Source organism: Tissierella simiarum (assembly GCF_018917865.1).
Taxonomy (GTDB): Bacteria; Bacillota; Clostridia; order Tissierellales; family Tissierellaceae; genus Tissierella_C; species Tissierella_C simiarum.
The window spans coordinates 1-57,671 of the sequence record NZ_JAHLPM010000011.1 but is presented as its reverse complement, the minus strand read 5'-3'; the positions used below and the strand labels follow the sequence as shown (position 1 = coordinate 57,671).

58 protein-coding genes (1 of these 58 running past the window's edge) are annotated in these 57,671 nt (G+C 29.0%); 6 read left to right on the top strand and 52 right to left on the bottom strand.

The features are described 5' to 3' along the window. The 11 genes from KQI42_RS13210 to KQI42_RS13160 form a co-directional block, all read right to left on the bottom strand. On the bottom strand, positions 1-1,248 hold the 5' portion of the coding sequence (locus KQI42_RS13210; protein WP_216520547.1) for a ferrous iron transporter B. The gene continues 507 nt to the left of window position 1, outside the view; only the first 1,248 of its 1,755 coding nucleotides appear in the window; the start codon lies at positions 1,246-1,248; its stop codon lies off the left edge, out of view. Positions 1,249-1,250: 2 nt separating this feature from the next. Next, positions 1,251-1,466, bottom strand: a complete 216-nt coding sequence (locus KQI42_RS13205; RefSeq protein ID WP_216520545.1) for a FeoA family protein — start codon at positions 1,464-1,466, stop codon at positions 1,251-1,253. A gap of 201 nt (positions 1,467-1,667) precedes the next feature. After that, the gene (locus KQI42_RS13200; protein ID WP_216520543.1) at positions 1,668-2,267 is read right to left on the bottom strand and encodes a peroxiredoxin family protein; all 600 of its coding nucleotides are present in this window, start codon (positions 2,265-2,267) and stop codon (positions 1,668-1,670) included. An 11-nt stretch (positions 2,268-2,278) separates the two neighbouring features. Beyond that, positions 2,279-2,818: a TlpA family protein disulfide reductase gene (locus tag KQI42_RS13195; RefSeq protein ID WP_216520538.1), complete on the bottom strand. Its 540-nt coding sequence runs from the start codon at positions 2,816-2,818 to the stop codon at positions 2,279-2,281. After that, positions 2,802-3,686: a 4Fe-4S binding protein gene (locus tag KQI42_RS13190; protein ID WP_216520535.1), complete on the bottom strand. Its 885-nt coding sequence runs from the start codon at positions 3,684-3,686 to the stop codon at positions 2,802-2,804. The genes KQI42_RS13195 and KQI42_RS13190 overlap by 17 nt, the downstream gene beginning before the upstream one ends. Then, complete coding sequence (locus KQI42_RS13185; protein WP_246566556.1) at positions 3,670-3,810, bottom strand: CD1871A family CXXC motif-containing protein; 141 nt, start codon at positions 3,808-3,810, stop codon at positions 3,670-3,672. Before KQI42_RS13185 ends, KQI42_RS13190 begins: the two co-directional genes overlap by 17 nt. Before the next feature lie 137 nt (positions 3,811-3,947). After that, on the bottom strand, positions 3,948-5,621 hold the full coding sequence (locus KQI42_RS13180; RefSeq protein ID WP_216520530.1) for a putative ABC transporter permease subunit: 1,674 nt from the start codon (positions 5,619-5,621) through the stop codon (positions 3,948-3,950). Beyond that, positions 5,621-6,343, bottom strand: coding sequence for an ABC transporter ATP-binding protein (locus KQI42_RS13175; RefSeq protein WP_216520527.1), 723 nt, complete (start codon positions 6,341-6,343; stop codon positions 5,621-5,623). The genes KQI42_RS13180 and KQI42_RS13175 overlap by 1 nt, the downstream gene beginning before the upstream one ends. Before the next feature lie 207 nt (positions 6,344-6,550). Next, positions 6,551-7,135, bottom strand: a complete 585-nt coding sequence (locus KQI42_RS13170; RefSeq protein WP_216520525.1) for an SOS response-associated peptidase — start codon at positions 7,133-7,135, stop codon at positions 6,551-6,553. An 11-nt stretch (positions 7,136-7,146) separates the two neighbouring features. Beyond that, complete coding sequence (locus KQI42_RS13165; protein WP_216520523.1) at positions 7,147-7,374, bottom strand: DUF1858 domain-containing protein; 228 nt, start codon at positions 7,372-7,374, stop codon at positions 7,147-7,149. A 251-nt stretch (positions 7,375-7,625) separates the two neighbouring features. Further along, the gene (locus tag KQI42_RS13160) at positions 7,626-8,849 is read right to left on the bottom strand and encodes a 6-phosphofructokinase (RefSeq protein WP_216520518.1); all 1,224 of its coding nucleotides are present in this window, start codon (positions 8,847-8,849) and stop codon (positions 7,626-7,628) included. 311 nt (positions 8,850-9,160) lie between these two features. Between KQI42_RS13160 and KQI42_RS13155 the strand changes: the two genes are divergently transcribed. Both KQI42_RS13155 and KQI42_RS13150 read left to right on the top strand, forming a co-directional pair. Further along, a complete protein-coding gene (locus tag KQI42_RS13155) occupies positions 9,161-9,634 on the top strand; it encodes a heme-degrading domain-containing protein (protein ID WP_216520516.1) in 474 nt (157 codons plus the stop codon). A gap of 15 nt (positions 9,635-9,649) precedes the next feature. Next, positions 9,650-10,813, top strand: a complete 1,164-nt coding sequence (locus KQI42_RS13150; RefSeq protein ID WP_216520514.1) for an iron-containing alcohol dehydrogenase — start codon at positions 9,650-9,652, stop codon at positions 10,811-10,813. 278 nt (positions 10,814-11,091) lie between these two features. Here KQI42_RS13150 and KQI42_RS13145 read toward each other — a convergent pair whose 3' ends face one another. The 6 genes from KQI42_RS13145 to KQI42_RS13120 form a co-directional block, all read right to left on the bottom strand. Further along, the gene (locus KQI42_RS13145; protein ID WP_216520512.1) at positions 11,092-12,477 is read right to left on the bottom strand and encodes a tryptophanase; all 1,386 of its coding nucleotides are present in this window, start codon (positions 12,475-12,477) and stop codon (positions 11,092-11,094) included. 24 nt (positions 12,478-12,501) lie between these two features. After that, positions 12,502-12,981 carry a PTS sugar transporter subunit IIA gene (locus KQI42_RS13140; RefSeq protein WP_216520510.1) on the bottom strand — a complete coding sequence of 160 codons (480 nt, stop codon included), beginning with the start codon at positions 12,979-12,981 and terminating at the stop codon, positions 12,502-12,504. 282 nt (positions 12,982-13,263) lie between these two features. Continuing rightward, positions 13,264-13,980: a ribulose-phosphate 3-epimerase gene (locus tag KQI42_RS13135; RefSeq protein ID WP_216520508.1), complete on the bottom strand. Its 717-nt coding sequence runs from the start codon at positions 13,978-13,980 to the stop codon at positions 13,264-13,266. 75 nt (positions 13,981-14,055) lie between these two features. Next, the gene (locus KQI42_RS13130) at positions 14,056-15,618 is read right to left on the bottom strand and encodes a BglG family transcription antiterminator (protein WP_216520506.1); all 1,563 of its coding nucleotides are present in this window, start codon (positions 15,616-15,618) and stop codon (positions 14,056-14,058) included. A gap of 101 nt (positions 15,619-15,719) precedes the next feature. After that, the gene (locus tag KQI42_RS13125; RefSeq protein ID WP_216520505.1) at positions 15,720-17,111 is read right to left on the bottom strand and encodes a Sapep family Mn(2+)-dependent dipeptidase; all 1,392 of its coding nucleotides are present in this window, start codon (positions 17,109-17,111) and stop codon (positions 15,720-15,722) included. 79 nt (positions 17,112-17,190) lie between these two features. After that, a complete protein-coding gene (locus KQI42_RS13120) occupies positions 17,191-18,780 on the bottom strand; it encodes a PTS transporter subunit EIIC (RefSeq protein ID WP_216520503.1) in 1,590 nt (529 codons plus the stop codon). Between the two features lie 502 nt (positions 18,781-19,282). On the opposite strand from KQI42_RS13120, the gene KQI42_RS13115 reads away from it, so the two are divergent. Then, complete coding sequence (locus tag KQI42_RS13115; protein WP_216520501.1) at positions 19,283-19,669, top strand: hypothetical protein; 387 nt, start codon at positions 19,283-19,285, stop codon at positions 19,667-19,669. A gap of 64 nt (positions 19,670-19,733) precedes the next feature. Beyond that, positions 19,734-21,200, top strand: a complete 1,467-nt coding sequence (locus tag KQI42_RS13110; protein WP_216520499.1) for a WG repeat-containing protein — start codon at positions 19,734-19,736, stop codon at positions 21,198-21,200. Positions 21,201-21,332: 132 nt separating this feature from the next. Here KQI42_RS13110 and KQI42_RS13105 read toward each other — a convergent pair whose 3' ends face one another. The 8 genes from KQI42_RS13105 to KQI42_RS13070 form a co-directional block, all read right to left on the bottom strand. Beyond that, positions 21,333-21,785, bottom strand: coding sequence for a hypothetical protein (locus KQI42_RS13105; RefSeq protein ID WP_216520496.1), 453 nt, complete (start codon positions 21,783-21,785; stop codon positions 21,333-21,335). Positions 21,786-21,877: 92 nt separating this feature from the next. Further along, a complete protein-coding gene (locus KQI42_RS13100; protein ID WP_216520495.1) occupies positions 21,878-22,120 on the bottom strand; it encodes a BhlA/UviB family holin-like peptide in 243 nt (80 codons plus the stop codon). Positions 22,121-22,131: 11 nt separating this feature from the next. Further along, positions 22,132-22,674 (bottom strand): sigma-70 family RNA polymerase sigma factor, encoded by a 543-nt coding sequence (locus tag KQI42_RS13095; RefSeq protein WP_216520493.1) that lies wholly within the window; start codon positions 22,672-22,674, stop codon positions 22,132-22,134. Between the two features lie 387 nt (positions 22,675-23,061). Beyond that, on the bottom strand, positions 23,062-25,428 hold the full coding sequence (ppsA, locus tag KQI42_RS13090) for a phosphoenolpyruvate synthase (protein WP_216520491.1): 2,367 nt from the start codon (positions 25,426-25,428) through the stop codon (positions 23,062-23,064). Between the two features lie 185 nt (positions 25,429-25,613). Beyond that, entirely contained in the window at positions 25,614-25,994 is a 381-nt protein-coding gene (locus KQI42_RS13085) for a DUF2500 domain-containing protein (RefSeq protein WP_246566538.1), read from the bottom strand. A gap of 37 nt (positions 25,995-26,031) precedes the next feature. Continuing rightward, positions 26,032-27,612: a methyl-accepting chemotaxis protein gene (locus tag KQI42_RS13080; protein ID WP_216520489.1), complete on the bottom strand. Its 1,581-nt coding sequence runs from the start codon at positions 27,610-27,612 to the stop codon at positions 26,032-26,034. A gap of 77 nt (positions 27,613-27,689) precedes the next feature. Further along, on the bottom strand, positions 27,690-29,072 hold the full coding sequence (locus KQI42_RS13075; protein WP_216520487.1) for a L,D-transpeptidase: 1,383 nt from the start codon (positions 29,070-29,072) through the stop codon (positions 27,690-27,692). 93 nt (positions 29,073-29,165) lie between these two features. Then, entirely contained in the window at positions 29,166-29,357 is a 192-nt protein-coding gene (locus KQI42_RS13070) for a hypothetical protein (protein ID WP_216520485.1), read from the bottom strand. Positions 29,358-29,487: 130 nt separating this feature from the next. Between KQI42_RS13070 and KQI42_RS13065 the strand changes: the two genes are divergently transcribed. After that, a complete protein-coding gene (locus tag KQI42_RS13065; RefSeq protein ID WP_216520481.1) occupies positions 29,488-29,685 on the top strand; it encodes a DUF378 domain-containing protein in 198 nt (65 codons plus the stop codon). A 13-nt stretch (positions 29,686-29,698) separates the two neighbouring features. On the opposite strand, the gene KQI42_RS13060 is transcribed toward KQI42_RS13065, so the two are convergent. The 20 genes from KQI42_RS13060 to KQI42_RS12965 all read right to left on the bottom strand — a co-directional run bounded on the left by KQI42_RS13060 (position 29,699) and on the right by KQI42_RS12965 (position 50,369). Next, the gene (locus tag KQI42_RS13060; RefSeq protein WP_216520475.1) at positions 29,699-31,051 is read right to left on the bottom strand and encodes a TldD/PmbA family protein; all 1,353 of its coding nucleotides are present in this window, start codon (positions 31,049-31,051) and stop codon (positions 29,699-29,701) included. Between the two features lies 1 nt (position 31,052). Next, a complete protein-coding gene (locus tag KQI42_RS13055; protein WP_216520473.1) occupies positions 31,053-32,444 on the bottom strand; it encodes a TldD/PmbA family protein in 1,392 nt (463 codons plus the stop codon). A gap of 318 nt (positions 32,445-32,762) precedes the next feature. Beyond that, complete coding sequence (locus tag KQI42_RS13050) at positions 32,763-33,311, bottom strand: class IV adenylate cyclase (RefSeq protein ID WP_216520472.1); 549 nt, start codon at positions 33,309-33,311, stop codon at positions 32,763-32,765. Continuing rightward, positions 33,296-34,456 carry an N-acetylglucosamine-6-phosphate deacetylase gene (gene nagA, locus KQI42_RS13045; protein WP_216520471.1) on the bottom strand — a complete coding sequence of 387 codons (1,161 nt, stop codon included), beginning with the start codon at positions 34,454-34,456 and terminating at the stop codon, positions 33,296-33,298. The genes KQI42_RS13050 and nagA overlap by 16 nt, the downstream gene beginning before the upstream one ends. A 14-nt stretch (positions 34,457-34,470) precedes the next feature. Beyond that, positions 34,471-35,196 carry a glucosamine-6-phosphate deaminase gene (gene nagB / locus KQI42_RS13040; protein WP_216520470.1) on the bottom strand — a complete coding sequence of 242 codons (726 nt, stop codon included), beginning with the start codon at positions 35,194-35,196 and terminating at the stop codon, positions 34,471-34,473. Between the two features lie 12 nt (positions 35,197-35,208). Then, on the bottom strand, positions 35,209-35,892 hold the full coding sequence (locus KQI42_RS13035) for a metallophosphoesterase (RefSeq protein ID WP_216520468.1): 684 nt from the start codon (positions 35,890-35,892) through the stop codon (positions 35,209-35,211). Positions 35,893-35,973: 81 nt separating this feature from the next. Continuing rightward, entirely contained in the window at positions 35,974-38,409 is a 2,436-nt protein-coding gene (locus tag KQI42_RS13030; RefSeq protein ID WP_216520466.1) for an ATP-binding protein, read from the bottom strand. Continuing rightward, on the bottom strand, positions 38,406-39,497 hold the full coding sequence (locus KQI42_RS13025) for a metallophosphoesterase family protein (RefSeq protein WP_216520464.1): 1,092 nt from the start codon (positions 39,495-39,497) through the stop codon (positions 38,406-38,408). The genes KQI42_RS13030 and KQI42_RS13025 overlap by 4 nt, the downstream gene beginning before the upstream one ends. A gap of 174 nt (positions 39,498-39,671) precedes the next feature. Continuing rightward, a complete protein-coding gene (locus KQI42_RS13020; RefSeq protein WP_216520461.1) occupies positions 39,672-39,998 on the bottom strand; it encodes a PTS lactose/cellobiose transporter subunit IIA in 327 nt (108 codons plus the stop codon). Positions 39,999-40,053: 55 nt separating this feature from the next. Next, positions 40,054-41,322, bottom strand: a complete 1,269-nt coding sequence (locus tag KQI42_RS13015) for a PTS sugar transporter subunit IIC (protein ID WP_216520459.1) — start codon at positions 41,320-41,322, stop codon at positions 40,054-40,056. Between the two features lie 12 nt (positions 41,323-41,334). Beyond that, entirely contained in the window at positions 41,335-41,640 is a 306-nt protein-coding gene (locus KQI42_RS13010) for a PTS sugar transporter subunit IIB (RefSeq protein WP_216520457.1), read from the bottom strand. A 50-nt stretch (positions 41,641-41,690) separates the two neighbouring features. Further along, entirely contained in the window at positions 41,691-42,659 is a 969-nt protein-coding gene (locus tag KQI42_RS13005) for an N-acetylglucosamine kinase (protein WP_216520455.1), read from the bottom strand. A 62-nt stretch (positions 42,660-42,721) separates the two neighbouring features. After that, positions 42,722-43,573 (bottom strand): MurR/RpiR family transcriptional regulator, encoded by an 852-nt coding sequence (locus KQI42_RS13000; RefSeq protein ID WP_216520452.1) that lies wholly within the window; start codon positions 43,571-43,573, stop codon positions 42,722-42,724. A 2-nt stretch (positions 43,574-43,575) separates the two neighbouring features. Then, a complete protein-coding gene (locus KQI42_RS12995) occupies positions 43,576-44,619 on the bottom strand; it encodes a MupG family TIM beta-alpha barrel fold protein (protein ID WP_216520450.1) in 1,044 nt (347 codons plus the stop codon). 75 nt (positions 44,620-44,694) lie between these two features. Next, on the bottom strand, positions 44,695-46,047 hold the full coding sequence (locus KQI42_RS12990) for a PTS transporter subunit EIIC (RefSeq protein ID WP_216520448.1): 1,353 nt from the start codon (positions 46,045-46,047) through the stop codon (positions 44,695-44,697). 19 nt (positions 46,048-46,066) lie between these two features. Beyond that, a complete protein-coding gene (murQ, locus tag KQI42_RS12985) occupies positions 46,067-46,966 on the bottom strand; it encodes an N-acetylmuramic acid 6-phosphate etherase (protein WP_216520446.1) in 900 nt (299 codons plus the stop codon). A gap of 184 nt (positions 46,967-47,150) precedes the next feature. Further along, positions 47,151-47,759: a DUF3298 and DUF4163 domain-containing protein gene (locus KQI42_RS12980; protein ID WP_216520444.1), complete on the bottom strand. Its 609-nt coding sequence runs from the start codon at positions 47,757-47,759 to the stop codon at positions 47,151-47,153. A 118-nt stretch (positions 47,760-47,877) separates the two neighbouring features. Next, positions 47,878-48,816: a DUF5700 domain-containing putative Zn-dependent protease gene (locus KQI42_RS12975; RefSeq protein ID WP_216520442.1), complete on the bottom strand. Its 939-nt coding sequence runs from the start codon at positions 48,814-48,816 to the stop codon at positions 47,878-47,880. A 65-nt stretch (positions 48,817-48,881) separates the two neighbouring features. Then, positions 48,882-49,757, bottom strand: coding sequence for a patatin-like phospholipase family protein (locus KQI42_RS12970; protein WP_216520439.1), 876 nt, complete (start codon positions 49,755-49,757; stop codon positions 48,882-48,884). A gap of 63 nt (positions 49,758-49,820) precedes the next feature. Next, complete coding sequence (locus tag KQI42_RS12965; protein WP_216520437.1) at positions 49,821-50,369, bottom strand: isochorismatase family protein; 549 nt, start codon at positions 50,367-50,369, stop codon at positions 49,821-49,823. A 93-nt stretch (positions 50,370-50,462) separates the two neighbouring features. On the opposite strand from KQI42_RS12965, the gene KQI42_RS12960 reads away from it, so the two are divergent. Beyond that, a complete protein-coding gene (locus tag KQI42_RS12960) occupies positions 50,463-50,945 on the top strand; it encodes a superoxide dismutase family protein (protein WP_216520436.1) in 483 nt (160 codons plus the stop codon). 343 nt (positions 50,946-51,288) lie between these two features. On the opposite strand, the gene KQI42_RS12955 is transcribed toward KQI42_RS12960, so the two are convergent. From KQI42_RS12955 to KQI42_RS12925, 7 genes are all read right to left on the bottom strand, one after another. After that, the gene (locus KQI42_RS12955) at positions 51,289-51,975 is read right to left on the bottom strand and encodes a DUF2786 domain-containing protein (protein WP_216520435.1); all 687 of its coding nucleotides are present in this window, start codon (positions 51,973-51,975) and stop codon (positions 51,289-51,291) included. A 628-nt stretch (positions 51,976-52,603) separates the two neighbouring features. After that, positions 52,604-52,864: a hypothetical protein gene (locus tag KQI42_RS12950; RefSeq protein WP_216520434.1), complete on the bottom strand. Its 261-nt coding sequence runs from the start codon at positions 52,862-52,864 to the stop codon at positions 52,604-52,606. Between the two features lie 250 nt (positions 52,865-53,114). Then, positions 53,115-53,825: a LysM peptidoglycan-binding domain-containing protein gene (locus tag KQI42_RS12945; protein ID WP_216520432.1), complete on the bottom strand. Its 711-nt coding sequence runs from the start codon at positions 53,823-53,825 to the stop codon at positions 53,115-53,117. Between the two features lie 122 nt (positions 53,826-53,947). Further along, the gene (locus tag KQI42_RS12940; protein ID WP_216520430.1) at positions 53,948-54,418 is read right to left on the bottom strand and encodes a GNAT family N-acetyltransferase; all 471 of its coding nucleotides are present in this window, start codon (positions 54,416-54,418) and stop codon (positions 53,948-53,950) included. A 143-nt stretch (positions 54,419-54,561) separates the two neighbouring features. Then, entirely contained in the window at positions 54,562-55,314 is a 753-nt protein-coding gene (locus tag KQI42_RS12935) for a GNAT family N-acetyltransferase (RefSeq protein ID WP_216520428.1), read from the bottom strand. 229 nt (positions 55,315-55,543) lie between these two features. Next, positions 55,544-56,689 (bottom strand): DUF362 domain-containing protein, encoded by a 1,146-nt coding sequence (locus tag KQI42_RS12930; RefSeq protein WP_216520426.1) that lies wholly within the window; start codon positions 56,687-56,689, stop codon positions 55,544-55,546. A gap of 66 nt (positions 56,690-56,755) precedes the next feature. Next, positions 56,756-57,328: a winged helix-turn-helix domain-containing protein gene (locus KQI42_RS12925; RefSeq protein ID WP_216520425.1), complete on the bottom strand. Its 573-nt coding sequence runs from the start codon at positions 57,326-57,328 to the stop codon at positions 56,756-56,758. Positions 57,329-57,671 lie beyond the last annotated feature (343 nt).

Below are 57,671 nucleotides of genomic sequence, written 5' to 3'. Positions count from 1 at the left end.
CATTACTATTCCTACCATGACTATTACTAGAAAAGAAATTAAATACATTAATACTAATGCAGCAATAGAACGATCTCCTAACAGTGCTATAAATGCACCACTTTGAGAAGCACAAGGTATTGCAAAAGATACTAATGCCGCTACCATAAGTCTCTCTTTATAAGTAGTGGCAGCCCTAGTTCCTAAAATAGCAGGAACAGCACATCCATACCCCATCATAATAGGAATAATATTACCACCTTGTATACCTATTCGTTTAAGTAAGCCATCTGCTAGAACTCCCAGTCTAGGTAAATATCCGCTATCTTCTAAGAAAGAAAATACAATATAGAACAACAATACATAGGGAAGTATCAAAGCAAATGGCCACTCTATTCCAATTATCAATATTCCAAATTCTCCTACAAGTAAATTCCTTAGTAGTCCTGCTGGTACAATCATAGAAACTATAGTAGTAAACAAGGGAACAATAACTTTTTTAACAAGAGGCAAAAGCACCAAAGATCTTAATCCCTTACCACCGCCAACCACTACACCTAATGAGATAATTAAAACTAAAAAAGCAATAGGTATACCTGGCCAAGGTTGAATAGTCCAATTCTCCAGTTTTTCAATAAAAGTAGGCTCTTTTTCTACTTTAGATTGAACTTTGTCTACTATTTTATTTATCTTATTCCATCTATCTTTATCATCTAATTCAGGTTCTGGAGTTCTTGCTGTACCAGCTAGTTCTATAGATTTTTTCAATAAATCTTGTAACCCAATATTTTTAATAGCTACAGTAGAAATAACTGGTCCATCCAACTCTTTAGAAAGTTTTTCTGTATCAATTGTAATTCCTTGTCTTTCAGCAACATCCATTAAGTTTAAACAATATATAATAGGTATTGAATGTTCTTTTAACTTGAAAGCCAAATCCAAATTCCTATCTAAATGAGTTGCATCTAATACACAAATAACTGCATCTGCTCCTTCTTCTAATAATGCTACTGCCACTTCTTCTGCTTCAGAGCTAGCTTCTAAAGAATAGGTGCCGGGAACATCAATCATTACCCCTTCTCTATCTTTAAAATTAATTTCTCCCAGCGTATAATCAACAGTAGTACCCGTATAATTAGAACTTTCAACATGGACTCCCGTTAATTTAGAAAATATAACACTCTTACCTACATTTGGATTACCCATTAACAAGATTTTTATTTTATTATCTACTGCTACACTTTGATTACCACTGCCATGGCAGCTCATTTCTAGCTTCCCCCTTTAACAATAATATCTTTAGCCAATGATTTTGCTATAGCTATACTTCTATTACCAATCTTAACTACTATTGGTCCTCCTAAAGGCTGTTTACTCTGTACTTTTAAATTTATTCCTTCTCTTAGTCCTAATACTTTTAATAAATGTAGACTAGGTAACTCTTGAACTTCATAAGTACAGTGTCTTTTACAACTTGATAGCTCCATAATATCTCCCCCCTTAATATTTTTATTGATAATGGTTATCACTTCTATTATATAAGTATAGTATACTGGCAAAATTCTCCCTTTAGATATCTTGCGATTCATTTAAAAAATATACCTTCTTTTTAAAACAATTAAAAAAGTCCTAATTTTTTATAAAAAATTAGGACTTTTTATCTTTATATATTTTTATAGTCTGATTTATTATTTTTGAATTATTTCTTCAACTATTTTTTTAAACTCCTCTATATCGTTATCCTTACCTACTGAACCTACCTTTGGATCCATTAAAAGCTCACCATTTTTACCCACCATAAAAGCTGTCGGTGTTCCTGTTATATAATCCATTAGCTGGATAGCATATTCTTCATCAGCTATAACATTAGTAAACTTTAGATCCAATATTTCGATAACTTTTTTTACACCTTTATCTCCCATAGTCTCCACATCATCTAATGCTATCCCTACAACATTTACACCCTTATCTTTGTATTCATCATATATTACATTTAAAGCTTCCAATTCTTCCATACAGGGACCACAAGTACTTTGCCAAAAGCTAACAATAGTCATCTCATAATCATTAAATATTTCACTAGACACTTCATTGCCTTCTACGTCTTTTAAGTTAAATTCAGGCAATTTAACTTCAAGAACTTCTTCTGTATTTCCTTCATTTTCTATAACAAGGTCATCATTTTTAGACGTATCTAGATCTTCACTATTCTTTTTTGAAGTACAACCCGTTATAGCCAATGTCATAACTAAAATAGCTACCATTAAAAACCTTATATTTTTATTCATCTCTTCACCTCTTAAAATTTTAGCTTCTCTATTACTTTTTTAATATATTTTATATCTCCTTCTTTACCATAACTACCTGTTGACTTTTTAAGTATATTTCCATCCTTATCTACAAATAAAGTAGTAGGAGTATTTAATACTCCTTTAACAAAATCTTTATAAAATTTTTTATTTGGAATAACATTAATAAATTCTAATTGTAAATCTTCTATAGTCTTTAATGCTCTTTCCTTTTTAGAATTTATAACTATTCCTAAAATACTTCCATTGTTCTCTTCAATATAGGGTTCTAGTTCTTTTAATGCTGCTAACTCTTCTAAACATGCTCCACAAAAGGGAGACCATATATTTACTATGGTAAAGTCATATTCCTTGAATATTTTCTCCGTTATTTCATTGTCATAAACATCTTCTACTTTAAAAGCAGGTATTTTATCAATCTTATCTAACTTACTTTCTATAATCCCCTTTTTTTGTAACAACCTAAAAGAAAGGTAGATTATTAATAGAATAAGAATAATATCAATTACTCTGCTAATTATTTTTTTCAACCTTTATTCCTCCAGTTCCTTCTCCTTCTTTTAAACCAAATTTACTGGATATAGCCTTAGTAGGACACGCTTTTATACACTCACCACATCTTATACATTCGGGACTATTAGGCGTTTTATAAGTTTCCACAGATACAGGACAAGTTTTAGTACATTTGTTACACCTTATGCATTTTTCATTGGATACTTCTAATCTATAAAAAGATACTGGATTAAACAAACCGTATATGGCACCTAAAGGGCAAATAAATCTACAGAATGGTCTGGCTATCAATATAGATCCTACTATAGTTACTAGAAGTAAAAATACTTTCCATGAGAAAATTATACCTATTGCTTGTTTTAGAGATGGATTCATCAGTACTAATGGAATTCCTGCTTCTAAAGTACCTGCAGGACAAATATATTTACAGAAATAAGGATCCCCCATACCTAATTTGTTAACTATAAGCATTGGCATAAGTATTACAAATGAAATTAGTATTATATACTTTAAGTATTTCAAAGGATTTTTCCCACTTATTCTAATCTTTTTAGAAGGAATTTTATGGATTAGCTCCTGTATAAGTCCAAAAGGACAAAGCCATCCACATACTAAACGTCCCATTAAAGAGCCAAATAAAGCAATAGTTCCTAACACATAGTAAGATAAATAGTAATTAGCTGAACCTATAACAGCCTGTAGACTTCCTATAGGACAGGCACCTAGAGCTCCAGGACAAGAATAGCAATTAAGCCCAGGAACACAGAACTTTTTAAGTTTCCCTTTATATATAGTTCCATTTAAAAAACCACTTATATAACTATTAGTTCCAACAGCCGTTATAACTTGAACCAGTTTTCTATTTAATCTACCCAATTCCAACACACTCCAAACATATGTTAATAGCTTTAACGAGAACTGTGGCTATTTCTCCTCTAAGTTTTCCTACTATTAGAAATAAAAGGCTAAGGGTTAAAATACTGACCCTCAATATTTCTTTTTTCTTCATAAACATACCCCCCAACCCTATATTATAGTTTATTATATAATAAATTTGAACTCAATAAAAGAGTAGTTAATTTTTTGTCAAAATTTACAATAATAAAAAAGAGACAAAACAATTAAATATTTTGTCTCTTTTATCTTCTATAGCAGTTGAAATTGTTTATTTATTAACTTTTTCAATAAAATAAATAAGCAATAGCTAAATAAAATAAATATTAACACTAACAAACCATATATTAAATTAATTCCTATGTTATTTTTCACTAAGAAAATAACTAATAGTACTATTCCTCCTTCATAAAGAATACCTATTCCCATTCCAATCAATACATTAAGGTTTTGCTTCATAGCTACTTGAGGATTATCCCAATCAAGTAATGGTCTTAAAATATCTATGGTCATTCCAAGTTGAGTCATAGGAATACTACCTAATAAACCTAACAAACTAATCCAAAATATAGATGATAAACCAATATTAGTTATAAAAGACATGCTGACTAATAAAACCACCAAACCCATTAATTGAATAATCAATGAAGCCATAACTCTTCCATATATTTGATCTTCTACTTTTATAGGTAAGGTTCTTTGTATCCAGAAGTTTTTTCCTTCTCTAGAAAAAGTAGTACAACCAATAGAACTTAACATTCCTAAAGCAATTATTAATCCAATTCCAAATAAGGTAATTAAATAGGGTTTTCCTTCTAATATTAGCCTTATAGGCTCCATGGATTCTTCACCATTAACAAAAGTAGACATTACTAAAATAATAGGAACAATAATTACTCCTCCAATAGAATTTATTAAATAAATAGGAGTTCTAAAAAGCATCTTTATTTCTTTTAAAGCTATTGCAATGGAAGGATTAGCTTCCTTAGTAGATTTATTTAAATCTACTTTCCTGCTACCCTTACCTTTTGCAGCAGAAACCTCAATATTTCCTATTAATCCATCATAAAATAACTTTTCACTTAAAAATAACATTAAAATCAATCCACCTACTGCTATACCTATAAATAATAAAAGATATAAAAATCCTTTTATGCTGCTATAATTACTTAAGGCTAAAGATCCCCACATACTAGGTGGAAAAGCTAATCCTAACTTTTTTACCAGAAGATTTGAATCTCTTACTAAATCGAAGAAAAAGTTATCTCCTTTCATTAATGCTTTTTGAGCAATAGATTGAATCTTAAATTGAAAAAAGAATAAAATTATTAGAAATAAAACGGCTCCTACAATTCTAATTAAATCCTTTTTTCCTTTAACGTTTGTATATCTCATAAATATCATCACTAAAATAGAAGCTAAAACTAAAGGGAGTGCTGGTAAAGTAAGTGTTAATAACAAGGAGTAAATCCAATATACTATTCCCTCACTTCCCTTTATTCCATATATAATTATAAAAGGAAGTATGATTGGAAGAGATGTTAGATACTCACTAAACATTAAAGTTACAAATTTTGAACCTACTATATAACTAGGCTTGATTGGTAATGGAACTAATTGGTTTAAATCATTAGAAAAATAATACTTGGACATAACATATAAAAGACCAAATAAAAATACTAACATTTGTGAAGCTAGAAATCCATTTAATAAAAACATGGATTGCTGACCAATTTGTCTATATGCATCATATATTTTAACTAATCCACTTATTAACATAAAGTAAGTTGGAATAAGTGATAGAAAAGCAAAACCGATTAAAATCATCTGCCATCTATTCTTTTTATTTTTGAAACTATAAACGATGGAAGATAAGCCAAAGGTAATATTAAAGTCAGTTTTAATTAAAGAAATTACTTTTTCCATTATTCCGTCAACCCCAAGAATATATTTTCTAAAGACTCTCTTTCCTCTGCATGACTTCTCAATTCTTCCATAGTTCCCATAGCTATAATCTTACCTTTATTTATAATAGCAATTCTATCACATAATTTCTCTGCTACTTCTAAAACATGGGTAGAGAAAAATACAGTTTTTCCTTCATCACATCTTTTTCTCATTATCTCTTTTAACTGAAAGGCAGATTTAGGGTCTAGTCCTACCATAGGCTCATCAAGAATAAACAATTGAGGATCATGAATTAATGCAGAGGTTAAAACCAATTTTTGTTTCATTCCATGGGAATAACTGCCTATAATATCCCCTAAAGCCTCTTTTATATTGAACATTTCTGAATAATAGTTCATCTTTTCTTCTCTAACATTCTTAGGTACTCCATACATATCTGATATAAAATTTAAATATTCTATGCCCTTTAACTTATCATATATTTCAGGATTATCTGGAACATAACTAATCTTAGCTTTAGCTTCTAAAGAATTTTTCCAAACATCTATGTTATCAATAAACACTTGCCCAGTGTCAGGTTTTAGAAGACCTACTATCATTTTTATTGTAGTAGTCTTTCCAGCACCATTTGGTCCTAGAAAACCAAATATCTCTCCTGACTTTATGTCTAAATCTATATTATCTACAGCTTTTATTGTTCCTTTACTATAAGTTTTGGATATATTTTTTAATTTTAGCAAGTTTTTAACCTCCTTATTATATTTGTTATATATATAATATAACAAATAGGCTTATATATCAATATTTATTTTATTTTTCTATTAAGCTTAGGATAACTTCAAGTAAACTTTTCACAAAAAACTAGTAAAGTTGCTAATCTAACATGAAATATTTTAAAATACATTTATATAAAGTAAAAGACTTATTCACTAAGGAACAAGTCTTTATTATTCTATTATTAATCTTTCTTTTGACGGATATAACATTTCTTTCAGAGTCAACAAATCCTTATTATCCATTCTTAACCATTCATCTTCTTTATCTTTAGGAAGAATAACAGGCATTCTATGATGAATCCTTTTTATAGTGCCATTAGCTTCAGTAGTTATTATAGTAAAAGCTTCATATTCCTTTCCTTCCTTATCCTTGAATGTGTTATATAAACCAGCCATAGAAAATACCTTTTCATTTTCTATAAAAATTTTTCTCTTTACTTTTTTATCTCCTACCTTTTCCCACTCATAAAAGCTAGTAGCTGGAATAACACATCTCTTATATAAAAAAGGAATTTTGAAAGTAGGCTTACTATCTATCGTTTCACTTCTCCCATTGATTATAGGTCTTGTAACAAAACCAGGCATAAATCCCCACTTCATCAAAGATAATTCCCTTCCTTTGTTTTCTCTAACGATTAAAGTTAAATCGGTAGGAAAAACTTCTTCTTTCTGCAAAAAATTTTTTTCATTAATAATAGTGTGATATCTTTCTATTAAAAAATTTATATCTACCTCTAATGCATATCTTCCACACATTATTCTTCCTCCTATTCTCTAATTTCATATCCTTTTTCTATTAAAAATGTTTTTATCTTTTCTAAGTTTATCCCTTTCATACTTGCACCTTTCTTAACAGTCATAAACTTTCCTACAGTATTTATCATATTTGAATTTGCAATTTGATCAAAGCCTACTTCTTTTAATATCTCAATTATTTCTGGATTTTCTTTAAATAATTCATGAACAGTTTTATTTAAATCTATTACCTTCTTCATTTTATTCCTCCAACTATTTTATATTATTATATTACCCAATTTACAAAATTGCCAATAAACTATATACATAATTTAATATACACTTCCATACACCCATAATTTCCCATGATTTTTGTAATATAATTAATTATAGGGATATATAAAAATCTAAGTTCGATGCTTTTTCATGTTAAGATTAAAAAATATCTATAATGAAAAATGAATTTTGCCAAAGCTATAAAATAACTTTGGCAAAATTGTTGATTAAATCTTTATTTGACTTTTAGATCCATATATTTAGGTAATCCTTTTTTGATAAGTAAATTAGGCTCTCCCATAATTAAAGGAGATATATATTCTACTGCCTCTGGCGTTATATTATTACCCTCTGGTGTAATCCATTGTTTCGGAAAATATTTTATATTGTTTGCTACTTTAGAGGCTTCAACTTTATAGGTTTCAATTCTATAAGGATTATTTTGTAGTCTCCTAATCCCTACCATAAATCCTGTATATCCTTGAACAGAACATTTTAGAGCATCTTTACCTACCAAATATGCTTCTTCTATATCAGTCATAGATGCTAAATGCATAGCACAACGTTGGGTAACTCCAAGCTCTAAAGTTTTAACTCTTGAAGTTATTCTATTCTCTACAATTAGTCTTTCTAAATATTTTCCAACTCCTCCTAATTGAACGTGGGAAAATCCATCATGTATATTAGAATTAGCTGTATTAAACAAATATTCTCCAGTCTCATCTTTTAACCCCTCTGAAACTACAATATAAACTTTATTCTTCTTTTGAAATTTATCGTTTACTTCATTTAAAAACTGTTCTTTTGAAAATTTTCCCTCTGGCAAATATATGAAATCAACAACAGGTTGTCCATTTATTTCAGCAAGAACGGCACTAGCCGCTAGCCATCCTGCGCTTCTTCCCATGACCTCTAAAATAAAAATTCCATTATTAGAGTATACACTGGAATCTAAGTAAGTTTCCAATGTAGCTGTAGCAATGTATTTTGCAGCACTACCATAACCTGGAGTATGGTCAGTATAAAGTAGATCATTATCAATTGTCTTTGGGATTCCAATGATTTGCTTGTCAATTCCCTTTAGTTCAGCATATTTACTTAGCTTACTCACTGTATCCATTGAATCATTGCCACCAATATAGAAAAAAGTTTGAATATCTAATTCATCTAATATTTGAAAGAACTTTAAATACTCTTGATCACTTATAGTGAAATCCTTCATTCTATATCTGCAAGACCCTAATGCAGATGAAGGAGTATATTTTAATAATTCTAGATCCTCATCTGTTAACTCAGATAAATTAATAATTCTATTCTGTAAAATTCCTTCAATACCGTTAATACCTCCATAGACATTGTCATAATGTTTTATCTCTTTATTTCCTATTACAACGCCAACAACACTAGAGTTTATTACAGATGTAGGACCTCCAGATTGAGCAACTATACAATTTTTCATATCATCTCTCCTAAAATTGAATTAGAACCTTCAGCTAGAAATTTGGCTAGTTATAAATTAAAAGCTTTCTTTAATAATTATATATTTCTAAATAGCATGATTCAATTTTTTCAATATATCAATTATTTCCAAATCAATCTGGTAATAGTTTTACATTGATTAAGACTTAATTAAATTCTCATATTATCTTGTATCCTATCCAGTTTATTAACTATGTTAACTTTTTACTATATCATTATAGAAATATATTTATAAATTAGAAACTTTAAACTATGATATAATTTAACAAAAATACAAGGATGGTAGAAATCATGAATATAGATATGCTTTTGCAAAGATATGAACAGGAATTAGAGACACTAATATTTGATAAATTTAATAGCGAAACCGCACTATACATCGGTAATTACATAATAAATATTGCTAGAAATAATAGCTATACAATAGCTATTGATATAAGTAGATTCAATCATCAATTGTTTCATTTTTCCTTTGATGGAGCAACTCCTGACAAAGATTTATGGATTATCCGTAAAAGAAACGTTGTACAGCACTTTTTTACCAGCTCCATATATATAGCAACGAAGCTTACAAAGGATGATACAAATCTTTTTAATAAATATGGATTACCAAATGAGAAATACTCAGCTACTGGTGGATCAGTTCCTATTATTGTAAGAAACACAGGCATTATTGGTGCCATTACGGTAGCAGGTCTAACACCAGAAGAAGATCATGATTTAGTTGTAACAGCTATAAAAGAATACTTAAAAAAACAAAGGTAAAGGAGAGGAGTTAGTATGAATATAAGTTTTAATATTCCAACAAAATTATACTTTGGAGTAGGAAAAATAAAAGCATTAAATCATATTGCTAAATCATATGGTAAAAAATGTTTATTAATAACAACTGAAAATAAGCCTCCCCGTGGCAATCTTTATTCAGAAATAAAAGATATCCTAGTCAAAAATGATTTAGAGGTGATTCACTTCGATGAAGTAATTCCAAATCCTACTACGGAAATTATAGAAAAGGGAATTAAATTGGTTCAAAAAAATCATATAGATTTTATCATAACTGTCGGTGGAGGCTCTACTATAGATACCGGTAAAACTATTTGTCTACTTAATGAATTTGAAGAAATTGATTGGAGTTATATATTTAAAACCTATTGTAATCCACATGATAATTACATGCCTCTATCTAATAAATATATTCCACACATTGCTATACCTACTACTGCAGGTACAGGTTCAGAGGTGACACAAGCAGCAGTTATTTCTATGGAAAAGGAGAAATACACAATTTTCCACCCCTTAAATCATGCTGATACCGCTATTTTAGATCCAAATTTATTATTGACTTTACCTAAGACTCTAACTGCCTCAACTGGATTTGATGCTTTTGCTCATGCCTTTGAAAGCTATATAAATCCTCTAGCTTCTCCTTTTAGTGAATTGGCATCTATTGAAGCAATAAAATCTATAAAAAATTATTTAATAAAGTCAGTAAGAAATTTAGAAAATATTGAATACAGAAAACAATTACTATATGCCCAAACTTTAGCAGGCATTGCTTTATCAAATGCTGGTGCTGCTGCACCTCATCCACTAAGTGAAATTATCGGTGGTATCACAGATATTAATCACGGTGAAGCACTGGCTCTTATATTTCCAGAATTCCTACATCAACAGCATAATGTAAATATTATTAAATTTGCCAACGTTGCTAGAATATTTGATGAATCACTAGAAACAGTACCAGATGAAGAGGCTTCTGCTAAATTAAGTCATATTATTAAGCAGTTTCTTAAGGATATAAGGCTTTATTATAGATTTGATGATTACAATGTAAATGATGAACAATTTAATAGCATTATTAACTGTCCGATTTTAAATTTATTGCCATTTGGAAATAAAGAAGATTTACAAAAAATTATTCTAAATTCAAAAAACTTTAGATAGATAACAGTCTAATAACGCCCCTAATAACGGCTATAAATGATTGTTTTAAAAAATACTAGGTCATATAATTGACCTAGTATTTTGCAAATAATAATCAATAGTATAGTTATTTATACTATAATAAATTGATTAAAACTATCTTTAATAAAAAATAATAGAGGTGAGAAAATTATTTAATTTCTCTCACCTCTTGATTAAATATAGAAAAACCTAATTCTCATAAGTTGGTATGCTATTACTGAAGCTTAAAAGTTTTTTATTAAAAAGCTCTAATGTTATTATATTAATTCAAACCCAGCTGTAAAATGTCTTAAAGATGTAATTGGTCCTTCATATACAAGTTTCATTCCTTTATATTGATCCCTATTTTTATAAATTTCCCCAAGAGCATTTGCAATAACATCCATATGATTATTGGTATAAACTCTTCTAGAAATGGATATTCTCATAGTTTCTAATTCAGGCCATATAGGTTCACCTGTTTCCTTATCCTTGGACCCAAATGCACAAGCTCCTAATTCAACTGCACGAACCCCTGCTTCTTCATATAGTGCACATACAAGTCTTTGTGAAGGAAATTCATGTTGAGGAATGTGAGGGAAAAACCTTCTGCCATCTACATAAACTCCATGTCCTCCTGTTGGCTCAATGATTGGAATACCCTGTTCTTTTAGTCTATCTCCTAAATATTTTACTTGATTTATACGATATTCAAGGTATTGTTCATCACAAGCTTCTTGTAATCCAACAGCAAGTGCTTCCATATCTCTTCCTGACATACCACCATACGTTATGAATCCTTCATGGACTATAGCTAACTGATTAGCCATATTAAAAACATCTTTATTTCTTGTTACAAAAAGTCCACCTATGTTTACAAGTCCATCTTTCTTTGAACTCATTGTAGCTGTCTCACAATACGAGAACATTTCTTTGGTTATTTCCTTTATTGATTTATCTTTATAACCTTCTTCTCTCTGTTGAATGAAATATGCATTTTCTGCAAGTCTTGCACTATCTATTACTACTGGAATATTATATTTTCCTGCAAGTTCACTTACTTCTTTTATATTCTTCATTGAAACAGGTTGTCCCCCATTGTTATTACAAGTAACAGTTATAATAACAACGGATATATTTTCTGCACCTTTTTCATCTATTAACCTTTGCATTTTATTAATATCAATGTTTCCTTTGAAAGGATGAGCAGCACTGGCTGTATCTTTTCCTTCATCAATAACATAGTCAACTGCTAAGGCACCTAAAACTTCTGCATTTCCTCTAAATGTATCAAAATGCATATTTCCAATAGCATATTTACCTTCTTTTGCATAAATTTTTGCCATAATATAATCTGCCGCTCTTCCTTGATGAGTCGGTTGTACATAAGGCATTCCAAAAATATCTTGAACAGACTCTTCTAGTTTATAAAAACTCTTACATCCTGCATAGGATTCATCTCCTAGCATTAATACTGACCACTGATTACAACTCATAGCTGATGTTCCACTATCTGTTAAACAGTCAATATAAACATTTTCTGCTTTAAGCTTAAAAGCATTATAACTAGCTTCTTTAAGCCATTCTTGTCTTTGCTCCTTTGTAGTTTTTTTAATTGGTTCAACCATTTTTATTCTAAATGGTTCTGCTGTCATAAATTTCATAAATATTCTCCTTTCAAAACAGTATTAATATATATTTAAAATAATTGTTTCACCTTGCTTTACTTCTCCAAGTTTTGATAATCTAATATTTTTTCCATTTAAATTAGTAATGATAACTGCTGTAGTCAAAGATGGTACTTTATTCTTTATACTATCAGTATCAATATCAAGTAATAAATCTCCTGCATCTATCTTATCTCCTATATTCACATAGAGATTGAAACCTTCTCCGTTAAGATTTACAGTATCAATTCCAAAATGTATCAATATCTCATAACCATTATCTTCTCTGATTCCAATGGCATGCTTCGTAGGAAAAATTGAAACTATCTCTCCTTTTATAGGGGAATATACTTTACCTATAGTAGGCTCTATACAAAAACCATCTCCTATCATCTTTTGTGAAAAAACGGGATCAGGCATCTCAGTAATCGGTTTTAGAGTTCCAGTTAAAGGTACTATCCAAGATAACTCTTCTTTTTTATTAAAAAACTTTTTAAGCATTCATTAGTCACCCCCTTAAATATTGTTAGCGTGAAATTTTTTATAATATTCTGATAAGTACAAGTTTATTTAATGCTAAAATTTAAATACATTGAATGGTTATCTATTGAACACTTCGATAGAAACCTTTATTTTTAATCTTCTATATAATAGTTTATTATGAATAGTAATTTATTGCAGAAAAAAGTTTCACCACAAAATTGTGGCAGTCAGTTAACAATTAAACTTATATATAAAGAAGCTAGAAGAAATAAATATTTCTTCTAGCTTCTTTATTTTCAATTATTTTAAATCATATTTTATAGCCGCAGCATCTATAGCTTCTCTACAAGCCTTTACTCCTGCAGCAATACCTTCTGGATATTTAAATATAGCTGATGAAAGAACTACTACATCAGGATTACATGCAATTAACTGTTCCATATTATTATGTCTCATACCACCATCTATTGCTAACTCACATTTTGGATTCTTTTCATTAATTAATTTCCTAGCTCTTTTTATTAAGTCAAGAGAGCTTTTACGCCATCCCCAATTATCTTTACCATCAGTTTCATCTACACCATGAATAACTAAATGTAGTCTATCAATATCGTAGATAGATTCTTCCACAAAAGATAAAGGTGTATAGCAGCCTATTGTTAGCCCTATTCTCATTCCAAACTCACGACAATAATTTATAATATAGGCTAAGGGTGCACCAATAAAATTTTCTGCCGGTAAAATTAACATATCAGTTCCTACATCTGCAAGTTTCTCAATAAACAATCTATCACAAGTTTCTGTATAAAAATGGCATTCAATCATTTTATCTGTAACTGGTCTAATACCATCTATTATTTGATGTCCGCCCATCAATTGTAGATTTTTTAAATCATGCATATCTGCAGCATCAGAATGGATATAATCCGCACCAGCATCTACAGCTTCTTTTACTACTCCTGCAATATTTCCATAATTAACATGAGCTAATCCAGCCGCAATTTTTATATGCTTCATAAAATCACTCCTTCTTTTTTTATACATCTTTAGTTTATCATAATAACTATTTTTCTGGTGTAAATCTATTTGCCACTAGTTATGGAACTTTTTTAACCTCTTATCGTTTTCTGTCTCGTATACATCCCTAAGTATTTTAGTAAATTTCTGCATATTTTCATATACCAATATAGTTGGCAACACTACTATATTATTATCTAATTCTTTTTCTAGTTTTTGCGTTGTAATAATTAAATCAATTTCACATTGGTTAATGTCATCAATCATAGAAATTGGTATTACTTTTTGTATAGCAATCTGATTGAAATTATTTTTTAGAATTTCTATCATGAGTTTAACCTCGCTATAATTGGAGTGATAGACTACATAAGTCAAAAGAGGCTTTTTACTTCGTTCTATGGCAGCGGCAATATGCAAAGCAATATAACCTATCTCTTCTATTGGAATCTCATAATTATAATAATCTTCAAAAATAGGTTTACTCTTTAAAGCAATTTCAAATGAATCAGGATAGTTATTTCTAATTTCATCAACTAAATTGTTCTGAAAATCTAAACCATATTTAATTTTATTTGTAACAGATTTTAGATGATGAATCAGACCATTATAAAAAGTAGTTTCTTCAGAAATATAATAGCTCTCTTTTGCTAACTCAATAATTTCTTGAGCAACAATTTTATTTATGGTCAGCATTTCTTCATTTATGTTCCAATCTACATCATCAAAATGGGTTTTAGCTACAATAGTAATACCAAATAAATATCCTACTTCTTCCATAGGAATCTCTATATTAAATTCTTCTTCAATTTTTTTTATGATTTCAATCATCTTTTCATATTTTTTAAATTCTTTAAGATTCTTTAAAGTAGACTCCTTCATATCCACAAATTTACCATCTATCATTCTAGAAAAGGCTATAGAGTATTTAATAGCCAATGTTGTAAAATCAGCAGGTGTAAACTTAATATTAAACTCATCTTCAAGAATCAAAATAATATTCTTTACTTTTTCGTAATCTACTCCTAATATATCTTCTTTTTGATAATAGGAGAAAAAATTAATTGAGGCATAATTAAGATCATCACAATTATTTACTTTCTCGATCATATCAAAAACTTCATCATAATCCTTGCTTAAAAGGAAAAGATCAAACATGGCTTTTCTTATTCTTTTCTCTCCAGCTTCAAGGGTAAAACCTTTATTCTTATCATATAGAAGGTTTATATCTCTTTCTTCTAACCACTTTTTCACATTTTCTAAATCCTTATAAACTGAAGGTCTACTAATGAAAAGCTCATTTTGCAAACTACCAGTTGTTATCTTTTTATTATCAGCCAACAATTGATTAAGTATATATAACTGTCTATCACTAGATGTATATTGTTTGCTTACTTGTTTATAGGACTTTATATTAGAAATCATCTTAAGTTTTGCTTTTTCATCGCCTTCAATATAAATACCAACGCCTGTTTTTTTAATAAGTCTTAAATCATTTTCAGATAATATCTTTTCTACTTTCTTCAAATCGTTTCTAACAGTTTTATTTGAAACATCTAGTTTATCAGCCACATATCCTACCGTTTTAATATCATTATCATTAATTAAAATCTTTATAATTTCTAAAATTCTGATGTTCATAGTATCACCCCTTATAATCTAGTGGTAGTAAAGCCTTTAAAATTCTTAGAAACAAGGATTTAAGCTAATATTAACTAGAGATTTACTTATTTAGTATAATATTAGGTCAGTAATTTTATAACCTCACTATATATGAGAAGTGCCTTCATAAGATTTTCTATATTAATACACTCATTTGGTCTATGAGAGTTAGTTGTATCTAAAGGAAAAGTAGGTCCAAAAGCAACAGCTTGTTTCAATGCTCTTGCATAACTTGCTGCTCCTTTTGAAAATAGCTGAGGTATGTCTCCAGTAACAGCTTTATAAGCTGTTTTTAAGGCAATTATTAATTGACTATCTGGTGATACGTAAAGTAAAGGCATCTCTTTTATAACCACCAATTCCAATTTATTTTCATTACCTATTTCTTTGAGTATATTAACTATTTTATCGTGGTCTACACCTTTAGGATATCTATAGTCAAAGGAAATTACATAATTATCTTCTTCCAATAACAGGTAAGAAAGATTGCTTGTAGTACATCCTGTTTCCTCATCCTCATAAAACAATCCAAGCTTTTCCCCATATAAAGAATCAACAAAATATTTGTCCAAGAATTTAATTAACTTTTTAGAACGAGTATCTAATTTTTCTATTATCTTGAAATCTTTTACAAATTTAAAAATCGCATTTTCTCCTTTGTTAGGATTTCTACCCCTAGCTGATATACCTTCATAGATGAATATTACCATATTATTATCGTAATCAATTTTGGTATTAGAGGAAAAACACAAGCAAGCTAACTTCTCTGGAAATTGAGTTTGAACATTCACAATAAGATAATCACATACTTTGGTGATATCTTTACTTGACTTAATTGAAACAATGTTAAAGAGCCCATCGTTAGCTGATCTTTCTTTACTATTATAACAATAATATCCTATTCCCTTTTCACAATTAATAATTGGGAAATCTCCATCTGGTGAAAATCCATAGATTGGCATCTCATTATGATTAAAATAATATGTCATACATTCCCAAGTAGTTTCTTCTGCTCCTCCAATAATCAGTCTTATTCTTTTTCTAGGATGATAGTTTAATTCTTTTAAAACCTTTAATAGATATAAACAGCCAATCATAGGTCCTTTATTGTCATTTACACCTCGCCCGTACCAAAATCCATTTATTTCAACTAGATCAAAAGGATTATGATTCCACTTTTCTATATCCCCAACCTCAACAATATCTAAATGACCTAATATACCTAAAATTTCTGATCCTTCTCCATATTCAATATGCATTGCATAACCATTAAAATCTTCTACAATAAATCCTTCTCTTTCTGCAAACTCAATCATCTTATCAAAACATTTTCTAATACCTATACCAAAAGGAGCATTGTCTTGCTTCGTTGTTAAATCTCTTTCTGAATTAATAGCAATTAATTGACTAAGATCTCTTTTAATATCATCTTTATAAAATTGCAACCGTTCCTTTATAATATCAACTGTCACTAATCTCACCTCGTAATAAAAGTAAAATTTTATATAAACACATAAGAGGCTTCTAAAAAGAATGCCTCCTATCATTACTTTAATTAATATTTAATATGTCTTTAACAGCTGTAGCTATAGAAATTACTCTTGGTCCGTATATAATTTGAAATGCTTTATTGTTTCTTACAACTCCCTGAGCCTCTAAGTCCTCAATCCAAATTGAATTTTCCGAAACCAAAGATTCATCTTTAACCGTAACTCTTAAACGAGTTGCACAGTTACCTACACTTTCAATATTATCACTTCCACCAAGATGTTCGATAATACTGTATGCTAGGTTGCTGGATTTTTCTTTATTATCAGATTGCTTTTCTTTGTAATCACTTTTAGAATATAATTTAATGTTTCCACTATTATCCTTTCTACCTGGAGTAAGGATGTTAAATTTAAGAATTGCCCATTTAAATAAGAAAAAGTAAATTAAAAAATAAGCTGGTATTAATAATATTAACGACATAGCATGTACTTTATGCAATTGGAATAAATTTGGTATCATGAAAAACAATGCGTGTCCATTAATAGAAACTTTTGTAATTTCAGTTAATACATATGCCAGTCCTGATAAAGGTACATGAATTAAATAGTATAGTAATGGGTTTACAAATAAAAATGTATATTCTATAGGCTCAGTAATACCAACAAATATTGCAGTCAATGCTGCTGGAATAACAATAGAAGCTACTCTTTTTCGATTTTCTGGTTTAGCCGTTGCATAAATTGCTGCTGCTGCTCCTGGAAGTCCACCAAATTGGAATAAGATCCTTCCTGTTGTAAAATTACGAACTATATAACCAGTTGCTTCTAATGAACCAGCCTGTCCAATAATAATATTCCTTACCCCTTCATATAAAATACCTCCAATTTCCATTACTCCACCAACACGTGTATATTCAATAGGAAAAGCTATTAAGTGGTGAATTCCAAATGGCAATAATGCTTTATCTGCCGCACCAAAAATAAATGTTCCAAACAATCCTGAAGTTGTAATTAATTTAGTAATACTTTGCAATCCAGTAGCAATTACTGGCCAAACATAATAGGTCGCAATCCCTAAAGGAATAGAAAACAAAGTAATTATTATAATTACATATCTAGGGCCACTAAAAAATGAAAATACATTTGGAAGCTCTTTATTATACCATTTATTATGAATAGCTGAGGTAACAATACCTGTTAATATTCCGCTAAAAATACCCATATCAAAAGTAAAAACTCCAGCAATATCCTTCCACAATGAATTATAGTTTTGAGCCTTTTCCATTGTCCATCCTAAATTATTAACTAAATGATCAATTGTTGTTGTGTCTGCATTCCAACCATGAGCACCTGCATAAGTACTAATTACAGTATTAAAACACATAAACATTACAAGTCCACCAAAGGCAGCCCAACCTTTTTCTTTCTTTGCCAATGCAAAGGAAATACCAACTGCAAACCAAAATGGCAAGTATCTCATAATCATAAAACCTATACTAGCAATAACAGAAAACAATGTGTGTAAAAATGTACCTTCCGCTAAAATATAACTTGTAAATGAACTAGCAATACTTACATAAAAACCAACTAAAACAAGTAATATGATGGGTACCATCATAGCCCCTGCAAATGACTGTAACTTTTCTTTCATAATAGTATCACTCCAATTATTAATTTTTCATGATAACAGACTAATTAAAACCTTAAGAGTTTTTTGATATAATTAATTATCGATAATTAATACTTTATAATTATTATACTCGTGAAAACGATATCTTTAAATATCAGAATTGTAAAACTATTTGCCACATCAAAATGGTAATTTAGAATTAGATATATAAAAATGCTAAGAAAAAACCTTCTAATTTTTCATATCTATGTCCTTTTCTGCTAGTAATAATAAGGACTTCTGCTTTTTCTATGTTGATTATATATTATGCTAAATTCATTAGGATATATAATTTCTAACACTTTATTGCATATATATGGATTTAATGCAAAATATTTGTTTTCCACTTTCTTCAATGTTATAATATGGTAAAGGGATATTATTGTATGAAAAAAATTTATTTATATTTTATTCTCCTGTGATTGAAAGGATATTTAGAATATAAATATAATAAATGTTATACTGTAAAATAGGAGGTAAGAATGTGTCTATAAAAGATAAAAGATCATTTCTTATAATTCAAAGTCTATTTTTTATGCTCTATATTTTATCAATATTTTTTACTAACAAAGACGTAGAAACTACTAACATTATGTACAAAGCTATAAATTCTAAAGAAATAATAACTTTCACTCATACTCCATTAACTATATTTATCATACTAATATATTTATACAATTTATATTTAGGAATATCTACTATACTGGATGATGAAGAAAGAATCTACTCAAAACCATTTAAATATACTACTATAGGTGCATACATATTATTGATAACATCATTTATATATCAAAATTATCACATTAAAGCTTCAGTGCTTCCATTCAATATTTCTTATGCAGTTATTAAAACTACCTTTGATAAACCTTAGTATAAGGAAGAAGAATAAATCATCTGTTCATTTTTCTATATTTAAATCTTTAAGGAGTGATTCTATGAAAAAACTTTTCTACATGTTATTAATTTCTATTACCCTAATATGTCTAGTCTCCTGTGATAAGTCTATAAAAGAGTATGAAGATGCCAAAGAATTTTCAGAAGGGTTAGCAGCAGTTAAAGTTAATGGTAAATATGGATATATTAATACTAAAGGAGATTTTATAATTAAACCTTCCTTTGACCTAGCTAATAATTTTAATAATGGAAAGGCATGGGTAAAAGTAGAAGAACTTTGGGGAGTTATAAATGCAAAAGGTGAATATCTTATAAATCCTACATTTGATGATATAGATGATTATTCAATAAAAAATGATAACTCCAACTATACTGTAATAAAGAAAAACTATAAATATGGATACGTAGATAAAAGAAACGGAATTTTTTTAATAGAACCTATCTATGACGAACTTAGATATGTGGATAGGGATAGATTTATAACAGTAAAAGATGATAAAGAAGGTTATATAGATTTATTTAATCAGGTATATATTGAACCTATATATAATAGCTTAAGAATTTTTACCAACGACAATATGATAATAGCTGATTTAAATGGAAAATATGGTATATTAAATTTACTAGGAGAAACTATAGTAGAACATAAATATACAGACATTAAATATAGTAATACTAATATGCCACTTATGGTGGAAAATGAACAAAAGTTCGGATTTATTAATAGAAATGGAGTAGAAATAGTAAAAATCCAATATGAAGATGCTGATAATTTTAGTGAAGGATTAGCAGCAGTAAAGTTTAACGGAAAATGGGGATTTATAAATACCTATGGAGATTTAGTCATTCCTCATAAATACACTTTTACAAAACCATTTACTAATGACTTAGCTATAGTAGACTTTGACAATAAAAGATTTGGATGTATAGATAGAAATGGAAAAGTTGTTATTGAACCTTTATACAGTAAATTAACTTACTCTGAAAATAAATATATAATCGCAAAATTATATGAAGACAAATATACTTCAGGAAACTATGGTCTTATTGACATAAAAGGAAGTGTTATAATTCCCTTTAAATATGATAATTATATTCATTTCTATTCTGATTTTGCCATTATAAAGAAAGATAAAAGGTTTGGAGCTATAAATAAAGATGGACAAATGATTATTAAACCTAATTATGATTATATTCATTATGACAAAAGAGGATATTTTCTTTTACGGATTGATAAAAGCTGGTTCTTAGCTGACAAGGCAGGTAATAAAATAAAGAAATTACCTTCTTTTGAAGCTAACGGTTCAATTACATTACCTCTAATTAAATCAATAGGTCTAAATGCCTATATGTTTAAAGAGAATGAGAAATATGGTCTTATAGACGATAATTATAATATAGTACTAGAACCTATTTATGATCATATTGGACAATTTTCTGAAGGTTGGATTCCTGTAGCTAAAGATGAAAAATATTTTTATTTAGATAGAAATGGAAATAGGATGTAGAATTATTTTAATTGATTTATTATGTAAAACACTCTTTTCTAGCTAACTAGAAAAGAGTGTTTCTTATGATTCTTTGAACTATTTTATTAAATTTTTTTGCAACAAGCCTTTAACTATCTTATCTACCATTTATTATTCTGCTAATATCCATCGACCACTTTTAGTTTCAAAACCAGTTTCTCTAAAACCAAAAGGTGTTTCAACACCATCTACTACTAATACTGCTATGTCAGCTCTACAATGTATATATTCCCTCTCATCCATCAGAGTATAAACATCGAACAATCTTTCATGAGTTTCTGATAAGTTCTCATATAATGCTATTGTAGAATTATCATCAAAAAGAATATCCATTAGTACACTAATCACTCCGGCTAATGTACCTGTTGTAGGTGAGAATCCAAATGCTGTTAAAAGAAAATTACTAAGGCCTCTAGAAGCACCATCTCTATTTCTATCTCTTAGGTCTCGCTTCATATCTCTGACACTTTTACCCATATCTCCTATTTCTTTTTTTGAAAACATCATATCACGATGAATTCTTTCATAAACCCCATAATCAGAAACTTTATTTTTGTAACTCACAATATCCTCTCCTCTTCTATTTTTCTACAAAATAACCGGTTATTTTTGTATTCGTATAATAAAGATGTTTTTGGCTCTAATATGTCAACCTATTATTCTTTTTTATTTTTTAGTTTTTCTAGATTATTTTTTATACTTTTGACATTTCTATCTACATCTCCAATAATATTGAATTTTTTAGTTAACTCTTCTATTAAATCTTGATAGCTTTTCTCTGTTTGAGCTTGTTGTGCAGCCCTATCTTTTTGTGCTTTCAAAATATAAAATATTAAAAAAATACTAAGGGTTGCCCAAATTCCTTGAGATGCTGCTAATTTTATTAATTCGTTTTCCAATTCAACACCTCCTAACTTACAAGCGTACACTTTTTCATTTTTTGAATAGCTCTGTTTTTTGTCTTATTGACTGCTTGTCTTGAAATTCCAAACTTTTTAGAGATTTCCATATCGCTATACTCTTTAAAATATTTTAGAATAATTATTTCCTTTTCCTTTTCTGTAAGTAATGCTAATAGTTCATTTACAAACAGCTTGTCTTCTATATTTAGTTGGTAAGAAGCTTCTGTTATATCTAAATTAATAGGGGATTCATAATAATATTTTTTGTTTCTATTTTTGGATAATGATATATAAGTATTTTTAATAGATTTATTTATATAACTTATGATATATTTATCCTGCTTAAATCTGGCATTATATGTGGGAATTTTATAGATTGTTTCAATGAAAGCTAGAGTTAGTTCAGATTGACTATCTTCATAGCTTAGTAGATTTGAGTATTTTTTGATAAGAGGTTCAAATTGTTCTATGAGCTGTATCATAGCATATTTATAATTCTTTCCTCTAGTTTGGATTTCTTTAACGGAGTCAAATATACAATTTCCATACACCTATCTAACCTCCTCTGAAATCATATTTATTTACTTAATAAAGATGTAAAAAGAGTTAAAGTGTAAACCCATTTTATGGAATTCTAGTAAATACTTTTACTACATAAACTAAACAAATTCTTAGAAATTTTAACAAAAACATTAGATATTTAGAAGTTAAATTTGAAATGAGAAAATATATTTAGATGGGATTACTGGATATTTTTAGTATTCTAGCTTAATTATATATTAGACGTAAAGAAAATTTTGCCGAAAGAGGAAATATAGCATAACGATAAAAAATTTTAAAAGTTTTATAAAAACAACTTTTTCCAACAGTCTTTAAATTTCCATAAAAAAAGATACTGCCTTTTTAGCAGTATCTTTTTAAAATAATTTATTCTATATTTATTTGTTTTCTCTAATCTTATTTAATATCATTCTTTGTTCTACTGCAGCAACTAATCTTCTTGTATAAGCTACTGTATCTGGATTTACACTCATACTATCAATGCCTTCTTGTACTAGGAACTCTGCAAATTCTGGATATTGAGATGGTCCTTGACCACAGATGGATATTGTTTTTCCATATTTATGAGCTGCTTTTATAAGGATAGATATAGCTCTTTTTACAGCTTCATTTCTTTCATCAAAATATCCCATATTATTTAATATACCAGAATCTCTGTCAGCACCCATTACAAGTTGAGTTAAGTCATTACTTCCTATACTAAATCCATCTACCATTTGAGCAAACTCTTCTGCTTCAAATACTACAGATGGTACTTCTGCCATTATCCAAATTTTAAAGCTTTTATCCTGAACTAGACCTTCTTCTGCCATTATCTCTTTAACTTTCTTTAATTCCCAAGTAGTTCTTACGAAAGGTAACATTGCATAAACATTTGTTAATCCATACTCTTCCCTTACCTTCTTCATAGCTCTACATTCTAATCTAAAACCTTCTTCATATTCAGGAGAAATATATCTAGATACCCCTCTCCAGCCAATCATCGGATTTGCTTCTATTGGCTCTACTTCGTCTCCGCCCTTTAGTCCTCTAAATTCGTTTGTTCTAAAGTCAGATAATCTTACTACAACTGGTCTTGGATAAATCTCCTGAGCCACTAGCATTATTCCCTCAGCCATTTTATCTATTAAAAGTTGCCCTTGACCTGTCTTCACTAAATACATTGGATGAGCACCAATCATATTTGTAAAAATAAATTCTGTTCTCATTAAACCAATTCCATCTAAAGGTAAATGCTTATATCTTCCTATTAATGAAGGCTCTCCTAGATTCATATATATCTTAGTTGCTGTTATTGGTGCTAATTGATGTAACATTTCTTCACTGAAAGCTATTCCACTACTATTAGCAGCACTTTCTTTTGAGTCCTTCTTTTCTTCCTTCATTACTATTCCTTCATAAACTACTCCTCTTGTTGCATCAACAGTTATATCCATGCCTTCTGTTAACACTTCACTTGCTGATTTTGCACCAACTATACAAGGAATCCCAAGTTCTCTAGAAACTATAGCAGCATGACAAGTTCTTCCACCTTCGTCGGTAACTACAGCACAAGCTCTTCTCATAGCTGGTACCATATCTGGATTAGTCATTACTGTTACTAAAATATCCCCATCTTCTACCCTTGAAATTTCAGAAATATCTTTTATATTCTTAACCTTTCCACTACCTATTCCAGGGGAAGCTGGTAATCCTTTGACAAGCATTTTTAATTCTTTCTGTTCTTTTGTTTCACTCATTTTATTTTCTCCTTTTATAGTTGTTATTGGTCTTGACTGAAGTATATAAAGTTCCTTAGTATCTTTATCAAATCCCCATTCTATATCTTGATGACTTCCATACATCTCTTCTATTTTTAAACCATAATTGGCTAACTTCATTATTTCTTCATCCGATAAACATTGCTTATTAATGCTATCAAAACCTATATAATCTCCTACATTAATTTCAGCCGTTCCAACTCCATTATCTTTTTTTACTATCATTAAGATTTTCTCTGCAATATGTTTTTCTATGATTTCTTTCTTGCCTTTACTTATAATATATTCATCTGGTGTTACTGTCCCGGATACTACTGCTTCTCCTAATCCCCAGCTAGCATTTATCATCATTTCATCAGTATTGTTATTTACAGGGTTAGCAGTAAACATTACTCCTGATTTTTCACTATTAACCATCTTCTGAATTACTACGCTTAAAGATACATCAAAGTGATCAAAGTTTTGCTTCTCTCTGTAATAAATTGCTCTTGCTGTCCAAAGGGAAGCCCAACATCTTCTAACATAGTTGATTAGTTCTTCTTCTCCACTTATGTGTAGATAAGTATCTTGTTGCCCTGCAAAGGAGGCTTCTGGTAAATCTTCTGCTGTTGCAGAGCTTCTTACAGCTACTTCAGGATTTTCTAGATTTACTTTGTTGCTAAACTCTTTATAAGCTTTTATGATTTCTAGTTTTAAATCTTCTGGAATTTCAGCTTTATTAATTCTATCTTGTATTTGAGAACTTGTATTTTGAAGTTCTATGGAATTTTCTTCATCTAGTCCTATGACTAATTCTTTTATAGTATCATCTAGTCCTGCATAATCAATGAAATGAATGTAAGCTCCTGCTGTAATACAAAATCCTGGTGGAACATCTAGTCCTTTTTGTGTAAGTTCACCTAAGTTAGCTCCCTTACCTCCAACTACTGGTATGTCATTTTTATCTATTTCGTTAAACCATTTAATGTATTTGAATTCACTCATCAATGTAACCTCCTAATTGCTATTTGTTTATATATATTATAACATAAATATTTAAATGTGCTATACTATTTAAATATTTTTTTATAAATTTTTTTATATTTCTACTTTAAAATTAATGACGCTCCAGAGTTCTTACTCTTAGAGCGTCATTAATTTTAAATAAAATCTATTTATATTATTTTATCCTACTTAACTCTTTCAAATTCAAGATATCTAGTACCCTGAAAAGTTAATTTTCCCATATCGTTTTCAGCTAATAATCCATATTCTTTACTAGAAACTTTAAATTCTATTCTATCTTTACTTTCTACTTCAAAAGTAACATAGTATGTTGTAGATGTATGACTATGCATATGACCATCATTGTTATGATGATGCCTTGATACATCTGCTCTTTTCCCTACTACTTTTGCCTCAACACTAAGAACAGGCTGAGCGTTATTATAATTCCACTGTTTTATTGATTTAAAAATAGTTACTATAAATCCAACAATAACTATTACAAAAATGATAGAACCAAAGATTGGAATAGCTGAAAACATGAAGTCATCAAATGGACTAAACATAAGTGTCACCTACCCTATAATTATATTTGCTATAATATCAGCTTTCTATTTCAATATCAATACCTATAACTCCATTTAAGTCATCATTTATATCTCTTATTTGTGCTGAAATAGTCAAACAAAAACTATTAGTATCAATACTAATATAAAAATCTGAAATATATATATCATCTTTTAATGCTTCTACAAACCAAGGTCTATTTGTTACATCTATATCTTCAATATTTTCACTGGCAGACACCAATCTTCCTTTTATATCATATAAATATATTGAGCTAATCTTAGGATTTCTCTTTATCATATTCTGATATATATGTATATGTTTACCTTTATTAAAAGTTCTTATATCTTTTTCTTTTCTTATATCATTTAAAATTTCAACATTTTTCTCAATTATTTTATTTAGTGTATTTTGATCCATGGTAATCTTTGAATGATGTGTAATAATAGTATCAAGTTGTTTACTCATGGTATCTAGATATTGAGCATTGTTATCTATTTCATCTATAATGGCTGTTTGTTCTTCTATAGAAGCTGATATTTCTTGAGTCCCAGAAGCAGCTTCTTCAGCAATTTTAGATATTGTTTTTAAATTATAAATAATTTTAACTATTTCCTTTGATTGTAATTCCATTTTTTCATCAATTCTCTTAATTACATCATTAACAGCATTTAAAGAATTATTAGTTTCTTCAAAAGAGTTTTGGGTTGTCCGTATAAATTCAGAATCATCTTGCTCCTTTGCTATACTATCTTGAAGATTTAAAAGAAGATCTTCTATATCTTGTCCAAATTCTTTAATCATGGAATTTATTTTATCAGTAGCTTGAGCTGACATTTCTGCTAATTTTCTAACTTCATCTGCTACTACTGAAAATCCTTTACCGTATTCCCCTGCCCTTGCAGATTCAATTGCAGCATTTAATGCTAGAAGATTAGTTTGCGCAGATATTCCTTTTACCATATCAACAATTTTGTTTATTTCTTCAATATTATTGGAGATAATCTCAGTTTGTTTAATTAGCTTCTCATTTTTAGACACCCTATGATTCATATTTGAAATCAATCTTTCTAAATCTGCTTTCGTGTTTATAAATGATTGGTTTGTTTGACTCCACTGTGCATAAGCATTTTTATTTTCGGAAGTGGTCTCTTGAGAAATACTTTCTAAATTACTACTCATTGATAATAATTCCATCAATTTATGTTCTTGTTCTTCTGCTCCCAAAGCTATATTTTCTATTCCTTTAGCAACTTGGTTAATTGCTCGATTTGTTCCTTCAGTAGATAAAGCTACATCTTTAGTTATTCCGGAAATTTGATGTGAAGAATAGGTGATTTGTGATAGTGCCTCTCTGTAGTTATGTAATATTATATTTAGATTTTTAGTTATTTTATCATATTTCTTGTAATTTGATTTAAACTTTTTTGATAAGTTTCCCTCTGCTACTTCTTGTATCCCCAGTTGTATTTCCTTCATAACCTTATTCTTTTTATTTAAATACATACATGATGCTATTTCTAATATGATTAATGTGCCTACTGTAATGAAAAAATATATTCCTTTTGGAATGTAAATAATAACACAATAGAAAATAACCATTAATAATAATTTCAATAGTATAAAAATAGAAATTCCCCCTTTTATCTACTTTTACATATTGTACCATAAAATTATTATTTTCAAAACATATATTACTTAAAAACTATTACCCCTGTATTGTTTGTATCTACCCAATCATATAGATACTTAGCATGACTTGTATAGTTTCTTACACATTTATGGGATCTGGGAACAGTTCCAATTGTAAATAAGAATTCTTTATGTCCTGGATCAATGTTTTCTCCATCACTTTTAATATATTCAACAGGAACTCCATGTATATAAGCTCCTTGAGCAAATCTAATACCATAAGGAGCATACCCAGCAATTTCTTTAGTGATATCATTTAAATAATAAAATCTATCTTTCTTTTCTAATACCTTAAATTTTCCTACAGGAGTTTCGAAAGTATATGTCCCCTGAACACCCGTAGTAGCTAATCCATAAGAGACCAAAGTCCATCTATCTCCTCTTTTTTCAAATACTCCTTCATTTTGATTGTTAATATCTACAACGACTGCCTTTAATAAAACATTTAAATTGTTTTCAAGAGATACATATTTTTTAGGTATCCAATATTCGCCTTCATAGTCCATTATCTTTACTTTAAAGTATTCATTAGATTCATCTAAAATGAATACTATCATACCATCAGGTACATACCTCATTTCTTTCATGTCCTTTAAATTATAATATAAAGGAGCACTTTGATAAGCATTAATACCGAATTTATCTGTGTTTTTATTATTGATTAACGGAGGAGCTCCGTTTATGTTCTTATAGTTAGATACATATCCATATCTACTATTTTTTAATTGTTTTTCAAATTCTATAATAGAATCATACATTTTATCAAACCTAAATGTCCGAAGCAACCCCACATTTTCAGGAATAAACCCATAGGACAATTCTCCATTTTTGTTAGTCCAAGCTATAGAGTACCATTTATTCATATTTTTTTCATTGATCTGACTTCCTTCCAATTCATTAATTACCTTTATCTTTTCATAAAGATATGCTTCACTTAAAACAGTTCTTTCTTCCATTGGACTATTATATATATTTGTTTTTTCCTCGGTTATTACAATATAATCATTTGGCATTAAATACTTATTATACATTAGATCTATATCAAAATTTCTCTTTTTCTCTAAATTAAATGTTTTAGTTACAAGAACATTAGCTAAACTTATACCTAAGTTAGAATTTTTCATTGTATCTTGGTTCGAAGATAACAAGTAGTCAATACTACCTCTCTTTATTGCACTTTCTGTTATATCTTCATCTTCCCTTATATTAATATCGTTAATGTTTGATTCTAAATAATTTTCGTCGTAGCGTACATCTTTATTTAATTGTTTTTCCTCTTCTACAATCTTATTTCTATTATCTCCCCTGTTAATAGTTTTAGGTGAACAAGAAACAATAAATATTATACATACTATTAAAAATAAAAAATAACAATTCTTTTTCAACTTTTTGCCTCCTTTTCTAATTTTACATATTTATTATTCCTCTATTAACGAAAAAAATCCCGTACTATACGGGATTTTAAGTAATAGGTAAGATTAACAGTTACAGAAAAGTAACACTAAAAGAAGGAAGAAAAATAGTAGTGAATCATCTCCTGCATCAAACATTCCACAATTACAGAAGAATACTACTAATATTAAAAAAAAGAACAGAAGTGAATCTTCTCCACCAAAAGAATCGAAAAATCCTCTTCCTTTCGTTGTAACTAGATTAAGTTCTTCCGTCATTCCAATAACCTCCTCATAATTTATTCCTCAATTCATATTATGATACAGAGTTATTTATGGTTACTAGAATTTGAATATTAATTTAAAACTATGGAATAATATCTATAAGAAAAGTTTAAGGAGTGATTTAATGGATACATTAGCTTTAATACTTGTAATTATTGGAGCCCTGAACTGGGGACTAATCTCCTTATTTCGATTTGATTTAGTGGCTACATTGTTTGGAGGATCAGCCTCTGCTCTAAGTAGAATAGTATATGGTTTGGTTGGCTTGGCAGGAATATATTCCTTTAAGTTCTTATTTGATGATAAAGAAAGGGTAGACTAGTCTACCCTTTTAATTATTCTCCTGCAACCGATATTGACTTTATTTTAACTGAAGGTGATCCTACAAAAGCCCCTCCCATGGCTGTGGTAAAACTTAAATCATTTCCTATCTCTTCAATATTCATCAATGTTTCATACAAGTTACCTGCTATAGTTATTTGATTCACAGGCCTTTTAATTTTACCATTTTCTATTTCATATCCGTAAGCGGATAGAGAGTAATCACCTGATACAGTATTTAATCCAGAATGTAATCCTGCTACATTAATAATATATAATCCATTATCTATGCTGCCTATTAATTCATCAAAAGTTTTATCACCTTTTTCTACATATAGGTTGGTTGGAAATATGGATAATGAGGATTTATAAGATGTTCTACAACCATTTCCGGTAGACTCAATTCCATCTTTTTCTGCTGTTTTCCAATTGTGTAGATAAGTATTTAATACTCCATTATCTATAATCTTTTTATACTGAGTTTTAGTTCCTTCATCATCAAAAGCTTTAGTTGCAAATCCTCCTTTTAAGAAAGGATCATCTACAATACTCAATTTTTCATTAGCCAATTTAGTTCCTATCTTATCTTTCAATAAAGATAAACCTTTTTGAACCTCTTCCGCTGAGAATACAGGAATAAAAGCACCAATGATCTCTGCGAATATTTGATTTTTAAATACTACTGGGTAATTGTTCGATTTAATAGAAGTAGCTCCTAACAAAGATATAGCTTCTTCTACTGCTTCCTTTGCCATTTCTTTATAATTGAATTTAGAGAAATCATTGGATATTCTATAACTTAATCCAGTTTTAGTATCTTCTCCTTCTTTAGCAATAACTGAAATATATGAAAATGCACCATTAGATTTATCCGATAAATCTACTCCTTTTGTATTTATTAAATATCTATTTCTTTCAAAATCCTCATATACACAGTCTTCAACAGCAAAAACTTTATTATCAATAGCTAAAGCTTCTTTCTCTAAATTTTTAACAAATTCAATTTTGTCCTCTAGAGCCACATTATTTAAGCCTTCATTATAATTATCTACTTCTTCATATTTATCAGATCCTGCAAAAATATTCTCTTTATCCAGAGAATCTATATATTTTCCATTTTCAAAAGCTTCATCTATTAACATATCTATAGAGCTTTCATCAATTTTTTCTGTATAGGCATACCCCATTTTTTCATTAGAAATTCCTCTTAAGGATAAACCTCCACTTTCGGAAATACTATATTTGTCTATTTCTCCATTAAAAACTTTTATTTCGATACCTTTAGATTTTTGAATAAAAATCTCCATTTCTTCCATTTTATCTTTACCTTGCTCAAATATATCATTAGCCAATTTCTTGTAATCCATATTATTCATCCCCCTTTCTTCCGCCTACTGTTAAGGATTTAACTCTTATAGATGGTTGACCAACATTAACAGGAACTGATCCACTAATAGAACCACACATCCCTTGTCCCATTTCCAAATCGTTTCCTACCATATCTATAAGTTCAAGCACCTTTATTCCATTTCCTATTAAAGTTGCTCCTCTTACAGGCTTTAATACTTTCCCATTTTCAACTAAATATCCTTCCATAACAGCAAAATTAAAATCTCCAGTAGAAGTATTCACGCTACCGCCGCCTAATTTTTTTGCATATAATCCTTTCTCTGTATTAGATATCATCTCTTTTAAAGTAGATTCCCCTGCAGCTATATAAGTATTATTCATTCTAGATGTAGGTGCAAATTTATAGGACTGCCTTCTAGATGAACCTGTAGAATCCATTCCCATTCTTCTACCATTCAATTTATCTATTAAATAACTTTTCAATATTCCATTTTCAATAAGAACATTTCTCTGAGTTGGTGTACCTTCATCATCTATGTTCAATGTTCCCCATTCATTAGGTATGGTTCCATCATCAATAGCAGTAACTAAAGGAGATGCTACCATTTGTTCTAACTTATCACAAAACACAGATGTTCCCTTAGCCACAGAAGTTGCTTCAAGTCCATGACCACAAGCTTCATGGAATAATACTCCACCAAATTCATTGTCTATAATAACTGGCATAACTCCACTAGGGCAATGTTCGGCATAAACCATAGTTTTAGCTATTCTTGAAGCTTCTTTACCTACCTCTTCAATATTTATTTTATCAAAGAATTCAAAACCCATAGAAGCACCTGGTGCATGATATCCTTGTTGCATTTCACCATCTTTAGAAGCCACAGAACTGACCGCTATTCTTGTTCTCACTCTTTTATCATCTGCTAATAATCCTTCAGTATTAGCAATCAAGATATTCTGTTCTTCATCTAGATAGTTTACACTAACTTGAGAAATAACTGGATCATAATTTTTAGCACTTTCATAACCTTTTTTCATTAAATCCAATTTATCTTTTTTAGTAATGGTTCTAGGTAAAAGCTTAACTGGGCTAAGATTTCTAGATTCATTTTTTATGAAATTAAGAGTTAAATCTATTTTTGATGATTGTAAAGCAGCAGCAGCTTCTTTAGCCACCTTTATTAAATTTTCCTCTGAAGAATCATTGGTATAAGCGTATATACTATTTAATTTATCAAATATTCTAATACCAACTCCAAAGTCTCTTCCTGAAATGCTAGTTTCTAATAATCCTCCTACTAGCTTCATATTAGTATTATATTTATCTTCAACAAAAATCTCTGCAAAATCTCCCCCTTTTGATAAAGCTGCATAAAGAACATTTTCTATCACTTTATTACTTAACAAGCAAACCCCTCCTTTAAAATTATTTTAACGTTAAATAAATTTTAACGACCTTTTACGTTTTTGTCAACACAAATATCAGTAAATATCTATTTCTTATTCACTTGTTTATATTATTTCGACACTCAAAGCTTTTTTCCTTCTTTTAAAAGAAAAATACAGCAGGGGTTCTACTGTACTTAACAACCACAAAATAAAATAAGTAATAGAACAGCAATGATATTGGAGAGTCTACAACATAGAATCCCCCTAAAACAATTAAATCTATTCTATGTTGTTCAATTAAGCTAGTTTTTGTTACAATGAATTGAACCTACTATTTTAAAATAGTAGGTTCAATTCATTTCTTAATTCAACTATGGATTTAGTGGAGATGTTTTCTCTAGGTATATTCAAAAGCTTTATGGCTTTTTCTAGATCCTCTTCTTTCTCTACTTCTATCTCCATATATGGATAAGGATAAGTTTTCTCATCCCATTTATCTAAATCAAATCTAATATTCTCTAATTTATAAGAAGTTCTTTCTTTAAAGCCTTTTTGAACGATTTCATAACCTAAAGCTTTAAGAACTTCCAACATAGCTTCTTTATTAGATATATCAGTATCTGTCTCAATGTTTTCTCTAATTCCTTCTCTATCCATGTTCTTCTTTAAGGTTAAGGTTACTTTAACTTCATCAGTTGTTTTATTTTTTGTTTCACGTATTCTTAAATAGCTATTTAAATTGTTTTCAATATATTTTTCCTTAGAGTCTATTAATGTATTTACTTGAAGTTCTTCACTAATTAAAGTTCCTCCAGCTTTTTTTATCTTTTCTTCCATTTCTTTAAGATCTAAATTTAATACTTTAACCTCTAGTTCCTTTCCCATGCTACATTTCCTCCAACTAAGATGGTATTTATATTTATATCTTTGTCAAAGATAATTAAATCACCATCTTTACCTATTTCTATACTGCCTTTATAGTTATCTACTTTAATAGCCTTAGCTGGAGACAAAGAAGCCATTCTAACTGCCTCATGAATTGGTATATTTAATTTGCTAACCATGTTATATACAGCTTTTCTTAAATTTAATGTAGAACCTGCTAAATTTCCACTTTCTAACCTAGCTGCTCCTTTTTTCACTATTACCTTCTGTCCACCTAACTCATAATTTCCATCAGCTAAACCAGTAGCCCTCATGGCATCAGATACTAGAACTATTTTATCTTGCCCTTTCATTTTAATAGCAATTTCAACAGCTGCATCATGTAAATGGATTCTATCATAAATTATTTCACAATACACTCTATCGTCTGTCAAGGAAGCTCCTATTACACCAGGTTCTCTATGAGAAAAACTTCTCATTCCATTATATAAATGAGTAGCAACTGTAATTCCATGAGCTATACCTTTTTTAGAATCTTCATAAGTAGCATTAGTATGAGCCATGGCTACAGTTACATCATTATTCTTTAAAAAGTTAATTATATCTAATGCACCTTCTAATTCTGGTGCTAAAGAGACCATTTTAAGCTTATCCTTTGCTACTTTTAATATGTTTTCTATTTCTTCCAAATTAGGACTTTTAATATGTTTTGCTGGTTGAGCGCCTTTTTTATCTATATTAAAAAAAGGTCCCTCTAAATGGATTCCTATTATCTGGGCTTTATCTTCTTTATTTTTATAATTAACAATATTTTTCATAGCCTCTATCATGTCTTCATAGGATGAAGTTATAACTGTACCTAAATAAGATGTAACTCCGTTTTTTAAATGAAAGTCTGAAATAGCATCTAAAGCTTCTTCTGTACTATCCATAATGTCATACCCTGAATTCCCATGATTATGAATATCTATAAATCCGGGCGAAAGGAAGTTTCCCTTACCTTCAATAACTTTATTAAAATTTTCTTCATTAAATTGATCTTCTTTATCAATATTAACTATTTTACTATTATCTAAAGCTACAGCAAAACCGTATAATATTTCATAAGGAGTCACTACATTGACATTTTTAATTAAAGTTTTCACATAATCTCCCCCCATTAACCTTTATAAGCGTCCTCATCAACTATTATAGTAACATCAGGATGAAGTAGTAAGAAAGAAGCCGGCATTTGTGTAGAAACCTTATCTCCTTTTAATAATTCTTTAATAGCTTTAGCTTTATTTTTGCCATTGGCCAATAAAATAATTTTCTTAGCTTTTAATATACTTCCGATGCCCATAGTTATAGCAGTTTTTGGAACATCTTCAATAGAATCAAAAAATCTAGAATTAGCCTGAATTGTAGACTCTGTTAATTTCACTATACTAGTTCCTACAGATAAAGCTTCATCAGGTTCATTAAAAGCAACATGTCCATTTTCACCAATACCTAATATTTGTATATCTACTCCACCAGCCTCTTGAATTATTTCATCATATGTCTTACAATATTGCCCTAAATCTTCTGCCTTCCCATTAGGAACATGAGTATTCTTTATATTTATGTTTATATGATTAAAAAATATATCATTCATAAAATATCTATAGCTATTAGGATGATCTCCATCTAATCCTACATATTCATCTAGATTAAAGGTAACAACCTTAGAAAAATCTAATTCTTCTTCCTTATGCATTCTGATTAGTTCCTTATACATTCCTTCAGGAGTACTGCCAGTAGCCAGTCCCAATACAATATTGGGTTTTTTTGCTATTTCCTCTTTAATTATTTGGCCTGCAGCCTTGCTCATCATATCATAATCTTTTTCTACCAAAATCTTCATTGGTATTCCCCCTTATACTATTTTTTTTGGAATAAAATCAATATAATCACTTGAAATACAATAAAAATCAATTCCTTCTATGTTTCCTTCTACTGCATACCTATGGCCTTCAGAATGTAAATGACCATATAAACAGATTTCTACATTGTATTCCTTCATTAAAGATACAAATTCATTTGTAGTCAAGTCTATATTAAAAGGAGGATAATGCATTATTGCTATTATCTTATCTACATTTCCTTTTACAGATTCTAAAGATAATTGAAGTCTATTTAACTCTCTAAAGTAAATCTTCTTATCTTGATCATCAAAGTCTTCACTATCTTTAGGAATCCATCCCCTTGTTCCTACAATAGCTGTATTATAATATATATAGCTATTATTTTGAAGGAAAAATATGGTTTTTAAGTTTAATCCATTTAGTTTTTTTAATCCTTGCCACCAATAATCATGATTTCCTTTAAGGATTATTTTCTTTCCAGGTAACTTATCTATTCTTTGTAAATCATTATAAGCACCTTCAAGTCTCAAAGCCCAAGATATATCTCCTGGCAGTAAAACTAAATCTTCATCTTTAATAAGTCTTATCCAATTATCAAATATTTTTTCTTCATGATTAATCCATTTACCCCCAAATATATCCATAGGTTTTTCTTTCGAATAGTCTAAATGTAAATCCGCAATTCCATAAATCATTTATTCACCTCAGTTAATGTTAATCTTGAACTTTAATATAAAAGTGTGTATTTCAGATAATTAAAGCCTTCATGTATTTCTTTAACATAAGATAATTGAGTTAAATTTTACATCTAATTTCTTCAATACTTCCTTTTCTCTATTATGGCAGGTAAACAATATTATTTGTCTCTCCCTACTTATTTCACATAAAAACTTCAAAATATTAGTAAGTCTATTATCATCATACTGGATAAAACAATCATCTAATATTAATGGAAAACTATCTCCCTTCATAGAACTAATTATACCAAATCTAAGGGAAAAATACAGTTGATCAATAGTTCCTCCACTTAAGCTGTCTATATCCATTATTTCCTTGGTAATAGGGTTTTCTACTCCTATACCTAGCTTACTATTTATTTTAACATTTTCATATTTTCCTCCAGATATTTTCTTAATAGTTTCTCCTACTTTTCTATTTATAGCTGGAGCAAATTGACTATGAATATCTTTTGAGAGAGTTTCTATAGTTTTTATGGCTAATTCTATAGACTGTTTTTTATTATCATATTGAAGTTTGATATTTTCTGCTCTTTGGATCTCTTCATCAACTTCAACTAACCTATTCATCTTCAAACTTAAAAAATTAAGATTTTCCTCTACTCCCTTAATCTTAATTTTTAAATTCGAGGTATTTTCTATAGAAGTATTTATTAATGTTTCTAATTTATTTTTGTCTATATCATCTAATTCATAAGAAAATTCTTGTTTAACATTGGATAGCTGACTTCTAAGATCATCTATTGTATAGTTACCCAATATCTTATCTAATAACTGTATTTTTATATCCTTATCTTTTTTACAATCCTCATAAAGATTTTTCTTATTCAATCCCTTTTTAAATTCTTCTAGACTTGTAGAATTATTAACTTTAAGAATATTATCAAGCTTTACTAAAGCCTTATTTTTTTCCATTTCTAAGTTCTCTTTTTTTTGTAATAAGTCTTTCTTCTTATCCTTTAATTCTTTATTTATTTTAATATTATTATTTTCTATATATACTTCCATTTGTAATGTTTCATATAACTTTTTAATTTCAAGTTTAGAATGCACTTTATATTTATTAAATAAGTTTTCTAATAAAATATCAACTTCCTTTATTTTGCTATTTCTTTCGATTTCTTTAGTTTCCATGGTGTAAATCTCATCTCTTATTTTCCCAATAATATCTTTAACTTTTTTAGAACAATTGATAAAATAAGTTATTGAAACTATCGCAGGTATTAATAATAAAGATAAATACTTATTTATAATTCCTAAAAATAAAAATCCTAATGTAAATATACAAAATATACTTAGACCCATATAGATCTTTTTTAGTTTACTTTTATTGCTTTCATAGTCTCTTTTTAAAAATTCCAATTGGTTTTCTTCTTTGTTATAAAGAAGTTTATTCTTCTCTTCTTCTAATTCTTCATAATTATGATAATCTACTCTAATTTCTTCATAGTTATTTAATTTTTCATTGTATACTTTATCCCTATCCATAGTAGTCAATCTAATATCAATATTTTCTATCTCTTTATTACACTCATCTATTCCGCCATCAATAGGCTCTAGCCTATTTTTTATAATAATTACCTCTGAAAAATCATCAAAAGATAGATTAGAGTAAGGTTTTAAATCTAATAGTTTTCTTTCAGTTTCATTAATATTATTAGTTAACTCTATAGCTTCATTATAAATCTTTATCTTTTCTAGTGTTTCAAATTTATGTAATTTTCCCTTTAATTCCTTTAGTTTTATTTCTTCCTTATCTAGAAGATTATTTAATTTAAAACTTTCTTCCAACAGTTCTTCATATTTTTCCCTATAATTTAATATATCTGCCTTCTCATTCATTAATTTCTCTAAATTATGTAGATTCATGGCATAAGGTTTATTATTAGCTTTCTCAGATCCAATTTCTTTTAGTTCATTATTTAAATCATTTATTGCTTTATCTACTGAAATATTATCATCTAGAGTAGTCGTCACATTAATAATTTTATCTCTCACTTCATTGGCTAATGTAACCTCAGTTTCTGTTCCTAGTTGTTTTATGGAAATTGTGTTAGTAAATACAGTATTATTAAAACCAAAAAAGTGAATTCCTGGTTGAAGAACTTTTCCGTTTTCTCCATTATTAATTCTATATGTAATATCCTCTCCAGTAACTTCATCTAAAACTTTAGTAAGTTCCTTGTCTTTAGTAAATTCCCTTTCTATTCTATATGCTTTATCCTCATAATCAAAGGTTATAATTCCTCCATATCTATTACTATTCCAAGGGTTATATCTACTATGTTCTTCTAAATATATAGTCCTTTTAACATAAGGCTTTAAAAATCCATAAAACATTCCGTTTATGAAGTTGTGTATAGTAGTCTTTCCAGATTCATTTTCTCCATATATAATATTTACTCCCTTTTCTAGATTTACTACTTTATTTTCAAACTTTCCAAAAGATATTAAATTTAGTTCTTTTAAGATCACATTTCCCCCCTCCCTTTTAACAGGGCTTCCAATCCTATATATAGGGATTCCTTAACTATGGAATCCTCTAAGCCTTTACTCCTCATTGTTTTAATAAATTGTCCTATTATATTGTCTTGATTGTCCCTTTCTAACATATCAAAATCATAATCTAATATAGTATTATCCTTTATTTCTATATGATAAAAATAAGGCTCTAAATCTTTAGTAAGACTTTTAAAATTGACATCCTTATCAATAAATCCTTTAAGTATAATTCTATAGAAGTCTCTATCTTTATTTCCTTTATCTATATTTTTTATTTTATTAATAATTTGAGGATATCCCATATCCTCCTTTAAGATGATTTCTTCATTAATAAAAATTCTCTTACTAAAAGGTATAAATTCAAAGATGGTCTTATTATCCTTAACCATTCCTTCTATAATCCCTCTCTCTCCTATTTCTCCAAAGTCTAAAGGTTCAGGACAACCACTATAAGCTATCTTATCGGAAATTATTTGTGGTTTATGTATATGACCAAGTGCTATATAATCCAGATTTAATTTATTTAACTCTTGTATATTTAGAGGTAAATAGGAAGAATTGATACTAATATCTCCATGTAAAACTAATATATTAGTTCTTTCTTTATCAACTTCTGTAAAATTATGGAACAACTTATTTTCTTTCATTTCCGTTCTACTCCAGCTATATCCGTATATATTTGTATTCAATTTAGGAAATTCTTTTATTTCGATTCCATTTCCATTGAATATAGTCACATTCTCAGACCAATCTATTTTATTATAAAGAGATTTTTCTCCTATATAATCATGATTTCCTGCAGATATTATTATATTAACCTTTTCAGCCTCTTTAAAGGTATCCCTTACTCTTTTCATATCTCCCAGAGTAAAATAACTCTCTTCAAATAAATCTCCTGCTATTAGTAAAAAATCAACCATATTTTCTTTAGCTCTAGAAACTATCCTTTCAAAGGTAGTCCAAAGTTCTATTCTTCTTTCTTTAGCCTTCTCTTTATTAAAAGAAACATTCTTAAATTGAAGACCTAAATGAATATCTCCAGTATGGATAAACTTAATCATACCCTATCCCCCCTAAAAATACTTCTATTCCAAAGTATATCATAAAATAAATATACAAAATATAAAAACATACCAGCTTGTATAATATTAATTTAATTAAAAAGCTGATATGTTTTATAGTTATATTGAATTCTAACTTTAGGTTCTCTTACCCTAAGTTAAGTAATTACAAAATTATATCCATTTTTCTAGCTCATTAACTCTTTTATATAGTCTTATCATGTTCTCTATTAGTCCTTTTTCTGATATAGCAGTCATTAAATGATCTTGAGCATGAACAAATAGTACAGATAATTCTACTTTTTCTCCACCTGCTTCTTTCTGTATAATATCCGTCTGTATTCTATGAGCATTGCCTATTTCTTCATCAGCTTCTAAAATTAATTTTTCTGCTGTTTTAAAGTCGCCTTCTTCTGCCGCTTTTAATGCTTCATAAGCCTTAGCTCTAGCATTACCTCCGTGAATTATTATTGAAAATACTATTTCTTCTAAATTCTTCATATTTTCATCCCCTTCAATTATATTAGAAAAGCACCAGTTTAACTGGTGCCCTTCTTTAGCTTAATTCTTCTTCTATTTTACCTTCTTCAGCTAACAATTGCTTCTCATAAGCTTTAAAGAAAGGATAGTATATTGCTATCATTATTATTATATTAATTATGACAAGAACAGCTGCTTTCCAATCTCCATTTGTTGCTAAATATGCTCCTATTGGTGCTGGTAATGTCCACGGTGGCAAAGTAGCTGGCCTAGCGACCATATTAAAGTACATAGCAAAATAGGTCACTACTCCCGTTATCATTGGGCCAATTATAAATGGGATACCTAATAGTGGATTTAGCACTATAGGTGCTCCAAATATAACAGGTTCATTAATATTACATATACTTGGTAAAATAGAAGTTCTTCCTAATTGTTTCAAGTATTTGGATTTAGAAGTTAAGAAAAGTATAACTAGTGCTAAGGTAGCTCCAGAACCTCCAATCCATATAAACCATTGAAAGAATGGCTCTGGTGCAATATTTGGTAAAATTTTTGCTCCATCTGCTATAGCCATCATGTTTTCATCTGATAATGTCAACCATATTGGTCTTGCAATTGAGCCCACTATTGAAACACCATGAATTCCCGTAGCCCACAGTAAAGTAATTAAAAGAATTGGTATTAGTATTCCTGGCAATGTATTTCCTGCTCTTACCAATGGCTTAAATATATTCATAATAAAAGCTTGAATATCAAATCCAATCATTACTCTCACAGCCCATATAATAGTTATTACTACTGCTGCTGGTATCAATGCTTCAAAAGACCTTGCAACTGAATCTGGTACTCCTTCTGGCATTCTTATACTTATATTCCTAGTTTGTAATATCCTCATAATTTCTACAGCAAATATAGCCATTAAAATTGCAACAAACATTCCCGCTCCACCAAGATTCCCCATTGGTAACGTCCAGCCAATTCCATCTATATTAAGCGGTATAGTAGTCATTATAAATGCAGTTAATGAAAGAATTCCCCCTGAAACACCATCTAATTTATAAGACTTAGATAGACTATATCCTATTCCATATGATGCATACAGAGACATTAATCCTACAGTTATTCTAACGGGTATAGCTATTTTTCCAGCTAATTCAGTACTCATTTTAGCAGCCAATTTTGGTATTGGTGGATTACTAAATATAAGGAAAAAACTACCAACGATTATCAATGGTAAAGTAGAAACTATACCGTCACGAATTGCCCTTAAATGTCTTTGTTCTGACAATTTTGCCATTGGCGGCATTAATACTTTTTCAACCCACTGTAAAAACTTAGTCAATATACTTCCCCCTTATAAGTATTTTTTGACCTGCGTTATTAACTTTGTCCCTCCAAGTGGACTATAACTCTGAGGTGGTATAACCTCTATAGGTATACCTGCCGCTTTTGCTTGTTCTTCAAAGCTATCTAGTCTATGGCGTACTTGAGGAGCTACTAAGACTAAATCCCATCCATCCTTTATCTTATCTGCAAATTCCCCTGTTCCTACTGCCTTGATCTCTATGTCTATCCCTTCTTTTTCTGCTTCTTTTTTAATTGTATTTACAACTATAGAGCTAGACATGCCACCAGAGCACACCATTATAATTTTCATCATATTCCAACACCCCCTTTTTAAAGTATTCTATAAATAATTTATATTAGAAATTATTTATATTCTAAGACTCTTTTAATTTGTTCAGATATTTTTTTATCATTATAATTTATCTTCCTTTTTTTCCAACCAACTATAAGAGAGCCAACAGAATTGTCATACTTATTATCTATTACTTGTAAAGAAGGATCTTTTAACTGTAACCTTTCTATAAACTTAGATTTAACTAATTGAGACTTTTCGAATACTCCTCCTGCCAATGCTACATCTTTTGTCTCACTCAATTTACTCCTAATAGTTGATGTCATGACTATTAATTCATCTAAGCCTTTATCTATTATGATATTAGCTACTATATCCCCTTCTTCTGCCGATTCAATTATTAATGGAGATAGATCAGAGATAAGATTTTTCATAGTCAAATTATTGTAAACATATTCTATTAAACTATCTATCTTTTTTATGCTTAAATAATTAAACACTTTCTCTTTAATAACAGTTTTATTCCCTCTACCATCTTCATGTTTTAATACAGCTATAAGACCTTCTCTAGCAAAATAATATCCACTACCTTCATCTCCTAATATATGTCCCCAACCACCAGCTCTAATTAAATTTCCTGCTCCATCAGATCCTAGAGATATGGAACCTGTTCCACTAATGGTTATAATCCCTTCCTCTTTCCCATGGGCTCCTACAAGTGCTATATAAGCATCGTTGTTTAATATAACTTCTCCATTTATCCCAATATTTTTTATCATATCTCTTATAATACTTTCACTTTTCTCTCTACCTGCTCCAGCTAATCCCAAGGATATTAGTCCAATTTGATTTTTTTCTATATTCTGTTTTTCACAGAGCTTTGTAATCACACAATTTAAGGAATCTTCAGCCTTATCTATTCCAGCTGATAAATAATTAGATGTGTCACTAAAAGCACTGCCTAATATATTACCACTACTATCTGATATATAGCCTTTGGTCTTAGTTCCACCTCCGTCAATCCCAATAATATATTCCATATCATCACTCCATATTTACTTATATTATTTATAGAATATATGAACTTTTTTTATAAGCTGATTTACTTTACTTTTAGATCCTTTACTATTAAACTAGAATCCATACGAATTTTAGAAACAACTTCAAAGTTCTTTTTGGATAAGCCAATTAATAATATATCGATTAAAGTCAACTGTGCTATACGAGAAGCAATGGCTCCAATTCTTAAATTTTTCTCTATATCTCCAACCCAAAGTTTCATGTCTGCTGCACTACTTACAGGATTATTTCCATATTTAGTTATAGAAATAGTTCTTGCTCCTTTTTCTTTTGCTGCCATGATAGCTTTCAATACTTCTAAAGTTTTCCCACTATGAGAAATCCCTACAGCTACATCCCCCTTTTCTATATTTACTGCCGAAGCTAGCTGACTATGACTATCTAAATACATAAAAGCTTTTTTATTGATTCTCATTAACTTATGTTGAAAATCCATAGCTACTAATCCTGATGCCCCTACTCCAAATAAATATATATTTTTAGCTTCATCTAAAGAGTTTATAGCTTTTTCTAACTGTTTTCTATCTAGTAGTGTTTTTGTATTTTCTATAGATTTTATATTTATCATAGTTATTTTATTGATAATATCCTCAATATCATCTTCTACAGATACATCTTCATAGATGTTGTTTTCCTTATACTGTGAATTAGTTACATTTTTAATTAGGTTTATTTTAAACTCTTGAAAACCATCATAACCTAATTTATGACAAAACCTAACTATACTTGCTGGACTTGTATTACATTCTTTTGCAAATTCTTTTATTGAATAATTATATATTTCCTCAGAGTTATCTAAAATACATTGCGAAATCTTTTGTTCTGATTTTGTTAATTGTTCTTCCATCTCGTGTAGTTTTAGAAATATATCCATTACTAATCCTCCAATATATGAAACTTAAATTTATCCCCTGGTTTTAAATTATCTATTAATATACTACCTTCTGAACAGTCCCCAATAACATTTACTCTATTGTCTGCCTCAAAGTCTTTCTTTAAGATCTGCAATTCTCCTTCATATCTTCCATATAATTCATTATCAATAGTTAAGTAATATTTTCTTCGATTAACAATATTATTTTGAATAATTTTTCCTTTTTTAATTAGTCGAGATTCTTGTGACCTAATTACATATTCACCAGGATCCATTCTATTAGTATGAGATCTATTTATTAAATCTAATTCTACTTCTGTTAAGTTGTTAAGCAATTTAATAGGTAATAAGATGGTATCTTTCTTTAAAGCTGAAAGGTTTTTTAGTTCTTCATCAGAAGCCATTTCATCTCCAACTATAACATAATCTATCCCTAGATTCATTAGATGTTGAGCTGAAATCATCGAGTTCAAATATCTGTGTTTTTCTAATGTCGGCAATCCTTCGTACATCGGACCCCTTCTTCTATATTGAGATGGAACAAAAGCTAGAGTTTTTACTCCAAACTTCTTTAAGAATTTATTTTTTTCAATAAAAAGTTCTTCTGAAACTCCAGTGTCTTTTCTTGGATAATAATTGTGGCATGCATTTATCTTCTCTACATTTCCTCCGTACTTAATAAATTCACTTATTTCTTCTTCTGTTAGTGTTGTAGCATTGACTGAAATACCGAAGTCATATTCTTTAGATATTTTAGCTGTTTCTTCAATGGTAAATCCAAAGTCTAATCTTAAATAATCAATTTTATACTTTCTCATATCTAATTCATCAAAGTAGTTCTTAGATATATCTACAATAGAAGTAAAACCCAACCTCGAACTTTCTTCTAAAACTTTCTTAAAATCTTTAAGAAAATTCTCCTTTACTTCTGGAATATGAGCAGAAGTAAATAAGGTTTTTATACCTAAAGAGTAAGCTTTATTCATATAATCTAATATTTCTTCTATAGAACTATCCATACCTGGATAAATTGAAACTCCAATCATAGTTGTCCCTCCTAAATCTTTTAATATGAATACAAGGTAGGATGTCCTACCTTGTATTGTTTTATTGTTTATTTTTTATTCAATAGGATCATTAAATCCAATAAGATAAGTTGCTATAAATCCGCCAACATATGCTCCCAATATACCTAATAGATAATATATTACTTGATTAGATTGAATTAAAGTAGCCAGTGGCAGACCTGATAATCCCATGTTTATAGCACCGACTTTAAAAGCTGCTATAATTCCGCCACCTACAGCTCCACCTATACAAGCTCCAATAAAAGGTTTGCCTAACGGCAAGGTAACTCCATAGATCAATGGTTCACCAATACCAAGTATTCCAACGGGCAATGCACTGGCAACCGTTTTCTTCAACCTTTGATTCTTTGTTTTAACATAAACGGCTATACTTGCACCAACTTGTCCTGCTCCTGCCATAGCAAGGATTGGTAATAATGTATTAACACCACTTTTTAACAATAAATCAGCATGAATAGGAGTTAATCCTTGATGTAAACCAGTCATTACTAGTGGTAGGAAAGTTCCTCCTAAAATAGCTCCTACAATAGGACCTCCACCTTCTACTGCAGTTGTAACCGCTGCACCTATAGCATCAGAAATTGTTCCGCCTATAGGCTGTAGTATTAAAACAGCTGCAAACCCAGATATCAATACAGTTAATAAAGGAGTAAATATTAGTTCTAATGTTTCTGGTATAACTTTTCTTAGTTTTCTTTCGATTAAAGATGAAAACCAAACTACTAAAAGTACTGCTATAATACCTCCACGTCCTGGTAATAAAGCTTTTCCAAACAATTCAACATTAGCTAGTCCAGGTGATATTGTAATACCAGCCATTAACCCCCCAATTGCTGGAGAACCGCCAAAAACTCTAGCAGCATTCATACCAACCATTATTGCCATATATCCAAATACAGCTCCAGCGAAAACTCCTAATAGTCCAGTTATATTTGGATTTTTTACTATCTCTTTGGATACTAAAATATTGTTAATTCCCATTATAAGTCCTGAACCAATAAATGCTGGTATTAAAGGTATAAATATATCTGCTATCTTCTTAAAGGTATCACTTAATGGTGCCTTATATTTTGATTTAACTTGAGCTTTTACTTCATCAGCTTGACCAAACTCTGGGGCATCTTTTACATTTAACTTAGTATTTTCTCTAATATAATCTGAAACTTTGGTAGCAACACTTGGTCCTACAATAACTTGAATTTGTTTTCCAGATTCTACAACTCCCATTATCCCTTCAACTTTTTCAAGACTTTTCTTATCAAGCTTTGAATTGTCCTTTAATATAAGTCTTACTCTTGTCATGCAGTTTTCAAAACTTTTAATATTTTCTTCACCACCAACATTTTGTAAAATACTATTAGCAATATCTTTTATTTTGTCGCTCATTTCCCATTCCTCCTTATATTTATTTTGCATCATCGATGGCTTTTGCTAAATAACCTTTATGTTTCTCTAATAATTCTATCCCCACCTCCTTAGAAACATTTGTAATAATCATTAAAATTGCTAGTTTTACATCATTTTCTGCTATATCTAGATATTCTTCTGCTACTTTTCTTGATACATCTGTGGCTTGCATTATTATACTTTTTGCTCTCTCTATAAGTTTAATATTATTGGTTTGAACATCAACCATTAAATTGCCATATACCTTTCCTAGTTTTATCATCACACCTGTTGATAACATATTTAATACCATCTTTTGAGCTGTACCAGCTTTCATTCTAGTAGACCCAGATACTACTTCTGGTCCTACTATTGGACTTATTGACAACTTAGAAAGCTTGGACATTTCTGAATTTGGATTACAGGTTATACTTATAGTAGGACAACCTATTTTATCAGCATGAGTTAACCCTCCAATTACATAAGGAGTTCTTCCACTAGCAGCTATGCCTACTAAAACATCCCTAGAATTAAGATTTATGATTTTTAAATCTTCTATCCCCAACTCTTTGCTATCCTCTGATCCTTCAACAGCTTTAAACATTGCAGTATGTCCACCTGCTATTAATCCTTGAACTAATTCTGGATTTACACCATAAGTTGGGGGACATTCAGATGCATCCAAGATTCCCAATCTTCCACTTGTTCCAGCCCCCATATAGATTAACCTTCCACCTTCTTCTATCTTTTTAGCGATTATATCTATTGCACTACTTATATTCTCTAGCTCTTTTTCAACAGCATAAGCAACTTTCTTATCTTCATCATTAATCATTCTTACCATCTCTAAAGTTGTGGCTCTATCAATATTTTTAGTATTTTCATTTATTTGTTCTGTAATAAGACTACCTAGTTCCATATACATCCTCCTTTTAGCAAAATTTAACTATTCTATATACAATAATATCATATTGAAAATATTTTTCAATATCAATATAAGTATTTTGAAAATATTTTTCATTTTATTTTTTATATACCCTATAATTTAAACATTATTCTTTTAAAATAATTTTAAATAAAAAAACCTAGATTTCTCTAGATTTTTACGATAACATCCTTCCTAAGGGTCCTTTTTCATCTATAATATCTTCAATTTCATAAATTGAAATTGGGAAATAAGGTATTCCTACTACATATGGAGTTATTTCATAAACTTGAAAGAAAATAACTAAACACAAATCTGCTATATAAAAATCTTGATTCGGTTTAATCGAAGTGAACTTTTCTAATGTTGGGATATCTCTTTCTTCAATTTGATCTTCAACTTCTTCTGATAAAACTTTAATATAATTAGCACCAGGCTTGAATAAATCTGAGAGTTGATAAGTACTTCCAGTTTCTATATTAAAAGTCAAAGCTTTAACTATAGTATTTCCATGGGCACCACCAGAATAAGAATAATTAATTAAAGTAAGACTTAAAATCCCCTTATCATTATTCTTAAGTTCCCATAGTCCAGTTATTTCTGTTTCAGGATTTTCATAATATCCCTGTTGAATTATTTGGTCATAAACATTATTTAATATGGTATTATTAATTTTATTTTGAATTTCTATATTAGGCAGTCCACCTATTTTGGGATAGTATACTACTAGTCTTTCCATTTCTAATTTAGCTGTATTTACTAAAATAGGAAATATTCTAGTTTCCATATCAACCACTCCTTTATTTGCTTATTATAATAGAATATGCAAATAGAAAAAATCAGTGCATCATTTACACTTTTAGTAGTTTATTTAGAAACTTTAATAAGATAATATATAGAAAAATCTATAGTGAAATTATCCATTTTTCAATTTCATCACTAAATCCAGATGACATATTATTAGCTCTATTTATTTCTATATAAGCTTTTATTAATTCTTTATAATCATAATTAACAATCCATGGCAATAATATTTCTTTACCATAATGACGATATAACAAATTTACTATATAATAGCCTATTACATATATGTTTAACACCTTTATATTATAATAATCTGGTCTTCCATATTTTATAGTTATAAGAATATCATTTAAGCGATTAAATTCTTCAGCTGCTAAAACTAAATTTCTATTAGTCAACATCCCTACTGGATCATCTTTTTTAAAATAGTGTCCATGTTGTATTAAAGAAGCAATTCCCTCTTCTAGGGCTTTTCCTATAATTTCATACATAAATTTTTCTAAATTGAAATCATAAATAAAAAATGTTTTTGATTTACTTTTTAAAGGTAGCTTCCTACAATGAAATAGTTCATGACTAAGAACTTTAATAAATTCTTCTTTATCTCCAATATACTTTATGTAATTAATATAGACTTTTTTTCTATAAATAGTAAATCCTCCATCTATTCCTCCTCCATAAAGATAGATATTAGGATTTATCTTTGTATGCTTGGGTACAATATTGTAAACTCTTTTAAGAGCTTCATGAACAATAATATACTCATTATTTTCTATATAATTTAAATCTTCCTTTAACTGCTCAATATTTTCTTTTATTATATGAAATTCAAACTTATCTTTATATCCCTTTACCTTAATAGTATTTATTATTTCTTCCTTTATAATTATTTTATTAACTTTCTTATTAAAAATTTTTTCATGCTCAATAAAACCTTTCATTGCTTTAGTCTTCATTAATTGATAGAACTCTTCTTCTTCAAAATTATCTTTCTCTAGGGTTTCTCCTAGTAATCTAATTCCATCTAAATTGATCTTCACGAAAAAACTCCTTTCCTAAAGCATCATATTAATATATATGGCTTTAAGAAAGGAGGTATTCTTTTTTATTCATTAGAAATAGTTGCTATCCACTTTCTGAAATCATCCATCTGTTCCATAGCTTCTTTATATCCTTGATTATATAAATCTAACAGTTTCTCTGAGTCTTTTTCCATTCTCCCTACATTAATAGTAGCTATAGGTCTAAAAATGTATATAAGACCTTCCTTTTCCAATCTTTCAATCTCATCTAAAGTATGATTGTATACAATATGTCTTTTCTCAATGGCTTCTAATACTTTCGGATATTTTTTTAAATGGCTTCTAAAATAAAATCCTAATTTTTGCTTCCCTTTTCTGTAATCCTTATTCCTAGTAAGTATTATTACATTATATTTATTTCCATCTTCTATAGATTTCTTTATTGGTATAGAATCTACAATTCCTCCATCAAAATACTTGATACCATTAATCTCTACAGGCATTGAAATAATTGGTAAGCTACTAGAAGCTTGTAAAATTAAATTAGACATTGGCTTATCTTTAATGTCTCTTTTATCAAAATATTCTGGTTTACCTGTTTCCCCATTAGTTGTACAAATCTTAAAAATAGTTTCAGAACTAAAAAAGTTATCATAATCAAAAGGAAGCAGCTCATTTGGTAAAGTGTCAAATAAGAATTTCATATTAAAATAGCTTTTTTCTCTAATCCAATGTTTAAATCCTGAATATTCCTTATGAGATACATAGTCTACAAAAACCTTCTTATTTCTACCTTTTTGTTTAGATATAAAACTAGCTCCATTGCTAGCTCCTGCTGATACTCCAATAATATATGAAAAATCAATATTTTCCTCCATGAATGCCTCTAAAATTCCAGATGTATAAGCACCTCTCATACCTCCACCTTCAAGAACTAAAGCTGGTTTAATTTTTCCCACAAATAACACCTTCTTTAATACTATATTTCAATTCCTCCAATTTCTGGAAATTGAATATTATATTTATTTTATTAGCTTTGATAAAACTTTAAATTCTGGAGTTCCCGATATTTTAAGTAAATCAAATAATACACTTTCTGTATTAGTTATAACTGCTCCCATGGATTGCATTAAGGAAAGTCCATTTAAATGATTATTCTTGGTTCTTGAGCAAACACCATCATTTAAAATAAACACTTGATATCCATCAGCAAGTAAGTCTCTAACTGTTTGAAAAACACATACATGAGTTTCCATACCAGTTATAATAACTTTTTTTCTTTTAGTTTCCTCTAAAGCAATTTTAATTTCTTCTGTATAAGCAGTGAAACTATTTTTTTCAAAAATTCTAGCTTTATCAAGTCTTCCATCTAATTCTACAACAGTTTTTCCTAACCCCTTTGGATATTGTTCTGTTGCTAATATAGGTATATTCATTTCTTCTGCTGCAGATAAAAGCATACTAGTTTTTTCTATAACCTGTTTTCCATACTTCATAGCTGATACCAATCTTTCTTGAATATCAATAATTAGTAAAACTACCTCTTCTCTATTTAAAATATACTTTTCCATAAAAACACTCCTTATGTTTTATTAATCCTTCCAAACAACATATATCATTTACTTAAAGAACTGCATATTATATTGTTGAAAGGAGGATTTTATATGAACAATTTTCCAAGGTTAGATGCCTATGCAAAAATTTCAGGTGGCAATATAGTTCCCGATCTACAAGGTAATATCTGGTTTGTAGACGTAGAAGGAGGAACTGAAGTATATGTAGAAGTTTGGGGGTTACCTTTATATCAACCTGGTAATGAAAATATCCAACCTATAGGTCCCTTCGGTTTTCACATCCATGAAAATGGAGTCTGTGAAATAACGAATTATAATAATCCTTTTGAATCCGCTGGAGAACATTGGAATCCAACTAATCAACCTCATGGTAATCATGCAGGGGATTTCCCAGTACTGTTCTCAAATAATGGATACGCTAGAATGAATTTCTTTACTGATAAGTTCAAACCAGTAGATGTTGTAGATAAATCTGTAATTATACACCTTAATCCAGATGATTATAGAACACAACCAGCAGGAAACTCTGGATTGAGAATTGGATGTGGCGTAATCTATCCATTATATGATTAGTCTTTAATTTTAGGTTTATATAATAAGATATCTTTAATAGTATTACATCCATAAAACCAAATTTTATACTTCTTATATCCATAACAATATCTTACATTATTATACCATTATTTTTATTTTATTCAAAATAAACAAACCTTAAATTCCATTTTTTGAATAATGTTTATTATTATCTTACATTTCTTTCTCACTATATTTATAAAAAGAGTAGATAGTTAAACTAATACTATCTACTCTTAGAAAATAATTTTTAAAATTTTTATAATATTACTTTTCGTATATGTAAATTAATAGAAATTAATTATTATGTTTTCACAGTTATACATCTATAAAAACTATGCTTTTAATTAGACATTGGAATTTGTTGTTCTTCCTTACCTTCAACTCGATTATTTATTTTAAAGTTCTCTCCATCTTCTAAACCTTCAACATATAGTTCTGAAAATCCTTGTACCTTAATATCTGAATTGATAACACGATCAAAATTAATATTATCATATTCTTCCTGCACTTCTTTATCTTTCACAAGCATTATTCCCCATTCTTGATTTTCTCTTTTTTGTCTTTCAAATTGTTTGTATAATCCATCTATAAATCCTAAGGCATAATCATTCGTCAGTCCTTTTACACTATAACCATTCTTAGAATATTTATAAGCTAATCTTTTACAAGTACTTTCTATAGTATCTATTGCATACGTTAAAAGTAATTCACATATACTAACATCTTCTTCTTTTCCTAAAAACACTATTCTATGAGAATATCTTGTATTATAATAGCAATAGCAATTAAAATTATCTGCTATTAAACCAGCAAGTATTCCTTTCCATTTACCAGTTCTGAAAGTGACATTGGTTTTTTTCTTAATTACTTTTAGATTTTCTGTCTCATTTTCTTCTATTTCTTTTAAAGATAACTTATGTTTAACTAATAGCTCTTGGGCTTTTAACAATGCCACTTCTGCTTCATTTTTATTATTGCTTTCACCTAAACTTAATAATTTTTTTATTTTCAAAATAATATTTTCCATTTCATCACCTCGCAGGTCTTTTTTATCTTGATTCTTTAATCTTTCTCAACCAGTATTGATATGTAAGAACTTTCACTTTCGAAATTAATATGACGATCTATTATTAAATAACCATAACATATATTAATTCCACATTGTCAACAAATACATAATTCTCTATACCATTATTATAACAGTAAAAACGCATTATTTCTTTATTGGTACTTCAAATTTAATATTCTTTTAAATTTTATTATAACTAAAATTAATATGTAACTAAACTATTAAACTTCTAAATAATGTTTTCTATAAACGAAAAGATAGCTTAAATAGCTATCTTTTCGTTTATAATCTTATTAGCATATATTTACGCTACAAAAATTTAATCTTATATTCTTTTTTCTCTCTTACTAAATCCTGTAAGTATTTTTATACTAGATATTCCTGCTAAAGTCATAACTATAATAGATCCTATTGCAACATAAAATACTTTCATAGATTATACACTTCCCTTAAATTAATTATATTTAAATTCTTAATATGTTTATTTTTCTAAAAACATGATATAATAAGGGTAGAAAGAGTCATAATTCTGAAGTTTATCTAAATACGACTTTTATGCAAACAGTAGGTGTTCGCCAAAACAAACCTACTGTTTTTCTTTTTCTTCTTTTATAGCTTCAATTCTTATATTAGACTCTGATTTTAAATCTTTAATCTCTGTTTTTGACTTAAATCCTGCTATAATTTTTTTCTCTGTAAAATATATCATTAGCGATACTAAGGCTACAAAGGACACTATAGTAATTGCCGTAATTGATACAACAGCCAAAATAGTAATTAAATTCTCACTAATATTATCAATCCTCCTCTTCTGTACTTCTTTTATCATTAACCTCTTTCTACCCATGTTTAGGGACAGAAGGGAAGGATTATATTGAAAGTCGCATTTAATACCCCTATGCTCGTTAGCAATTATATTATACCAAATATTTCTATTTATGTCTTTAACTATTTAATATATCTTTTAACTATATATTTATTTAAGTTCTTTTTCTTTTTATAAAAATGAAAAGCCCAGATTATTGGGCTTCTCATTTTTATCTATAGACTTATCATTGAATATATTACTCTTAGCATATATTATTTGAACTATAGTATTAAACTGGTATACATATTATTTGACCTATTTGTAGTCTATTTGGATCTATTCCTGGGTTGGCATTTATAATTGCCTGCACACTTACATTAAATCTTTGACTAAGTGCAAATAAAGTATCTCCTGCTCTTATTGTATAAAGGAATCCACTTGGACATGGAGGTACTGGAAATGTTACCATTGGTATACATATTACTTGACCTATTTGTAGTCTATTTGGATCTATTCCTGGGTTGGCATTTATAATCGCCTGTACACTTACATTAAATCTTTGACTAAGTTCAAATAAAGTATCTCCTGCTCTTATTGTATAGAGAAATCCATTTGGACATGGAGGTACTGGAGGTGCCATACTTGGTATACATATTACTTGACCTATTTGTAACCTATTTGGATCTATTCCTGGATTAGCATTTATAATTGCCTGCACACTTACATTAAATCTTTGACTAAGTTCAAATAAAGTGTCTCCTGCTCTTATTGTATAAAGAAATCCATTTGGACATGAAGGTACTGGAGGTGCCATACTTGGTATACATATTATTTGACCTATTTGTAACCTATTTGGATCTATTCCTGGATTGACATTCATAATCGCCTGTACACTTACATTAAATCTTTGGCTAAGTGCAAACAGAGTATCTCCTGCTCTTATTGTATATTGAAAACTTCCAGAAGGACATCTTTGTTGTATTCCATAATTATCGTTCATAATAACCACCTTTCTTTTTAATATATATTTTCCATATATACTATGCTAGAAAAGAGTTGAATGTCAAAGATATTATGAAATAAATCATACATTATACATTAACAATTTAAAATATAATGTTCTTAAATATCAATTCTTAGTACTTTTTCCATTATCTCATTTTGATTACTAAAACCTTTTCTTTTATAAAATGGTATAGCTTTTTTACTTGGCCAAACTATTAATATCTCAAAATCTTTTTCTTCAGCCCATTTATTGACTCTATCCATAAGTTCCGATCCTATACCGTTCCCCCTATATGATGGTTTTGTATAAACATTAGTTACGTATCCATATTCATCATGAAGTCGGCTAGGCTTAGGTATTTTTCTAATATGACTAATAGAAATATGTGAAACAATATCTCCTTTATCAACCGCTATCCAATGTGTCCAATTTCCTTCTTCTAACCCTTTCTTAAAAAAACTTTCACATTCGTTTATAAACTCCTGTTTATCACAAATATTATATTCCTCTTTATTTTCCATTTTAAAGTTCCACCTCATCTCTACTAGTTGAGATATATCTTGCTTGTTTGCTATCCTATACTCCATATTATTCCCCCCTAAGATTAATCTCTCTAAAATATTAATACTTTAGATTTTCTTTATATCACACCTTAAATACATTATTAATTGATATAAAACATGTTCTTCATAAATTCTATCAAGTTACTCCTTTAATTTTAAATTTTTCATTATATTGATACACTATTTTTTATTTCATCCCATTCATACTTTAGTATATCCATGTATAATACATCTTGAAATGTACCAGTTCTACTATCAAAATATCCATTCCTAATTACTCCGATTTCTTTAAATCCTAATTTTTTATATAGATTTTGTGATCTTTCATTATCAATCATCGTCATTAATTCTATTTTATTAAGATTTAAAAACCTAAATATAAAATCAATAAAATGGTATAATGCATCCTTTCCATAACCCTTTCCTTGTTCAACTACTTCACATATTTTTATTCCAAACTCACATTTTTGATTCCTTGAATCCCAATCACAATAATTTATTTCTCCTATTGGCTGTAGATCTTTCTTTTTACATATAATAAATCGTTTGTTATTAGGAAACATACTATGATTTTCAATTTCTTTTAGAATATTAAGACGTATTGACTCCTTACTTTGTAAGTCTAAATTAAATACTTCTTTAGCATTTAAATTTACTTCTTCTATTATTTCTAAAATATTTTCATGGGCTTTAATCATTTTATTGAAATCATCCTTAGTTCTTTTAAACACTAGTTCATTAGCAACACTCTTCCAGCTATAATCGTATTCTTCATAATAAGCTTTACACTTCCTTTCCAATTCAGGATACTTTGAGATATAGCAATCCTGCCATATCCGAATCTTATCATCTATAGATAAATCTAATTTATCTTCAAAACACTCCCTAAATTCTTGAAAAGTATCAATGATATTTATCATAATTAGTCCTCCATATCTGTATTCATCAATACTATGGATATTCTATATTCTTTCTCTGATTCCTTTTATATTTTTAAATATTCTTGTTTTTTATAAAGAAATAAAAAATTTAATGATCACTCCCTTCTTATTTAGATATTTCTACTTAATATAATTACATAATCTTAAAACTAAAAAAACAAGTATTTTTGAAGTACTTGTTTCTTTTTGATCATTATCTATTTTATAGCTAGTCTCTAAATATAACTCTATGTACAGGATGTTTTTTTATATCCACTGCTTTTTTAGGGCATAATTCATGGCAGCAGAAACATCTTATACATTTTTTCGTATTTATAATTGGTTTACCACTTTTCATATCAATAATTTTTGCAGGACAGTTTCTAGCACATATACCACAGGAAATACATTGGTCGTATCTTATTATCGGAATTGGTCTCAAACTATCTATTATAAAATTTTCAACAAATTTTGGAACTTTTCCCCCAACAAAATTTATATTAGAAGATTGAGGTAATTTAAAAGGTTTTATATTTAATGAGCTAATATCTACTCCATCTATTACATTGTTCTTCAAATCTTCCTCGAATAATCCTCTGTTTAAAGATTCCGTAATAGTTGGAACTATAAATGGATCTATTCCAACAATCTTTGTAGCAATAAAATCTAACAAATAGGGATTTTCTCCAGCCATAATTAGACCTACTCGACGTATATCTCCTGAAGATGGTCCATCCCCTTCCATACAATCTATAGCATCTATTATTGAAAAAACAGGTTTAACATATTGGCAAATATCAATTAATACATTAGCAAAATGATTTAAATCATTCATTTTAAAATGGTATTCTGCCTTAGTAACACCTGGAATTACACCAAATAGGTTTTTAACTGCTCCTGTATATGACATCATTGCATGAGTTTTTAGCTTAGCACAAGATATTATGTAATCCACATCGTCAAATGCTTTTACAATCTTCATATTTTTTAAAATTAATGCTTCTTCATTAAATATTTCTTTTACAGAAGTATCATAATTTAGTTGACAGTTAGTTCTTTTTTGAATATCTAACATACCTGTCGTCTCATATATCCCTTCTAAAATTTTATCATTGAAAGGTCCACCTGGGCTGTCTCCAATAACTACAGCACATCCCATATCCTGCAAATATTTAACAACACCTTCAACAATATATGGATGTGTTGTGACTCCGTCTTCTGGTCTATTCTTTTTAAGCAAATTGGTTTTTACCAAAACTTTACTATGTTTCTTTATAGTTTTCAAACTTTCAATATTATCTAAGCACTTATAAACTGATTTAATGACTTCTTGATAATCATAATCTTTACATTCAACAATATTTATTTTCTTCAATACTCCAGCCCTTCCTTTTCCTACATGACAACTTTTATAAAAGTTGTTTCAGCTATAATATCAATTTTATTCCACGGTATCATCTATATAAAATATAGTATTAAATAAATGATATTTCTTACCATCTAGTTTTTTTTCTCTATGTTTATAGTAAAATTCCTCTAAAATTTGATTAAACTCCTTAAATTCTTCCTCTGTTAAATATACACTTTTAGAAACTATCGAAGACCTTTCTTTACTTTTTATATTATCTCCACGTTCGGACAAATAGTCTAAAATAATATTCTTACTCTCATCATATAAGTTCACTATTAGCTTTCTTATCTCATCTTTAATAACATCATCTATAGGTGAATTATCCAATTCAGTTCCAATTGCAAAAGATTCTGCTGTTGGCTCATAGTATTTAGCTATTATCCCATTTATCTCTCTTGTATAAATTAATTTAAGTACATCTATAGACTCCAATTTTTTTACATGGTAGTGAACTTTTGAAGGCACTTCTTTCATTAAATCAGCAATTTCTTTAACTGTTGCTGGTTTGCCTAGATTCTTAAATGTAGTTAATATCCTTATTCTATAAGGATCAGAGAAGATTTTAATCTCTTCTTCAGTACTCAATGTTTTTTCTTTCTCCAAAAAAATCACCTCTGTCCTTATTATACCTTATTTTAGTTTTTTAAAAAACTTTTATTAGATAGTATCGGATATAAGAAGTTTCATATATTCTTTGTACCGAATTAATTCTTTTACTTGGGATTTTTTACTTAACCTAGTTTCCATAAAAACACCTCTTAAAATTTATTTGACATTAAAATAATTCTAACGTTAAATAAATTTAAATATCGTTTTATATTTTTGTCAATCATAACCACCCGTCAAACGGGTGGTTTGCTCAGCCCTATAAGGGCATGTTACTTGCAAGTGTCTAAAGACACGCTGAATACAGTCCGCCAACCGCTTTAACTTTCCAAGCTACCCC

Coding starts and splice junctions, on each gene's coding strand:
- KQI42_RS13205 (WP_216520545.1), bottom strand. CDS start 1,466: ATGGAGCTATCAAGTTGTAAAAGACACTGTACTTATGAAGTTCAAGAG.
- KQI42_RS13200 (WP_216520543.1), bottom strand. CDS start 2,267: ATGAATAAAAATATAAGGTTTTTAATGGTAGCTATTTTAGTTATGACA.
- KQI42_RS13185 (WP_246566556.1), bottom strand. CDS start 3,810: ATGAAGAAAAAAGAAATATTGAGGGTCAGTATTTTAACCCTTAGCCTT.
- KQI42_RS13180 (WP_216520530.1), bottom strand. CDS start 5,621: ATGGAAAAAGTAATTTCTTTAATTAAAACTGACTTTAATATTACCTTT.
- KQI42_RS13170 (WP_216520525.1), bottom strand. CDS start 7,135: ATGTGTGGAAGATATGCATTAGAGGTAGATATAAATTTTTTAATAGAA.
- KQI42_RS13165 (WP_216520523.1), bottom strand. CDS start 7,374: ATGAAGAAGGTAATAGATTTAAATAAAACTGTTCATGAATTATTTAAA.
- KQI42_RS13160 (WP_216520518.1), bottom strand. CDS start 8,849: ATGAAAAATTGTATAGTTGCTCAATCTGGAGGTCCTACATCTGTAATA.
- KQI42_RS13155 (WP_216520516.1), top strand. CDS start 9,161: ATGAATATAGATATGCTTTTGCAAAGATATGAACAGGAATTAGAGACA.
- KQI42_RS13150 (WP_216520514.1), top strand. CDS start 9,650: ATGAATATAAGTTTTAATATTCCAACAAAATTATACTTTGGAGTAGGA.
- KQI42_RS13145 (WP_216520512.1), bottom strand. CDS start 12,477: ATGAAATTTATGACAGCAGAACCATTTAGAATAAAAATGGTTGAACCA.
- KQI42_RS13140 (WP_216520510.1), bottom strand. CDS start 12,981: ATGCTTAAAAAGTTTTTTAATAAAAAAGAAGAGTTATCTTGGATAGTA.
- KQI42_RS13135 (WP_216520508.1), bottom strand. CDS start 13,980: ATGAAGCATATAAAAATTGCGGCTGGATTAGCTCATGTTAATTATGGA.
- KQI42_RS13130 (WP_216520506.1), bottom strand. CDS start 15,618: ATGAACATCAGAATTTTAGAAATTATAAAGATTTTAATTAATGATAAT.
- KQI42_RS13120 (WP_216520503.1), bottom strand. CDS start 18,780: ATGAAAGAAAAGTTACAGTCATTTGCAGGGGCTATGATGGTACCCATC.
- KQI42_RS13110 (WP_216520499.1), top strand. CDS start 19,734: ATGAAAAAACTTTTCTACATGTTATTAATTTCTATTACCCTAATATGT.
- ppsA (WP_216520491.1), bottom strand. CDS start 25,428: ATGAGTGAATTCAAATACATTAAATGGTTTAACGAAATAGATAAAAAT.
- KQI42_RS13085 (WP_246566538.1), bottom strand. CDS start 25,994: ATGTTTAGTCCATTTGATGACTTCATGTTTTCAGCTATTCCAATCTTT.
- KQI42_RS13070 (WP_216520485.1), bottom strand. CDS start 29,357: ATGACGGAAGAACTTAATCTAGTTACAACGAAAGGAAGAGGATTTTTC.
- KQI42_RS13065 (WP_216520481.1), top strand. CDS start 29,488: ATGGATACATTAGCTTTAATACTTGTAATTATTGGAGCCCTGAACTGG.
- KQI42_RS13060 (WP_216520475.1), bottom strand. CDS start 31,051: ATGGATTACAAGAAATTGGCTAATGATATATTTGAGCAAGGTAAAGAT.
- KQI42_RS13050 (WP_216520472.1), bottom strand. CDS start 33,311: ATGGGAAAGGAACTAGAGGTTAAAGTATTAAATTTAGATCTTAAAGAA.
- nagB (WP_216520470.1), bottom strand. CDS start 35,196: ATGAAGATTTTGGTAGAAAAAGATTATGATATGATGAGCAAGGCTGCA.
- KQI42_RS13035 (WP_216520468.1), bottom strand. CDS start 35,892: ATGATTTATGGAATTGCGGATTTACATTTAGACTATTCGAAAGAAAAA.
- KQI42_RS13025 (WP_216520464.1), bottom strand. CDS start 39,497: ATGATTAAGTTTATCCATACTGGAGATATTCATTTAGGTCTTCAATTT.
- KQI42_RS13020 (WP_216520461.1), bottom strand. CDS start 39,998: ATGAAGAATTTAGAAGAAATAGTATTTTCAATAATAATTCACGGAGGT.
- KQI42_RS13010 (WP_216520457.1), bottom strand. CDS start 41,640: ATGATGAAAATTATAATGGTGTGCTCTGGTGGCATGTCTAGCTCTATA.
- KQI42_RS13005 (WP_216520455.1), bottom strand. CDS start 42,659: ATGGAATATATTATTGGGATTGACGGAGGTGGAACTAAGACCAAAGGC.
- KQI42_RS13000 (WP_216520452.1), bottom strand. CDS start 43,573: ATGGATATATTTCTAAAACTACACGAGATGGAAGAACAATTAACAAAA.
- KQI42_RS12995 (WP_216520450.1), bottom strand. CDS start 44,619: ATGATTGGAGTTTCAATTTATCCAGGTATGGATAGTTCTATAGAAGAA.
- KQI42_RS12990 (WP_216520448.1), bottom strand. CDS start 46,047: ATGAGCGACAAAATAAAAGATATTGCTAATAGTATTTTACAAAATGTT.
- murQ (WP_216520446.1), bottom strand. CDS start 46,966: ATGGAACTAGGTAGTCTTATTACAGAACAAATAAATGAAAATACTAAA.
- KQI42_RS12980 (WP_216520444.1), bottom strand. CDS start 47,759: ATGGAAACTAGAATATTTCCTATTTTAGTAAATACAGCTAAATTAGAA.
- KQI42_RS12965 (WP_216520437.1), bottom strand. CDS start 50,369: ATGGAAAAGTATATTTTAAATAGAGAAGAGGTAGTTTTACTAATTATT.
- KQI42_RS12960 (WP_216520436.1), top strand. CDS start 50,463: ATGAACAATTTTCCAAGGTTAGATGCCTATGCAAAAATTTCAGGTGGC.
- KQI42_RS12955 (WP_216520435.1), bottom strand. CDS start 51,975: ATGGAAAATATTATTTTGAAAATAAAAAAATTATTAAGTTTAGGTGAA.
- KQI42_RS12950 (WP_216520434.1), bottom strand. CDS start 52,864: ATGGGTAGAAAGAGGTTAATGATAAAAGAAGTACAGAAGAGGAGGATT.
- KQI42_RS12945 (WP_216520432.1), bottom strand. CDS start 53,825: ATGAACGATAATTATGGAATACAACAAAGATGTCCTTCTGGAAGTTTT.
- KQI42_RS12940 (WP_216520430.1), bottom strand. CDS start 54,418: ATGGAGTATAGGATAGCAAACAAGCAAGATATATCTCAACTAGTAGAG.
- KQI42_RS12935 (WP_216520428.1), bottom strand. CDS start 55,314: ATGATAAATATCATTGATACTTTTCAAGAATTTAGGGAGTGTTTTGAA.